Source organism: Robertkochia sediminum (assembly GCF_016786255.1).
Classification (GTDB): domain Bacteria; phylum Bacteroidota; class Bacteroidia; order Flavobacteriales; family Flavobacteriaceae; genus Robertkochia; species Robertkochia sediminum.
The window spans coordinates 316794-372190 of sequence record NZ_JADMKT010000074.1 but is presented as its reverse complement, the minus strand read 5'-3'; the positions used below and the strand labels follow the sequence as shown (position 1 = coordinate 372190).

The 55397-nt window shown below is 45.3% G+C and carries 64 protein-coding genes (2 of these 64 cut by a window edge); 52 read left to right on the top strand and 12 right to left on the bottom strand.

What is annotated here, in order from left to right:
- Positions 1-45 carry the 5' portion of a sigma-70 family RNA polymerase sigma factor gene (locus IS446_RS08570; protein ID WP_203059809.1) on the bottom strand. Its footprint begins 507 nt before the window's first position, so 45 of the gene's 552 nt are visible here — the first part of the coding sequence; its start codon is at positions 43-45; the stop codon falls past the left edge of the window.
- A gap of 81 nt (positions 46-126) precedes the next feature.
- On the opposite strand from IS446_RS08570, the gene IS446_RS08565 reads away from it, so the two are divergent.
- Positions 127-561, top strand: a complete 435-nt coding sequence (locus IS446_RS08565; RefSeq protein ID WP_203059807.1) for a rhodanese-like domain-containing protein — start codon at positions 127-129, stop codon at positions 559-561.
- Here IS446_RS08565 and IS446_RS08560 read toward each other — a convergent pair.
- The 3 genes from IS446_RS08560 to IS446_RS08550 all read right to left on the bottom strand — a co-directional run bounded on the left by IS446_RS08560 (position 550) and on the right by IS446_RS08550 (position 4319).
- The gene (locus IS446_RS08560; protein ID WP_203059805.1) at positions 550-2580 is read right to left on the bottom strand and encodes a M3 family metallopeptidase; all 2031 of its coding nucleotides are present in this window, start codon (positions 2578-2580) and stop codon (positions 550-552) included. The two genes, IS446_RS08565 and IS446_RS08560, sit on opposite strands and share 12 nt — an antisense overlap.
- An 81-nt stretch (positions 2581-2661) precedes the next feature.
- Complete coding sequence (purE, locus tag IS446_RS08555) at positions 2662-3147, bottom strand: 5-(carboxyamino)imidazole ribonucleotide mutase (RefSeq protein ID WP_203059803.1); 486 nt, start codon at positions 3145-3147, stop codon at positions 2662-2664.
- Positions 3148-3164: 17 nt separating this feature from the next.
- Positions 3165-4319: a 5-(carboxyamino)imidazole ribonucleotide synthase gene (locus IS446_RS08550; RefSeq protein ID WP_203059802.1), complete on the bottom strand. Its 1155-nt coding sequence runs from the start codon at positions 4317-4319 to the stop codon at positions 3165-3167.
- A 147-nt stretch (positions 4320-4466) separates the two neighbouring features.
- Here IS446_RS08550 and IS446_RS08545 point away from each other — a divergent pair, with 147 nt between their 5' ends.
- The 6 genes from IS446_RS08545 to IS446_RS08520 all read left to right on the top strand — a co-directional run bounded on the left by IS446_RS08545 (position 4467) and on the right by IS446_RS08520 (position 12017).
- The gene (locus IS446_RS08545) at positions 4467-5591 is read left to right on the top strand and encodes an adenylate kinase (RefSeq protein ID WP_203059800.1); all 1125 of its coding nucleotides are present in this window, start codon (positions 4467-4469) and stop codon (positions 5589-5591) included.
- A gap of 48 nt (positions 5592-5639) precedes the next feature.
- Entirely contained in the window at positions 5640-6659 is a 1020-nt protein-coding gene (gene obgE, locus IS446_RS08540) for a GTPase ObgE (protein ID WP_203059797.1), read from the top strand.
- Positions 6660-6715: 56 nt separating this feature from the next.
- Complete coding sequence (locus IS446_RS08535; protein ID WP_203059795.1) at positions 6716-7249, top strand: DUF4136 domain-containing protein; 534 nt, start codon at positions 6716-6718, stop codon at positions 7247-7249.
- Between the two features lie 71 nt (positions 7250-7320).
- Positions 7321-9630, top strand: coding sequence for a S9 family peptidase (locus IS446_RS08530; RefSeq protein ID WP_203059794.1), 2310 nt, complete (start codon positions 7321-7323; stop codon positions 9628-9630).
- A 74-nt stretch (positions 9631-9704) separates the two neighbouring features.
- Positions 9705-10613 (top strand): tetratricopeptide repeat protein, encoded by a 909-nt coding sequence (locus IS446_RS08525; protein WP_203059792.1) that lies wholly within the window; start codon positions 9705-9707, stop codon positions 10611-10613.
- 42 nt (positions 10614-10655) lie between these two features.
- Positions 10656-12017 carry a UDP-N-acetylmuramate--L-alanine ligase gene (locus IS446_RS08520; RefSeq protein WP_203059790.1) on the top strand — a complete coding sequence of 454 codons (1362 nt, stop codon included), beginning with the start codon at positions 10656-10658 and terminating at the stop codon, positions 12015-12017.
- On the opposite strand, the gene IS446_RS08515 is transcribed toward IS446_RS08520, so the two are convergent.
- Positions 12014-12463: a DUF1569 domain-containing protein gene (locus tag IS446_RS08515; protein WP_203059788.1), complete on the bottom strand. Its 450-nt coding sequence runs from the start codon at positions 12461-12463 to the stop codon at positions 12014-12016. The genes IS446_RS08520 and IS446_RS08515 overlap by 4 nt on opposite strands.
- A gap of 66 nt (positions 12464-12529) precedes the next feature.
- Here IS446_RS08515 and radC point away from each other — a divergent pair, with 66 nt between their 5' ends.
- Genes radC through IS446_RS08485 form a run of 6 tightly spaced genes read left to right on the top strand, consistent with a single transcriptional unit; the run spans position 12530 to position 18026 of the window.
- Positions 12530-13228 (top strand): RadC family protein, encoded by a 699-nt coding sequence (gene radC, locus IS446_RS08510; RefSeq protein ID WP_203059786.1) that lies wholly within the window; start codon positions 12530-12532, stop codon positions 13226-13228.
- A gap of 1 nt (position 13229) precedes the next feature.
- Complete coding sequence (locus tag IS446_RS08505; protein ID WP_203059784.1) at positions 13230-14519, top strand: polysaccharide deacetylase family protein; 1290 nt, start codon at positions 13230-13232, stop codon at positions 14517-14519.
- Positions 14520-15206, top strand: a complete 687-nt coding sequence (locus tag IS446_RS08500) for a YjjG family noncanonical pyrimidine nucleotidase (RefSeq protein ID WP_203059782.1) — start codon at positions 14520-14522, stop codon at positions 15204-15206.
- Between the two features lie 37 nt (positions 15207-15243).
- A complete protein-coding gene (locus IS446_RS08495; protein ID WP_203059780.1) occupies positions 15244-15804 on the top strand; it encodes a hypothetical protein in 561 nt (186 codons plus the stop codon).
- Entirely contained in the window at positions 15801-17222 is a 1422-nt protein-coding gene (locus tag IS446_RS08490) for a DUF5723 family protein (protein ID WP_203059777.1), read from the top strand. The genes IS446_RS08495 and IS446_RS08490 overlap by 4 nt, the downstream gene beginning before the upstream one ends.
- A 9-nt stretch (positions 17223-17231) precedes the next feature.
- Positions 17232-18026, top strand: a complete 795-nt coding sequence (locus IS446_RS08485; RefSeq protein WP_203059775.1) for a hypothetical protein — start codon at positions 17232-17234, stop codon at positions 18024-18026.
- On the opposite strand, the gene IS446_RS08480 is transcribed toward IS446_RS08485, so the two are convergent.
- Positions 18023-19300, bottom strand: a complete 1278-nt coding sequence (locus IS446_RS08480) for a replication-associated recombination protein A (RefSeq protein WP_203059773.1) — start codon at positions 19298-19300, stop codon at positions 18023-18025. The genes IS446_RS08485 and IS446_RS08480 overlap by 4 nt on opposite strands.
- A 99-nt stretch (positions 19301-19399) precedes the next feature.
- On the opposite strand from IS446_RS08480, the gene IS446_RS08475 reads away from it, so the two are divergent.
- A complete protein-coding gene (locus IS446_RS08475; RefSeq protein WP_203059771.1) occupies positions 19400-20185 on the top strand; it encodes a rhomboid family intramembrane serine protease in 786 nt (261 codons plus the stop codon).
- Here the strand turns inward: IS446_RS08475 and rlmB are convergent.
- From rlmB to IS446_RS08445, 6 genes are all read right to left on the bottom strand, one after another.
- Positions 20182-20916: a 23S rRNA (guanosine(2251)-2'-O)-methyltransferase RlmB gene (gene rlmB / locus IS446_RS08470; RefSeq protein ID WP_203059768.1), complete on the bottom strand. Its 735-nt coding sequence runs from the start codon at positions 20914-20916 to the stop codon at positions 20182-20184. The genes IS446_RS08475 and rlmB overlap by 4 nt on opposite strands.
- Positions 20917-21007: 91 nt before the next feature.
- Positions 21008-21880: a hypothetical protein gene (locus IS446_RS08465; RefSeq protein ID WP_203059765.1), complete on the bottom strand. Its 873-nt coding sequence runs from the start codon at positions 21878-21880 to the stop codon at positions 21008-21010.
- Positions 21881-21894: 14 nt separating this feature from the next.
- Positions 21895-23547, bottom strand: coding sequence for a SusD/RagB family nutrient-binding outer membrane lipoprotein (locus IS446_RS08460; protein ID WP_203059763.1), 1653 nt, complete (start codon positions 23545-23547; stop codon positions 21895-21897).
- Positions 23548-23563: 16 nt separating this feature from the next.
- Positions 23564-26725: a SusC/RagA family TonB-linked outer membrane protein gene (locus IS446_RS08455; RefSeq protein ID WP_317192185.1), complete on the bottom strand. Its 3162-nt coding sequence runs from the start codon at positions 26723-26725 to the stop codon at positions 23564-23566.
- Between the two features lie 407 nt (positions 26726-27132).
- Entirely contained in the window at positions 27133-28521 is a 1389-nt protein-coding gene (locus tag IS446_RS08450) for a RagB/SusD family nutrient uptake outer membrane protein (protein WP_203059757.1), read from the bottom strand.
- A 13-nt stretch (positions 28522-28534) separates the two neighbouring features.
- Entirely contained in the window at positions 28535-31552 is a 3018-nt protein-coding gene (locus IS446_RS08445) for a SusC/RagA family TonB-linked outer membrane protein (protein WP_203059755.1), read from the bottom strand.
- A 74-nt stretch (positions 31553-31626) separates the two neighbouring features.
- Between IS446_RS08445 and IS446_RS08440 the strand changes: the two genes are divergently transcribed.
- The 38 genes from IS446_RS08440 to IS446_RS08255 form a co-directional block, all read left to right on the top strand.
- Positions 31627-31956 (top strand): hypothetical protein, encoded by a 330-nt coding sequence (locus tag IS446_RS08440; RefSeq protein ID WP_203059753.1) that lies wholly within the window; start codon positions 31627-31629, stop codon positions 31954-31956.
- 20 nt (positions 31957-31976) lie between these two features.
- The gene (gene rpsL / locus IS446_RS08435; protein WP_143954394.1) at positions 31977-32351 is read left to right on the top strand and encodes a 30S ribosomal protein S12; all 375 of its coding nucleotides are present in this window, start codon (positions 31977-31979) and stop codon (positions 32349-32351) included.
- 22 nt (positions 32352-32373) lie between these two features.
- Complete coding sequence (gene rpsG, locus IS446_RS08430) at positions 32374-32850, top strand: 30S ribosomal protein S7 (protein ID WP_203059749.1); 477 nt, start codon at positions 32374-32376, stop codon at positions 32848-32850.
- A gap of 20 nt (positions 32851-32870) precedes the next feature.
- Positions 32871-35000 (top strand): elongation factor G, encoded by a 2130-nt coding sequence (gene fusA, locus IS446_RS08425; protein WP_203059746.1) that lies wholly within the window; start codon positions 32871-32873, stop codon positions 34998-35000.
- 11 nt (positions 35001-35011) lie between these two features.
- Entirely contained in the window at positions 35012-35317 is a 306-nt protein-coding gene (gene rpsJ / locus IS446_RS08420) for a 30S ribosomal protein S10 (protein ID WP_007094989.1), read from the top strand.
- Positions 35318-35506: 189 nt separating this feature from the next.
- On the top strand, positions 35507-36124 hold the full coding sequence (gene rplC, locus IS446_RS08415) for a 50S ribosomal protein L3 (protein ID WP_203059743.1): 618 nt from the start codon (positions 35507-35509) through the stop codon (positions 36122-36124).
- A complete protein-coding gene (rplD, locus tag IS446_RS08410; RefSeq protein WP_203059740.1) occupies positions 36124-36753 on the top strand; it encodes a 50S ribosomal protein L4 in 630 nt (209 codons plus the stop codon). The genes rplC and rplD overlap by 1 nt, the downstream gene beginning before the upstream one ends.
- 8 nt (positions 36754-36761) lie before the next feature.
- Positions 36762-37052 carry a 50S ribosomal protein L23 gene (gene rplW, locus IS446_RS08405; protein ID WP_203059737.1) on the top strand — a complete coding sequence of 97 codons (291 nt, stop codon included), beginning with the start codon at positions 36762-36764 and terminating at the stop codon, positions 37050-37052.
- 11 nt (positions 37053-37063) lie between these two features.
- Positions 37064-37888, top strand: coding sequence for a 50S ribosomal protein L2 (gene rplB, locus IS446_RS08400; RefSeq protein ID WP_203059734.1), 825 nt, complete (start codon positions 37064-37066; stop codon positions 37886-37888).
- An 11-nt stretch (positions 37889-37899) separates the two neighbouring features.
- On the top strand, positions 37900-38178 hold the full coding sequence (gene rpsS / locus IS446_RS08395; RefSeq protein ID WP_136335419.1) for a 30S ribosomal protein S19: 279 nt from the start codon (positions 37900-37902) through the stop codon (positions 38176-38178).
- A gap of 9 nt (positions 38179-38187) precedes the next feature.
- The gene (gene rplV, locus IS446_RS08390; RefSeq protein WP_203059731.1) at positions 38188-38595 is read left to right on the top strand and encodes a 50S ribosomal protein L22; all 408 of its coding nucleotides are present in this window, start codon (positions 38188-38190) and stop codon (positions 38593-38595) included.
- Between the two features lie 13 nt (positions 38596-38608).
- On the top strand, positions 38609-39328 hold the full coding sequence (gene rpsC / locus IS446_RS08385) for a 30S ribosomal protein S3 (RefSeq protein ID WP_203059728.1): 720 nt from the start codon (positions 38609-38611) through the stop codon (positions 39326-39328).
- Between the two features lie 19 nt (positions 39329-39347).
- Complete coding sequence (rplP, locus tag IS446_RS08380; RefSeq protein WP_203059725.1) at positions 39348-39767, top strand: 50S ribosomal protein L16; 420 nt, start codon at positions 39348-39350, stop codon at positions 39765-39767.
- Between the two features lie 21 nt (positions 39768-39788).
- The gene (gene rpmC / locus IS446_RS08375; RefSeq protein WP_203059722.1) at positions 39789-39980 is read left to right on the top strand and encodes a 50S ribosomal protein L29; all 192 of its coding nucleotides are present in this window, start codon (positions 39789-39791) and stop codon (positions 39978-39980) included.
- Between the two features lie 17 nt (positions 39981-39997).
- Positions 39998-40255, top strand: a complete 258-nt coding sequence (gene rpsQ / locus IS446_RS08370; RefSeq protein WP_203059719.1) for a 30S ribosomal protein S17 — start codon at positions 39998-40000, stop codon at positions 40253-40255.
- Between the two features lie 2 nt (positions 40256-40257).
- Positions 40258-40626 carry a 50S ribosomal protein L14 gene (gene rplN / locus IS446_RS08365; RefSeq protein WP_203059717.1) on the top strand — a complete coding sequence of 123 codons (369 nt, stop codon included), beginning with the start codon at positions 40258-40260 and terminating at the stop codon, positions 40624-40626.
- A 15-nt stretch (positions 40627-40641) separates the two neighbouring features.
- The gene (rplX, locus tag IS446_RS08360) at positions 40642-40956 is read left to right on the top strand and encodes a 50S ribosomal protein L24 (RefSeq protein WP_203059715.1); all 315 of its coding nucleotides are present in this window, start codon (positions 40642-40644) and stop codon (positions 40954-40956) included.
- Positions 40957-40958: 2 nt separating this feature from the next.
- Positions 40959-41510 (top strand): 50S ribosomal protein L5, encoded by a 552-nt coding sequence (rplE, locus tag IS446_RS08355; RefSeq protein WP_203059713.1) that lies wholly within the window; start codon positions 40959-40961, stop codon positions 41508-41510.
- 2 nt (positions 41511-41512) lie between these two features.
- Positions 41513-41782 carry a 30S ribosomal protein S14 gene (gene rpsN / locus IS446_RS08350; RefSeq protein ID WP_203059710.1) on the top strand — a complete coding sequence of 90 codons (270 nt, stop codon included), beginning with the start codon at positions 41513-41515 and terminating at the stop codon, positions 41780-41782.
- Positions 41783-41802: 20 nt separating this feature from the next.
- On the top strand, positions 41803-42201 hold the full coding sequence (rpsH, locus tag IS446_RS08345) for a 30S ribosomal protein S8 (RefSeq protein ID WP_203059707.1): 399 nt from the start codon (positions 41803-41805) through the stop codon (positions 42199-42201).
- Between the two features lie 19 nt (positions 42202-42220).
- Positions 42221-42763 carry a 50S ribosomal protein L6 gene (rplF, locus tag IS446_RS08340; RefSeq protein ID WP_203059705.1) on the top strand — a complete coding sequence of 181 codons (543 nt, stop codon included), beginning with the start codon at positions 42221-42223 and terminating at the stop codon, positions 42761-42763.
- A gap of 11 nt (positions 42764-42774) precedes the next feature.
- Positions 42775-43131: a 50S ribosomal protein L18 gene (gene rplR, locus IS446_RS08335; RefSeq protein ID WP_203059703.1), complete on the top strand. Its 357-nt coding sequence runs from the start codon at positions 42775-42777 to the stop codon at positions 43129-43131.
- Positions 43132-43137: 6 nt separating this feature from the next.
- The gene (gene rpsE, locus IS446_RS08330) at positions 43138-43662 is read left to right on the top strand and encodes a 30S ribosomal protein S5 (RefSeq protein ID WP_203059701.1); all 525 of its coding nucleotides are present in this window, start codon (positions 43138-43140) and stop codon (positions 43660-43662) included.
- Between the two features lie 12 nt (positions 43663-43674).
- Positions 43675-43854, top strand: coding sequence for a 50S ribosomal protein L30 (gene rpmD, locus IS446_RS08325; protein WP_203059698.1), 180 nt, complete (start codon positions 43675-43677; stop codon positions 43852-43854).
- 13 nt (positions 43855-43867) lie between these two features.
- Positions 43868-44320 carry a 50S ribosomal protein L15 gene (gene rplO, locus IS446_RS08320; RefSeq protein WP_203059696.1) on the top strand — a complete coding sequence of 151 codons (453 nt, stop codon included), beginning with the start codon at positions 43868-43870 and terminating at the stop codon, positions 44318-44320.
- Positions 44321-44346: 26 nt separating this feature from the next.
- Complete coding sequence (gene secY, locus IS446_RS08315) at positions 44347-45708, top strand: preprotein translocase subunit SecY (RefSeq protein ID WP_203059694.1); 1362 nt, start codon at positions 44347-44349, stop codon at positions 45706-45708.
- 6 nt (positions 45709-45714) lie between these two features.
- Complete coding sequence (infA, locus tag IS446_RS08310) at positions 45715-45930, top strand: translation initiation factor IF-1 (protein WP_136335436.1); 216 nt, start codon at positions 45715-45717, stop codon at positions 45928-45930.
- Positions 45931-45934: 4 nt separating this feature from the next.
- On the top strand, positions 45935-46051 hold the full coding sequence (ykgO, locus tag IS446_RS08305) for a type B 50S ribosomal protein L36 (protein WP_074978891.1): 117 nt from the start codon (positions 45935-45937) through the stop codon (positions 46049-46051).
- A gap of 3 nt (positions 46052-46054) precedes the next feature.
- A complete protein-coding gene (rpsM, locus tag IS446_RS08300) occupies positions 46055-46429 on the top strand; it encodes a 30S ribosomal protein S13 (RefSeq protein WP_203059691.1) in 375 nt (124 codons plus the stop codon).
- A gap of 14 nt (positions 46430-46443) precedes the next feature.
- The gene (gene rpsK, locus IS446_RS08295) at positions 46444-46839 is read left to right on the top strand and encodes a 30S ribosomal protein S11 (protein ID WP_203059688.1); all 396 of its coding nucleotides are present in this window, start codon (positions 46444-46446) and stop codon (positions 46837-46839) included.
- A gap of 83 nt (positions 46840-46922) precedes the next feature.
- A complete protein-coding gene (rpsD, locus tag IS446_RS08290; RefSeq protein WP_203059686.1) occupies positions 46923-47528 on the top strand; it encodes a 30S ribosomal protein S4 in 606 nt (201 codons plus the stop codon).
- 21 nt (positions 47529-47549) lie between these two features.
- Positions 47550-48542 carry a DNA-directed RNA polymerase subunit alpha gene (locus IS446_RS08285; protein ID WP_203059683.1) on the top strand — a complete coding sequence of 331 codons (993 nt, stop codon included), beginning with the start codon at positions 47550-47552 and terminating at the stop codon, positions 48540-48542.
- 64 nt (positions 48543-48606) lie between these two features.
- Positions 48607-49101 (top strand): 50S ribosomal protein L17, encoded by a 495-nt coding sequence (gene rplQ / locus IS446_RS08280; RefSeq protein WP_203059681.1) that lies wholly within the window; start codon positions 48607-48609, stop codon positions 49099-49101.
- A 96-nt stretch (positions 49102-49197) separates the two neighbouring features.
- Entirely contained in the window at positions 49198-50319 is a 1122-nt protein-coding gene (gene carA / locus IS446_RS08275) for a glutamine-hydrolyzing carbamoyl-phosphate synthase small subunit (RefSeq protein WP_203059679.1), read from the top strand.
- The gene (eno, locus tag IS446_RS08270) at positions 50316-51605 is read left to right on the top strand and encodes a phosphopyruvate hydratase (protein ID WP_203059677.1); all 1290 of its coding nucleotides are present in this window, start codon (positions 50316-50318) and stop codon (positions 51603-51605) included. Before carA ends, eno begins: the two co-directional genes overlap by 4 nt.
- Positions 51606-51770: 165 nt before the next feature.
- Positions 51771-53327: a glycogen synthase gene (locus IS446_RS08265; RefSeq protein WP_203059675.1), complete on the top strand. Its 1557-nt coding sequence runs from the start codon at positions 51771-51773 to the stop codon at positions 53325-53327.
- 178 nt (positions 53328-53505) lie between these two features.
- Positions 53506-54789, top strand: coding sequence for a citrate synthase (locus tag IS446_RS08260; protein ID WP_203059672.1), 1284 nt, complete (start codon positions 53506-53508; stop codon positions 54787-54789).
- Positions 54790-54887: 98 nt separating this feature from the next.
- On the top strand, positions 54888-55397 hold the 5' portion of the coding sequence (locus IS446_RS08255) for a dimethylarginine dimethylaminohydrolase family protein (RefSeq protein ID WP_203059671.1). It continues 405 nt past the right edge of the window; the window shows 510 of its 915 coding nt (coding positions 1-510); the start codon lies at positions 54888-54890; the stop codon falls past the right edge of the window.

Below are 55397 nucleotides of genomic sequence, written 5' to 3'. Positions count from 1 at the left end.
ATAACGATCTACCCATTGAGATGGATCCAGTTTTGTTTTCCCCATAGGAGCAATTTGAAGGATTCTGTTGGCCTTGTATTAAATTATGAAATATTAAATTTACGCCAAATTCAAAAAAACAAACCATTGAAAAAGATCTTTTTATTCGCAGCGCTGTTGTTTTCTGCAGGGCTATTCGCACAAGTAAATAACATAAGTATTACAGAGGTTCCTGAAACCCTTTGGGAAGAAGGCGTTCTGATCGATGTTCGTACTCCCGGAGAATGGGAGGAAGGGGTGGTGCCCGGTGCTACCCTGATCAATTTCTACGATGAAGATTTTGTGGAAAAGGTATCGCGATTCTCAAAAGATAAAAAGCTGCTGTTGTATTGCAGGTCCGGCAGAAGAAGTGCCGATGCCTCTGCGCTTTTAGATTCTTTGGGGTATAAAGAGGTGTATAACCTTGAGGGAGGGTACGTTCGTTGGGAAGCTGCCCGGCAAAAGGAAGCTCCAAAAGAAAAGGACCCCCAAAAAGCCGATGAAGGTTTTTGGGGGAGCTTTATGGCTTGGTTATTTGACTAATCCGGCTCTTCGTAAAAGGGCTTCCGGCTGAGGTTCTTGTCCGCGAAAACGCTTGTAGAGTGTCATTGGGTCTTCAGTGCCTCCTTTGGTGAGTACGTGTTCCATAAAACTTTGGGCCACCTCACTGTTGAAAATACCTTTCTCCCGGAAAAGCTCGAAGGCGTCGGCATCGAGGACCTCGGCCCATTTATAGCTGTAGTAGCCCGCAGAATACCCGCCCTGAAATATATGTGAAAAGGCCGTGCTCATACAGGTCTGGCCATGGTCGGGGTAAAGGTCGGTGCGTTTGAAGACCTTCGATTCATGGGCTTTAACATCTGTAATGTGTGATGGGTCTTTCTCGTGCCAGCTCATATCCAGCAATCCGAAGCTCAGTTGCCTGAGGGTTTGCATACCTTCCATGAACGTAGACGATTCCTTGATCTTTTTGATGTATTCCATCGGGATCAATTCGCCTGTCTTGTAGTGCCGTGCAAATAGTTCCAGGGCTTCTTTCTCGTAACACCAGTTTTCCATCACCTGGCTTGGGAGTTCTACAAAATCCCAGTAAACACTTGTTCCGCTCAGACTGGGATAAACCGTGTTGGCAAGCATGCCGTGTAAGGCGTGACCGAATTCATGGAACAAGGTGGTTACCTCGTTAAAGGTGAGCAGGGATGGGGTGGTTGCCGTAGGTTTGGTGAAATTACATACAATAGATATATGTGGCCTCGAGTTCTCTCCATCCTTAACGTATTGTGGTTTGTATGAGGTCATCCATGCACCGTTGCGCTTCCCTTTACGAGGGTGGAAGTCGGCATAGAATATCGCGACCAGGTCGTTGCTGCTGTCCATTACGGTATAGGCCCGAACATCTTCGTGGTATACGTCGATGGTCTCTGAGGCGATGAATTTGAGTCCGTAGAGTTTTTCTGCGATCTCGAAAACCCCGTCGATCACATGTTCCAGCTGGAAATATGGTTTTAGCTTTTCGTCGTCCAGGTCAAAGAGTTTCTGCTTCAACTTTTCTGTGTAATAGGCTCCGTCCCATTTTTCGAGTTGGTCGATATGGTCGGTGTCTTTTGCGAAAGAGGCCAGTTGTTCATACTCTGCTTTGGCGGCCGGAGATGCTTTTTTGAGCAGGTCTTCCAGGAAGTTGTTTACCTCTTCCGGGGTCTTGGCCATGCGTTCTTCAAGGATAAAATGCGCGTGACTTTGGTAGCCGAGCAATAGAGCGCGTTCATGGCGCAGGTTTACGATCTTAAGGATGATCCCGGTGTTGTTTCTTTCGTTGTCCTGAAATCCTTTGCTACCAAAGGCAAGGTGTAGTTTTTGACGCAGCGCTCTGTTGGAGGCATAGGTCATAAAGGGAATGTAGCTGGGGTAATTCAGAGTAAAGACCCATCCTTCTTTATCCCGGCTTTTGGCTTCTTCGGCAGCAGCCTCCATCGCGAACTCCGGAAGGCCTTCCAGTTCATTTTCATTGGTGATATGCAGCTCGTAACTATTGGTCTCTGCCAGGACGTTCTCTCCGAAGGTGAGCGACAGGCGTGAGAGTTCCTTATCTATAGCCCGCAGCTTTTCTTTCTTTTCTTCGGGAAGATCGGCCCCGTTTCGGGCGAAGCTCTTGTATTTTTTATCGAGTAGCATGAGCTGTTCGGGGGTTAGGTCGAGTGCTTCTCTCCCTTTATAAACGGCCTTTACCCGTTGAAAGAGTTTGTTATTGAGTCTGATGTCGTTGGCAAACTCTGATAAAGCAGGCGAGATCTCCTGCGCAAGTTCCTGCATTTCGGCATTGGTTTCTGCATTGTTCAGATTGAAGAATATGGAGGTGATCACCTCCAGCTGTTCGCCACTGAACTCGAGTGCTTCGATGGTATTGCTAAAGGTTGGGGTGGCTGTATTGTTTGCGATGGCTTCGATCTCCTTTCGCGCCTTTTCGATCTCCTCAGGAATTGCTGTTTTGAACATGGCAGTTTCTATTTTGGAGAATGGCGGAGTGCTATACGTTGTATTGAATGGTGTGTTCAGGATATTCATAATGGCAATTTTTTGATTTTTGATGCTGCTGCGTTGCGTGTTTACACTGGTCGTAAAACAAAAACAGGTTCTATAAAGAACCTATTTTTTTACTTGTTGAGCGCCTTTGATCACCTTTTCTTTAAGTCCTTCTTTATAGGCAATGATCCTTTTGAGTACTTCGGGATCTGATGCGCCAATGATCTGGGCTGCGAGGATCCCTGCATTTTTAGCACCATCGAGGGCAACTGTGGCAACGGGTACGCCTCCCGGCATTTGAAGAATGGAGAGTACAGAATCCCATCCGTCTATCGAATTGCTGCTTTTTACGGGTACCCCGATAACAGGAAGGGGAGAAAGAGAAGCTACCATCCCCGGCAGGTGGGCTGCTCCTCCGGCACCGGCAATAATGACCTGGATGCCTCTTTCGTGAGCCTGTTTGCCGAATTCGAACATTTTTTCAGGGGTTCGGTGCGCCGAAACGATGTCTACTTCTGTGGGTACCCCGAGTTCTTTGAGAACGTCGATCGCCTGCTGCATAACAGGAAGGTCGCTGGTGCTACCCATAATGATTGCTACTCTGGCCATAGGATTACTGTGCTTTATTATTCGCTGATTACTTTAATGGTTTTCTTTACTTTTTCGGCAACGGTGCGGGCTGTTTCCATATCTCCGTCTACAATGGTTACATGTCCCATTTTACGAAATGGGCGGGTTACTTTTTTACCGTAGATATGTGGGTTCACCCCGTCCATAGCCATGATGCTTTCAATGTTCTCGTATTTCACCGGGCCTTCATGTCCTTCGGCACCTACGAGGTTAACCATAACACCGGCCACCGTGCTTTCGGTCTTCCCAAGTGGGAGTCCAAGAATAGCTCTCAGGTGCTGTTCGAACTGGTTGGTGTAGCTGGCCTCTATGCTGTAATGACCGCTGTTATGTGGTCGTGGCGCTACCTCATTAACCAGGATCTCATCGTCTTTGGTCTGGAACATCTCTACCGCCAGAAGTCCTACGTGCTCATAGGCCTGGGAAACCTTAAGCGCAACGAGCTGTGCCTTTTTGGCGACTTCGGTATCTATTCGGGCAGGACAGATCACGTATTCTACCTGGTTGGCTTCCGGGTGAAATTCCATTTCCACCACCGGGTAGGTCTCTACTTTTCCATGTACGTCGCGGGCAACGATCACAGCAAGTTCGTTCTTAAAGTCGATCATCTCTTCGGCGATACATTCCTGTTTTGGAAGTCCTTCGAGATCCGACCAGGTTTTGATCACCTTTACACCCTGACCGTCGTAACCGAAGCGGGCGCTTTTCCATACGAACGGAAAGCTCAGGGAGTTGTTGGAAATGGCTGTTTCCATCTCTCCCGGATAAGCAAAGCGGCTGTAGGGAGCTGTGGGAATATTGTTGTCGGTGTAAAAAAGTTTTTGCACCGCTTTATTCTGAATACGTTTAAGGGTCTTGGGAGATGGGTAGACCTTAAGTCCTTCCTGCTCGAGTTTTTCGAGAGCATCCACATTCACGTTCTCGATCTCAATGGTGAGCAGGTCGACCTTTTTTCCAAATTCATAAACCGCATCAAAATCCATAAGGTCCCCCTGGATAAATTCGTTACATGCGATCTTACAGGGAGCTTCAGGGCTGGGGTCCATAACTACAGTGTGGATATCGAACCTTCGGGTATCGTAGAGCAACATCTTCCCTAACTGTCCGCCGCCCAGGATTCCGAGCTTGAAATCAGAAGAAAAATAATTCATTAAATTTAGTGTTAGCTAGCGCGTTAATGTGTGATAATAATGAGGCAAAAATACGGTTAATTATCAAAAAGGAAATGAATTTCAACCAATTTCCGGTCGATAGAACAATCAAACTATTATCTTTGCATCTTTACAATTTTCAGGTAAGTGATCAAACTCCACGACAAATATTTTAAGCCGTTTATTTCGGCCGAAGAGATCCAGGAAGCCATTGCCAGAATGGCTCAGGAAGTGAAAGCCGATTTTAAAGATGAGGTGCCGGTTTTTATCGGGGTGCTCAACGGGGCGTTTATGTTCACTTCTGATTTTCTTAAAGCATACGACGGACCTTGCGAGGTGAGTTTTGTTAAGCTTAGTTCGTACCGCGGGCTGTCGTCTACAGGGATCGTAGAGACCTTGCTCGATGTGCCGGAAGGTGTTTCGGGGCGAAGTGTGGTTATTCTTGAGGATGTGATCGATAGCGGCGCTACGGTAAAAGAGCTCGTATCGATGTTCTCAGAGATCAATGTAAAGAAATTCAAAATAGCAGGGTTGTTCTATAAACCCGATACCTATAAAGGAGAATATAATATTGACTATGTGGGAATGAAGATCTCCGACAAGTTCATTGTGGGCTATGGATTGGATTACGATGAGCTTGGACGTAACTTACCCGATGTATATCAATTAAACGATAAACCTATGATCAATTTAGTACTATTCGGTAAACCGGGAGCCGGAAAAGGAACCCAGGCAAACTTCTTAAAAGAAAAATACGACCTGAAACACATCTCTACAGGAGATGTTTTCCGATTCAATATCAAGAACGGAACCGAATTAGGGGTGCTGGCCAAATCATACATAGATAAAGGTGAATTGGTACCCGATGAAGTGACCATTAACATGCTTAAAGCTGAGGTGGAGAACAATCCGGAAGCTAACGGATTTATTTTTGACGGTTTCCCGAGAACTCAGGCCCAGGCAAAGGCTCTTGATGAGCTTATGAAGTCAAAGCAAATGGAGATCAGTGGAACCATTGCACTGGAAGCCAAAGACGAGGTGCTCATCGAGCGGTTGCTCGAGCGCGGTAAAGTTAGTGGCCGAAGCGACGACCAGGATGAGGAAAAGATCAAGAATCGCTTCCAGGAATACAATGAGAAGACGGCTCCTGTAATGGACTTTTACGCCGAACAGAACAAATTGCATAAGGTAGACGGGATCGGGAAGATCGATGAGATCACCGGGCGCTTGAGCCGGGTTATCGATGCCCTGTGTAAGCAAGAAAAGGTCTGATCAAAGACCTTTTGATTTTTCAGAACAGATTAGTATAGAAAGGATAATATGACCGAAGGTAATTTTGTTGACTACGTAAAACTATATGTTTCTTCCGGAAAAGGAGGGCAGGGTTCCAGCCATCTCCATCGCGAGAAGTATGTGGCTAAAGGAGGTCCCGACGGGGGCGATGGTGGCCGTGGAGGGCATGTGATCGTAAAAGGCAACAAGAACCTTTGGACCCTTTTTCATTTTAAATTCAAGAAGCACTTCAAAGCCGGACACGGCGAAGCGGGTGGTAAGCAACGCAGTTCCGGGGCTTACGGACAAGACGTTTATCTGGAAGTGCCTCTGGGAACGGTTATTAAAGATACCGAAACCGGCGAGAAGCTCTTTGAGATCACAGAAGAGGGACAGGAAAAGATCCTCGTAAAAGGAGGTAAGGGAGGTCTTGGTAACTGGAACTTTAAATCGTCTGTTAACCAAACCCCTCGTTATGCACAGCCCGGACTTCCGGGAGAAGAGCGCAATATCACCCTTGAGCTAAAAGTACTGGCCGATGTGGGTCTTGTAGGTTTTCCTAATGCCGGAAAGTCTACCCTGTTGTCGGCAATCACTTCAGCAAAACCAAAGATCGCCGATTATGAATTTACAACCCTGAAACCGAATCTGGGGATCGTGCAATACCGCGATTTTAAATCGTTCGTAATGGCCGACATTCCCGGGATCATTGAAGGGGCTTCAGAAGGGAAAGGTCTTGGGCATTACTTTTTGCGTCATATTGAACGTAATTCGACCCTTTTATTCCTCATTCCTGCAGATAGTAAGGATATCGCTGCAGAATATAATGTGCTGCTCAACGAACTGAAGAAATACAATCCGGAACTCCTCGATAAACAAAGGCTCATTGCTATTTCTAAAGCAGACATGCTCGATGAGGAATTAAAGGAAGAGCTAACAGCAGAGCTTAAGAAAGAGCTTAAAGGGCTTGATTTTATTTTTATCTCTTCAGTAGCCCAACAAGGTATTCAGGAGCTGAAAGACCGACTGTGGCAAATGCTCAACGAATCGGGGGAAGAATTACGCTAATCTTACCTGTAGTATTTTCTTAATTAATTTGCTTATTTTTACTTAAAAGCAAGTAAATGAGCAGGTTACTACCTTTGTTGTTTCTGGTCCTGTTATCGTGCAGCAGTATTAAGGTGGTGCACGATTTTGACCAAAAGATCGATTACACCCAATATCGGGAATACGACTTCTTTGCACCCTTAGATACCCGACTGGGGCCGCTGGATACCAAGCGCGCTGTGCGTGCCATTGACGACATTCTTCAGTCTCGTGGCTATAAAAAGGTTGCCGGTGAAAACCTGCCTCAATTCTATGTAAATATCAAAAGTGAGATCATTCAGGAGGCGCCCTCCGGAAGTGTGTCCCTTGGTGTTGGGGGTACCGGCAACCAGGTTGGTGGAGGCGTTGGTGTAGGAGTTCCCATGGGGGAGCCCAAAATAAGACAGATCATATACCTGGACCTGGTAGATGTTAAAGGCGATATCCTCTTCTGGCAGGCGCGCATAAAAACGCCGTTAAGGGAGGATCTGACTCCCCAAAAGCGGGAGTCTAAAATGTATGAGATGATGGAAAAGGCACTAAAGGCTTTTCCTCCGGAAATAAAGAAGTGATTTTGTTGTAACAAATTCAATTTCAGTAGACTAACCTGACGATACCACAATTAAATCAACAACATTAGATTATGAAAACACGAATGAAGCGGTCATTGTTTGTAATGGCCATCGTACTGCTCGGCGGTATGACGGCCCATGCGCAGGAGGTTATCGGGAAATGGAACGGTAAGCTCAATGTGCAGGGTACCGAATTACCCCTGGTTTTTGAGATCACCGAAAAAGACGGTAAACTTGCAGCAACAATGGACAGCCCTGCCCAGGGGGCAACGGGGATACCCTTTGATAAGGTGACCCTTGAGGGCGATAAGATCGGTTTAGAGCTCGCTCAGGCCGGTATCGTCTATGAGGCTGTCGTTAAAGGAACAGAAATGAAAGGAACATTTAAGCAAGGGGGTATGGAAATGCCCCTGGATATGACGAAAGGTGAAGCACCGCTTCCGGGAAAACCCGAGCTGGTGACTCCTGATACCAAGCTGGTTGAATTGGCAGCTTTTGATAATGAAAATTATAAGTATGCCGTTGCCGATTATTTTGCGCGGCCAAAAGCAAGTGAATTTCAGTTCTCTCCAGACGGAAAATACCTTTCTTACAGGGAAAAGGACGAGCATAATAAGCGCCATGTTTATGTGAAGAACCTGGAGACCGAAGAGGTGACCAAAGCTATTGTTGAGGGAGAAGAGCTGGTGCGCGGTTATGGATGGGTGAATAATGAACGCCTCATTTTTCTTAAGGATAAAGGGGGTGATGAAAATTACCACCTTTTTGCCGTAGATCTTGATGGGTCAGAACTTATGGAGCTTACGCCTTTTGATGGGGTGCGTGCCCAGATCGTCAATAGTCTTAAAGACGATAAGGATCATATGATCATCTCTATGAATAAGACCAATCCGCAGGTATTCGATCCGTATAAGATCAATGTGAATACCGGGGAAATGGAGCAGCTCTATGAGAACGATGATCCCGCCAATCCGGTAATGGGGTATAATTTTGATAAGGAAGGTAACCTCAGGGCTTTTACCAAATTAAGAGATGGGGTGTTTACCGATATGTACTACGAGACCGAGCCCGGGAATTACGAGCTTATAAAACCACTCGACTGGAAAGATACCTTTGCGGTGTTAGGTTTTGATTATAGCAGTGAGAATGCTCATGATGCCTATATGATCTCTAACCTGGAAAGCGATAAGGCAGAGATCATTCGTTATGACCTGAAGGCCGGTAAAGTACTGGAAAAGGTGTTTTCGAACGAAAATTACGATGCGGGTGGAATGTCCCGCTCAAGAAAGCGCGATTATGAGATCGATTATTTTACCTATGAAGGCGAAAAGCGTGTGATGGTTCCGGTAAGTGATACCTATAAAAAATGGCACAAAAGGATCACTGATGAGTTTCCGGGTTACCAGTACAGTATTGCCGATATGACCGATGAAGAAGATAAATTACTGATCCTTATTCAAAGCGATAAGCGTTACGGAACCTATTATTCTTACGATGTTGCCGGCGATGAGTTCTCGTTGATGTACGACCTTATGCCGCAGCTCAAAGAAGACGATATGGCCGAGATGAGACCCATAACCTTTACCAGTAGAGACGGGAAGACCATTCATGGATATATCACGCTTCCTAAGGAGGCTGTCGACGGGAAAGCGGTTCCCGTGATCGTCAATCCGCATGGGGGACCTCAAGGTATTCGGGATAGCTGGGGCTTTAATCCCGAAGCTCAGTTGTTTGCCAGCAGAGGGTACGCAACACTGCAGGTGAACTTTCGTATCTCGGGAGGTTACGGGCGCGAATTTCTTGAATCCGGATTTAATGAGATCGGTAGAAAAGCCATGGACGATGTGGAAGACGGATTGCATTATGTTGCCGATCAGGGCTGGGTAGATAAAGAAAAGGCCGCCATCTACGGGGGGAGTCATGGGGGGTATGCCGTGCTTAGAGGACTTACCAAAACTCCGGATCTGTACGCCTGTGGAGTCGATTATGTTGGAGTTTCAAACCTGTTTACTTTTATGGAGACCATACCTCCGTATTGGAAGCCTTACCTGAAGATCATTAAAGAGATCTGGTATGATGAAGACGATCCGAAAGAAAAGGAGATCATGGAAGAGGTGTCTCCGGTATTCCATATCGATAAGATCAAAAAACCACTGTTCGTAGTTCAGGGTGCCAATGACCCCAGGGTAAACATCGATGAGTCTGATCAGATCGTTGAAGGACTTAGAGCTAAGGGGGTAGATGTGCCATATATGGTGCGTTATGACGAAGGTCACGGTTTTGGGAAGGAAGAGAATCGTATTGCCTTGTATGAGGCGATGATGGGCTTCTTTGCAAAGCATCTAAAGGAGAAGGAATTTGAGCGTCCTATCCAAGACTAAAAATCCATCTATACTATAAAAGAGGAGCTGTTTTTGGCTCCTTTTTTGTATTATAGTGCTTTGGTAAAAAGATAATGAAAAGACCTATGAGGGTATTCAATAAGTTGGTATTGGTGTTTGTTTTGGTTTGGTTCGGGCTTGCAACGGCACTGGCCCAGGATGCCGAACTGCATCGCGCCGACGAGCTTATAGCCCAATATGAATTTGACAAGGCCGAGCGTTTGTTGCTCGAACTTAAGCAAAGCATGCCCGGGGAAGCCGATATCTATGAGAAACTGGGTGACCTCTATGGCGTTAAAAAGGAGTGGAAGCCGGCCCTTGAACATTACTTAAAACTTCTGGAATTCGATCCCAATAATGCGAACTACCATTTTAAGGTGGGAGGTATTTACGGGATGATCGCTCTTAGTAACAAGCTCAAAGCATTGGGGATCATTGATGATATTAAATACCACTTTGCAAAAGCGGCCCAATTAGATCCTGCTCATCTGGAAGCCCGATGGGCACTGATCGAATTCTACCTCGAATTGCCCGGAATTTTCGGTGGGAGTTATAAGAAGGCGTATGCCTACGCCGAAGAGTTGCATAAGATATCGGCTGTAGAAGGGTACCTTTCAAAAGGGTATATTGAAGATTACCGGGATAATACCAAAGAGGCCAGAAAATACTTTGATAAGGCATCTCGATATATGAATGCCATTCCCGAGGATTATCCAAGGGAGAACATTCACTACCAATTTGGGAAGATCGCTTCGAAGTACGGAATTAACCGCCCATTGGGCAGATGGCACCTCAGTCAATATGAGAAACGTTACAATCCGTATAGTCGTATCGGACTCGAGTGGATCTACTATCACCAGGCCATGATCTTTAAGGGAGAGGCTTTAAAACAGCAGGCCCTGGCGTTTCTTGAGAAATCTCTGAGGGTCATGCCCGATTTTGAGCCTGCTATTGAGCAGAAAGAGGCCCTGGAGTCCCTATAATTTTTATCTTTACACTCCCAATCCATTAATCCGTTTTTTTACGTGAAAGTACATTTTATAGCTATTGGAGGTAGTGCCATGCATAATCTTGCCCTGGCATTACATGAGAAAGGATTTGAAGTTACCGGAAGTGACGATGTTATTTTCGAGCCTTCCCGTTCGCGGTTGCAGGCAAAGGGATTGTTGCCGGAAGCAATAGGCTGGTATCCGGAGAAGATCACTACAGCTATCGATGTGGTGGTTCTGGGTATGCATGCACGGGAAGATAATCCGGAGTTGCAGGCCGCAAAGGACCTTGGATTAAAAGTGTATTCCTATCCTGAATTTCTATACGAGCAGTCAAAAGATAAGACCAGGGTGGTGATCGGTGGTAGTCACGGTAAGACCACCATTACTTCAATGATCTTGCATGTGCTCGATTATCACGGTATAGATGTAGATTATATGGTTGGTGCGCAGCTGGAAGGTTTTGATACTATGGTGAAGCTTACCGATACTAATGAATTCATCGTGCTTGAAGGCGACGAGTATTTATCGTCTCCCATAGATCGCCGGCCTAAATTTCATCTTTACCAGCCCAATATAGCCCTCTTAAGCGGTATTGCCTGGGATCATATCAATGTCTTTCCTACTCGTGAGAATTATGTAGATCAGTTTCGCACTTTTGTCGACACCATTACCCAGGGAGGTAGTCTGACCTATAATATGGAAGACGAGACCCTGAATGAAGTGGTGGAGGCTTCTGAAAACCAGATCAGAAAGATCGGGTATACTACCCCTGAGTATTTTGTTGAAGATGGCGAAACATTCCTTGAGACCAATGAAGGACCGGTACCTATAGAGGTTTTCGGTAAACACAACCTGAACAACCTGGCAGGAGCAAAATGGATCTGTCAGCACATGGGGGTCGATGAAGATGATTTCTACGAGGCCATTGCGAGTTTTAAAGGTGCTTCTAAACGCCTGGAAAAATTAGCAGAGCATGATGGGAGTGTGATGTTCAAAGACTTTGCCCATGCACCGAGTAAGGTAGCGGCCACCACGAAGGCCGTAAAAGAGCAATATCCCGATAAGACTGTGCTGGCTTGTCTCGAATTGCATACGTACAGCAGCCTCAATGCCGATTTTCTCGGGGAATACAGCGGAGCTCTTGATGCCGCCGATAAGGCGGTGGTGTTTTACTCGCCGGAAGCAGTAGCTATAAAGAAACTGGAGTCGCTTGAGCACGACGACATAGCCAGGGCGTTTAACAGGCCGGATGTTGAGGTCTATACCGATCCGAAGGCATTTAAAGACTACCTTGATGCCACTTCGCTAAAAGATACCGTGTTGTTGCTTATGAGTAGTGGTGATTATGGCGGACTTGATCTCGAATCGCTTCAGGCGCGTTTGGGAAAGGCTTAGGCTCCGAATTGCCTTAGGTGATGGTCGAGGTGCTTGTATTGCATCTTTCCCCATTGCTCTTTGGTGAAAATGCCAAATATCGGATGCTCCATTTTACCCCCTGAAAAGGGTAGTGCCATAAATTTTCCGATGCTATCGAGTAATGCTTTTTTCTCTTTCTCGAAGTCTTCCGTGCCGGCGATCTTTAGTTCCGGTGCCGTAGGAAGGTTCTGCTTCCACGGACGGTCATTATAAAGCATTGATCTAAAAAGACTGAACATTGCTTTTTTATACCATGGCGGACTTACCAGGGCTACCTCCCCGGTGGCGATCTTCATGGTGGTATTAACGTGCTTCAGCATTTGGGCGACATCCATAGTACCCCATTTCCCTGTAGATTCTGGTGTAAGGGTGTGGAGTCGGTCGAGGATGTCCTGATGTGCTTCCGCTTCGAATAGTGATCTCATGTCGTGATTTTTGCCTCAATATAGGAAATTTACATCATTAAGAGTAAAGTTTACTATATTTATAAGATGCCTGAGAAAACAGAATCTTTTACAATAAAAAGCTGGAATCGCGATGATCGTCCGCGCGAAAAGTTACGCCTGAAGGGGAGGTCAGCGCTAAGTGATGCCGAGCTTCTGGCGATCATATTGGGGAGTGGCAGTTCCGGAGAGAGTGCTGTAAGTCTGGCGAAAAGGATCCTGGCATCTGCAGGGAATAATTTGTCTTCACTGGGGAATTTATCGCTCACCAAACTCATGACCTTTCACGGGGTAGGAGAGGCCAAAGCGATAAGTATCGCTGCTGCTCTTGAGCTGGGACGCCGTCGGGGATTAACAGAATCTCCCTACCGGTATCGCATAACAAATAGTGCTTCTGCAAATAGGTTTTTAAAGCCGGTACTGGCAGAGTTGCCCCATGAAGAGTTTTGGGTGTTGTATCTAAATAATTCTAACCGTGTGCTAAAACACGAGCAGTTGAGCAAAGGGGGTATTACCGGTACCCTTGTCGATATCAGGCTGGCCTTAAAGCTGGCCCTTGAGCTTAATGCAACAGCTATGATCCTCGCCCATAACCATCCATCGGGAACGCTTATTCCCAGTGAGGCTGATAAGCAGCTTACGAGAAAGTTTCATAAGGCCGCAGGCAGTCTGGATATAAAATTACTCGACCATCTTATTGTAACCGACAAAGAATATTATAGCTTTGCCGATGAAGGACTCCTCTGACATGGTTTTAATTTATACCTATAAGATCACCCCACGCTTGCAGTATGTTATGAAGCATATCTTTAAGCGTATGCTTTTAACTGAGGTTGATTTTACCACCAGGGTAGAGGATTTTATCGCCCATAATGGGCCGAAGCTCTCTTATGCCAAGCAGCCTCTGCAAAATGAGTTCTTTGTAAGAAGTACCGAGTTGTTATTCGATCAGGGGGTTTCTGATATTGAGATCAAGGTGAGCGACTGGGATGGTGTTTCCTGCTTTTTTCCCTGTTCGGAGAAGAGTGTTTTGCCTTATGATATTTTTGCAGCATCATTTTACCTTATGAGCAGGTACGAAGAGTACCTGCCTCATGTAAAAGATGAACACGGTCGCTACCCCGCTGCCGAAAGTCTTGCGGCTAAGAATAATTTTCTCGAGCTTCCTGTGATCGATATTTGGGTTGAGCGTTTGCGTGTTGCTCTGGCAGAGCGATTCCCGGAAATGACCAACGTGCAGCGTTCCTATGCCTTTACTCCGGTGATCGATGTTCCGGTGATCTTCAGGTATCGTAAACGAGGGATCATAAGAACTATCGGGGGTACCCTTGTAGACCTGAGTCGCTTTCGATTTCGGGAGCTCTTTAAGCGCTTTGGGGTACTCCTGGGTTTAAAACAGGACCCCAATAATGTTTTTGATACGCTTACTGCCCTACATAAGGAGCATGGGATCGACGCCTTGTACTTTTTTCTGCTTGCCGATTATTCACATTACGATAAGAACGTTTCTGTATATAAGCCTGTGATGCGTACCTTGATCAAATCGGTGGCCGATTACAGTATTGTTTCGCTCATGGCTTCGTACAGGTCGTTTAAAGATCCTGAGTTGCTTAAGAAAGAGCGTCGACGGCTTATTAACTTTATTAACCGCCCTGTTAAACGCATCCGTCACCGGTTTAACCGGTTACAGGTGCCTGAAACCTACCGGGAAGTGGTTGAGGCAGAGTTTAATGAAGACTATACCATGGGATACCCCGAGAAGGTTGGTTTTCGTGCCGGTACCTGCACGCCTTTTTACTTTTACGACATTAGCTATGAAGAGCAATTGCCTTTACTGGTGAATCCGGTAGCGGTGATCTACTCGGCATTGTACCAATACCAGAATATTAAACGTACCCGTGAAAAGATTCGCCAGCTGAGGCAGGTGGTAAAAGATGTGAACGGACATTTTAATGTGGTATTTTCAAACGATGTGCTCGATTTTACAGCGTATAATAGTATAACGGCCCTGTATAAGGAAATGATAGAAAACCATTAGATGAGGGAAAGTGTAAAACATATCTTCTTTGATCTCGACCATACTTTGTGGGATTTTGAACGAAATTCGGCCCTTGCTTTCGGGAAGATCTTTGCAGAGCGGAATATGTCTGTAGCCTTAGACGATTTCTTAAGGGAGTACGTGCCTCTGAACCTGAAATTCTGGAAAATGTTTCGGGAGAATCGTCTTACAAAAAAAGAGTTGCGATACATCCGGTTGAGAGCGACCTTTGATGTTCTGGGCGCTCCCGTAAATGACTTGACAATCAGGGAAATAGCGAATGACTATTTAACGTATTTACCTACCTTTAATCATCTTTTTAAGGATACGGCTGAAATTTTATCTTACCTTAATTTGACGTATAAATTGCATATCATAACTAATGGTTTTGCCAACGTCCAGGAGGGTAAGCTCGTAAATTCAGGGATCGATCGCTATTTCGATGTAGTGGTTAATTCGGAGATGGCCGGAGTGAAAAAACCCAATCCCTATATTTTTCAGCTGGCCATGAAAAGGGCCGGAGCAATTCCGGAACATTCACTCATGGTGGGTGATAATCTGGAGGCCGATGTGTTCGGAGCGTTGAATGCGGGTATGCACGCCCTGCATTTCAATCCGCATAAAGAAGAGGTTCCGGATCATGTTGCTTTTATTTCTAATCTTCTGGAAATGAAAAATTTGTTGTGATATGGCAATAGCGTTTCGGTAAAAACGTTTATTGAATATGACAACATTGCGAACCATACTTATCTTTATAGGCTGCTTTTTTACAGGATTGCTTGTGAATTCGTGTGTTGACGATGTCGACTTTGATCAGGTCGATGAGTTCATTCTCGAACCTGAAATAGAATTAAGTCTTGCCTTTTTTGATTTCCGGGCTTCTGATTTCGATGAGTTCGATCCGGGAAATTCCAATAGCTATATAGATTCTACCCGGGCCGATCTGTTCTCTCAGGATTTTTTTGATATGAACCTGAAGGCGGCAGAGTTCACCATTATCCATGCCAATACCGTAGAGCGGGCCTTTGAGGCAAAGATCCTTTTTAAGGATGAAGGAGGGAGTGTTCTATATAGTGTAGAAGTAGACATTCCGGCTTATGATGGAGAAGAAAAGGAGGTGACCACCCTTATCTACTTTGACGAAAGTCAGATCGGTATTTTACGGAATACCTATACCATTACTGCCGAGATCACTTTGCTGCCCGGCGATCCTCCTTTGGATGCTACCTCTCAGGGCGCTATCAAATTTGCTTCAAGTGCAATTTTTTATATGGGATTTGAATGATCAGGATCGTTATATACATACTACTTCTCCTGGGGTCTTCTATGTCCCTGCGATCTCAAAATAAGCAGCTTCTCTATAATTTTCGAGAGATCCCGCAGCACGTTATGGTCAATCCGGGTGGGCTCATCCACCAGCGGGCTTATGTGGGTGTTCCTTTCCTGTCCGGAGTTTCTGCCCAGGTCGGGAGTTCCGGTTTTACCACCTATGATCTGTTCGCCGATGACGGTGTAAACTTCAATATCAAGGTGAGGGATGTTTTATACCGGCTTAACCGGAACGATATTGTGGAAGCTAACCAACAGCTTGAGATCTTGTTTGCGGGTTTTAAGGGAAAAGGCGAATCCAATAAGAACTTCTATACCTTTGGGATCTACCAGGAACTCGATGTGTTTAACTTTTGGCCCGAAGACCTGGCCTTTCTTGCCTATGAAGGAAATGCGGGAAATTTAGGGAGGTCTTATGATCTCAGGGATCTCAACGGACAAGGAGAATTGATGACCGTTTTTCATTTTGGTATCAATCGAAGGGTGAATGAGAAGTTAACCTATGGAGGGCGTTTAAAGCTCTATTCCAGTCTGGCTAATGTGAGCTCTGTTAATAATTCGGGAACCTTTATCACGCTACCGGGAACCGATAATGTCTATTCGCATAATGTGGTTGCCGATATGGAATGGCGTACCTCGGGGTATATCGCCCTTACCGATAAGGAAGATCCTGATCCGGTCGCAAAACGTATTGCAGAGCGCGCGTTCTTTGGTGGGAACTACGGACTGGGTGTCGATCTGGGTGTGACCTATGCTCCGAATCCTTCGTGGACCTTTACGGCCAGTATTCTCGATCTGGGAATGCTCGTGCATACCACCGATGTAGAGATCTACACCCTAAAGGGCGCCTATGAGCTTGAGGGGATCGAATTCCTGTTCGGAGAGGAAACCGATGATGACTTTCTCGACGATTACTGGGAGCGCCTGAAGGCCGATCTGGATGAGCAGTTGCCTCGTGATACGATCGCTGATGTGTATACCTCTTTTCGTCCCGTAAAGTTCAATGGCTCGGTCATGCATAATTTCGGTAAGCTCAAATACCGAAAGACCTTTGATTGCAGTTGCGATATCGATGATACGGGGTATGAGAATTCTGTGGGGTTGCAACTTTATGCGATTAAAAGGCCACAGCATATTAATGCGGCACTTACTGCTTTTTACTACAGGCGTATCTTCAACTTTCTCAGAGGTAAGTTCACCTATACGGTGAGCGAACATTCCTTTACAAATATCGGGCTTGGTATTTCCACCCATTTTGCTAATTTTAACTTCTATCTGCTGGCCGATAACCTGCTCGAGTACTCCAACCTTGCACAAGCCAATCAGGCCTCAGTTCAATTTGGTTTTAATTATATTTTTAAAGGAGCCCGCTAGGCTGATCTTATGAGAAACTTTCTTCTTGCTGCAGTATCCCTGTTTTTCTTTAGTGGATACGCGCAGACTGCAACCATTAACGATTTTCAATATGTTATCGTACCGCGGAAATTTGATTTTCAGAATTCCGATAATCAATATCGGCTGAACACCCTGGTGAAGTTTTTGCTCGAGAAGGAAGGTTTTGTGGCCTTTCTGGATGATAACCTGCCCGAAGAACTTGTTAAGGAACCGTGTAATGCACTCCGTGCCGATGTTGAAAATAACTCAAGTTTGTTCACGACCAAATTGGTGTTTGCGCTTTATGATTGCTATGGGAATGCTGTTTTTAAGTCTGAAGAAGGCCGGAGTAAGATCAAGGAATATGAGCCATCCTTTCATGAAGCCTTCAGGAAGTCTTTTGCAGAATTGCAGGCGTTGCAGTACGCTTATGTGCCTAAGAGTGCCGACGGTGATACATTGACTACCCCTCAAGTCGTAGCGGCACAAGAGCAAGAGGAACAGGTAGAGATGCAAGAGTCAGCGGCTATGGGCGTTGCAGCGAGTGATGTTGATCCCGATGCCGACCGTTCAAAAGTAGCTGAGGTGATCCCGGTTCTTTATGCCCAGGCCATTGAGAACGGCTATCAGCTTGTAGATACTACTCCTGCTTTACGCTTTAAACTAAAGAAGACCAGTCGTGAGAACACCTTCGCGCTTGTGGGACTTGACGGATTGCTGTTTCTCAATGATGATGGGAACTGGGTGGCTGAATACTACAAGAACGGGGAGTTGGTAACCGAGGTCTTTCAGATCAAATTCTAATACCCGTACTTTCCTTTCCAGCGGTTGGCCAGAAATTCCTTTTGTGAGCGTTCGCGGGCATTGTTGCCGGGTTCGTAAAAGGTGGTATTGCTCAAGGCGTCCGGCAGGTATTCCTGGTAGGCGAAACTCCCCGGATGATCGTGCGCATACTGGTAGGTTTCGCCGTATCCTAATTCTTTCATAAGCTTTGTAGGTGCATTACGCAGGTGCAGGGGTACCGAGAGGTCTCCGGTTTCTTTCACGGTTTGCAGCGCTTTGTTAATAGCCATGTATGCGGCGTTGCTCTTAGGTGATGTGGCCAGGTAGGTGGCGCATTGGCTCAGCAGGATTCGCGCCTCCGGGTAACCTATGGTGGTAACGGCCTGGAAAGTGTTGTTGGCGATGACCAGGGCGGTAGGGTTGGCGTTCCCGATATCTTCAGAAGCCAGGATGAGCAGTCTTCTTGCGATGAATTTTACATCTTCTCCGCCTTCGATCATGCGTGCAAGCCAATACACGGCTCCGTTTGGGTCGCTACCCCGGATCGATTTGATAAAGGCAGAGATAATATCGTAATGCTGCTCACCGGTCTTGTCGTAGCGAACGGTGTTTTTTTGTACCAGTTGAAGCACCTTGTCGTTGGTAATACGCACCGGATCTTCATTTATGGCATTCACCACCAGTTCGAAGATGTTTAAAAGCTTACGGGCATCCCCTCCGGAAAGCTGAAGCAGGGCATCGGTTTCCTCGGTGATGATATTTCGTTTTTGCAGTTCGGTATCCGTGGTCATAGCCCTTTTTAAAAGGGTCTCCAGATCTTCCTTGCCAAAGGCTTCCAGAGTATATACCTGGCATCGGGATAACAAGGCCGGGATCACCTCGAAGCTAGGGTTTTCAGTAGTAGCACCTACAAGGGTAACCCATCCTTTTTCTACTGCCCCGAGCAGGGAGTCCTGTTGCGACTTGCTGAACCGATGGATCTCATCGATAAAAAGGATAGGGTTCTGGGTGGTGAACAATCCGCCGCTCTGCTTGGCCTTTTCAATCACCTCCCGGACATCTTTCACACCGCTATTGATAGCGCTTAAGGTGTAGAATGGTCTTTTGCTTTCGTGTGCAATGATCTCCGCCAGGGTGGTTTTGCCAATACCCGGTGGGCCCCATAAGATCAGGGAGGGGATAATACCCCTTTTGATCTGTTGGGTGAGTGATCCGGACGGGCCAACAAGGTGTTGCTGACTTATATAATCATCGAGGGTACGGGGTCGAATGCGTTCTGCTAAAGGCTCGTTCATAATGATCAAAATTACAATAATTGGCCCGATTTGGTGAGGTGATGGAGATGAGTTTTTAACCGGGGGTGGTGGGTTCGTTAAAATTGTTACTTTTAGGCTATGCGACGTCACTACTACTCAAATACAGAAGATGTCTCAGAGCTGGGGTTTAGCCTCTGGTACCTGATATGGCCGGTATTCTTTGGAGTGTTCATCTGGGGGGTGTATTGGTTGGAACTTGAATCCGGCTGGTATCTCAATCGGTTGGGGGTTTATCCGAGGTCTCTAAAGGGACTTCCGGGGATCGTTCTGAGTCCGTTCGTCCATAGCTCTGTTTCGCATTTGTATCACAATACCCTGCCGCTTCTGGTGCTTAGTGCCGCCTTGTTTTATTTCTACAGGCGTATTGCCTGGAAGGTGTTAGGGTGGGGGGTGCTTCTAAGTGGTACGCTAACCTGGTTGATGGCCAGGCCTGCATGGCATATCGGGGCTAGTGGAGTGATCTATATGCTGGTGAGCTTTATCTTCTTTAAAGGACTTTTGGCGCGCAATTACAGGCTTATGGCGCTTTCACTGTTGGTGGTTTTTCTTTACGGAAGTATGGTGTGGTATGTACTCCCTGTAGACGATAAGATCTCATGGGAAGGTCACCTTTCGGGAGCCATAGCAGGTTTGGTGTTGTCTTTGTTCTTCAAGAGAGAAGTGCTTCAACCGGTACGGTATTCCTGGGAAAAAGCGGAATACAAGGAAGAAGATGATCCCTTTATGAGGCACTTTGATGAGCACGGGAACTTTATAGAGGTGCTTCCTGAAGACGAGCCAGCGATAAATGAATCTAATGAAAATCAACCCTCTGTAAAAATCACCTATCACTACAAAGCATCAGGAGATAAGGATAACGATTAAAGGCGTTGTCGAACTACCTCGTATAAAAAAGCTCCACATGCAACAGATACGTTCAAACTTCCGATCTCTCCTTTTAGCGGTAAGGAGGCTTTTTCATCTAATAATTTCATAACAGATGATGAGATACCCTTGTCTTCTGCACCCATGACGATTGCCAGTGGGGTGTTGAGGTTAACATCGTAGATATGGGTTATGGTTTTCTCTGTAGCGCCGAGCACTTTAATGCCTGAAGCCTGGAGGTAATAGATGGCGTCCTTAATATGCTCGGTGCGGCAAATGGGTACCCTGAAGGCAGCTCCGGCCGAGGTTTTTACGGTGTCTGCGGTTACCGGGGCAGCGCCCTTTTTCTGGATGATGATCCCGTGCACGCCTGTGCATTCTGCGGTGCGGATAATGGCTCCGAAATTACGGACATCAGAAAGTTGATCGAGAACGATAAAGAGGGGTGTTTCGCCACTTTCCACAACTTGCATCACCAGGTTTTCAAGGTCGTGGAAGGTCACGGGAGAGATATTTGCAACCACTCCCTGGTGGTTCTTTCGGGTGAGTCGGTTGAGTTTTTCTACCGGCACATAGCTGGCAGTGATCCCCTGTTGTTGCAGGAGACCGTTGAGTTCGGCAAAAAGCTCTCCTTTAAGGCCTTTTTGTATAAATACCTTGTCGATGTCTTTTCCGGCCTGAATGGCTTCCATAACCGCCCGGATCCCAAATATCTGATAGTCGTCTTTCATGGTGCAAAGGTAGGCGAAAATTTGTTGGATTTTATGCATATAAAAAGGGCTGCCAAATATGGCAGCCCTTTTACGCTACGATAAAAGTAAACTAGATGTTGCAATAATCAATAGCTAGTGGCGTATCTGGTGTAGGACTTGGTCCAATACTCATTACCTGGAATCCGGAAGCTGAAGTTACCTGGAAGGTGATCTCAGAATCCCAATCTCCCGAACGGAAGATGAAATTGATCTCCTGAGCGCCGTCAGGCACGTCGAAGGTGAAGCTTGCGGCAGCACCATCATCCATGGTGTAACTGGTCGTAGTTCCGTCAATAACAACTTCTAAAGAAGCGCCATTCCATCCGTCACCATAAGAATCCTGGAATTCCATATTCCATGTTCCGGGAGTCGGAGCAGCCGGAGGACATACGATCGGTGCACGATAAAGGAAAGGACTTCTAAAGAACGATCCGCTAAAGATGTTACCGTTACCGTCGGTGCTGGTAAAGGTGCGACCATCGGTAAGGTTTAATGCGAAACGGATATTGAAGATATCGGCTCCTGCAAAGTCATTGTCACCAATGTTTAGTGCAGTAAGAACATCTCCAAAAGTAGTTTCGAAGGTATAGCGTGGCAGACCGATTGGTCCGTCTTCCCATACATCTGCAGGAATGGTGGTTAAAAGCACCTCTTCTTTAGAGTAGTCAGTGTCGTCCGGTCTTCCCGGAGTTTCGTCAGAGAAAGAGACGTAAACATCTACCGATTGCAGCAGATCGCCTTCCTTGGCATCTTGTTCCTCCAGAGTTACGGAGAAAACAGAAGAAGGATCTGAGATCGAGAAATCAGGATTGTTTACACTGATCGTTCTCAGTACAGCACCTCTTTCGGTGTTTTCGAACAATTCGTCTATGGCGTTATCGCTTTCCGCACAGGATCCCAATAATGCCAGGAGACTTAGAGATAATAATTTTATTCTTTTCATGATCTAAATCAAATTTAATTAGCTACTGGGAATGCTGGTGAAGCAGGGTTCGTATCCCAGAATACCTGGAAGGTTACGTTTTGACGCTGTGTGATGCTCGAGTTGTTATTCGCTGAGTTAGCAGGATAACGGAACGAACGGATCACAGCACCTGGATCTGGCTCCCTGTTAGGTTGGAGCGTGGTAGGGAATCCTGTTCTTCTGTAGAAGTTAAAAGGAAGGAGTCCGTTACCATAAGTGGTCACGATAAGTTGCTCACCAATGATGTCCCATTTACCGTCGTTATCGGCGGCATCAAAAGCGATTTCGATACCGTTAAGGAAGTTGGTGACATCATCTCCATCAGGAGCGGTAGTTGCATCTGCTGAAGCATCAAGAGCACCGAAAGACTGCACCTTTTCGATGTGCTTGTTAAGTGCGTCAATAAGGAACGGTTTAGCAGCAGCAGGATCGCTGATCGCAGCTACTTCAGCTTTCATCATGTCAACATATGATGCAAGCATGATCGGCGTGATACCGGCTCCTTGTCCGCCATCTCCCTGAGCAACAGGATCAAAACGCCCGTCGTCAAAGTTACCTGCAGCAGGATAAACTCCGGCAGCTGTTCTCAGGAATCCATCCGGAGGAGTACCCGAATCGTCACCGTGGTCTCTGCCCCAGTATCCGTTAGGAAGGGCGCAGAAAGTGAATCCGCCGTCGATATAGTGCTGAGGAGCAGTTTCCAATGAACAGTCAATGGTCTCTTCGTTAGGATCGATCTCTTGACCCGGAACTGCAGATACCTGACGGTAGAAGTAGTATTGAAGTCTTGGATCTCCATTTTCGATCATGTTGTTCATCAACCAGTTCGACTGGTAGTTGATAGCTCCGGAAGGAGTGTAGTCGTCTGCATATCGAGGATGACGGTTGTCAGGCTGATTTTCATTGGTTCCATAAAAGAACTGAAAATCTTCTGAATTCTCATCGATATACTCTCCGCTGGCAACGATAGCGTTAAATTCGCTAATGGCGTTAGGATTAACCAGACGTGTCTGAAGATAGATCTTCATCTTCAGGGTGTTGGCTAACTTGATCCAGTTGTCAACGTCGTTGTCATAGAAGAAATCATTCTGCAGTCCACCGGCAGCACTACCGTTGAATTTGTTGATGGCACCATCAAGCAGTGCAAGCGCCGCAGCGTATACCTCTTCTCCGGAATCCGGAGCCGGGTTAAAGTTGCCTTCGTCTCCGGAGATGGCTTCTGAAAATGGAACAGGTCCAAAGAAGTCAACCAGGGTGATCATGGCATCGGCAGCCAGTACCTCTCCCATAGCAACGTGGTAAAATAATTCACTCTCCTCAGCCAATGGTCTCATGGCTTCCAGGTTGGTGAGAATACCTCTGTACACGTCGTTCCATTCTCCATTAAAGGAAATAGGGGCGAAGGCATTGAGGTAGTTACGGTCAAAGAGAACCTCCTGACGAACTACTTGTCCGGCAGTAATTCCCATGCTTTCTACAAAGTCGACATAATTTAACTGGATGGCGTTGGCGAAGAAGTCAACGTCAGCCTGTCCGGGTGTCAACGCATTTGGGTTTTCGGTGATATCCAGATCCAAGGTTTCACATGCCATGAAACTCAAAGCAGATACCAGTCCTAAACCTATTTTCTTGAAACTATTTTTCATTGTTTATTTTTTATGATTAGAATGAAGCTTTAACACTAAATCCATATCTTCTTGAGCTAGGACCTGTTAACCAGTCAAATCCTTGTCCGTTACCTACACCGAGACCGGCCTGGTTAGGATCAAAGTTAATACTATCTGGAGTATTATAAGCGTCATACCACAGGTTGAATCCTGACACGGTAAAGCTTAATGCACCAAATGGGGTCTTTTCGAGGAATTTTGCCGGAAGGCTGTATCCAAGAGATACTTCCTGCAGACGGATCACAGAACCATCGTAGATGTTGAGTTCTGACGGTCCGAACAATACATTGTCGAAATAGTAGTCAGAGTTGTTGATCTGAATGGTGTTTGCTTCTCCGGTGTTTTGGTAGATACCAGGAAGCACGTAAGTAGCCTCCCTGTTATCTGTATCCTGAACTAATCCACGACCAAGAAGTGTAGCGATAGTCTGGCTATACATATCTCCTCCGGCAACGTGCTGGATCAGGAAGCTAAAGTTAAAGTTCTTGAAACGGAACGAGTTCGAAATGTTCAAAGTGTAATCCGGGTTAGGATCACCAATAGCGAACTGTCCTGCTTCGATAATATAATCCCCTTCAGAGTTGATCAATGGGATACCATCTTCGTTTCTCAAAATTCTTGAACCTACGATCGTACCAAGGGCTTCACCTTCGATAGCCGCGTTACCAAGATCTCCGAAACCGGCGTAAGTGATCTGCTCGGTATCTGCACCAAGATCGGTAACTACAGGCTCGATCGCGTTGAAGTTAGCGTTGATGTTCCAGTTCAATCCGGTTGGATCGGTACTTCTGAACACGTCAACTCCTAAATCGATCTCTACCCCGTCTACCTGGATCTCACCAATGTTGGTTTCCGTAGAAAGGTAACCTGTTGCCGGGTCAAGGGCTCTTGGGATACTCAGGTTCTCGGTTGTTCTGTTAAAGTAAGAAGCGTTAAGCGTTACTCTGTTGCTGAACAATCTTGACTCCAAACCAAATTCCAACTCTTTAAGCGTCTCAGGCTTCAGTCCCGGGTTACCAAGATCATCATCGATCTCATTGGTAGCTACAAAGGCACCACCTGCATTAAGCCATCTCTGGGTGTTAAGGTTAAGGGTGGTTGCCACCGGATATCCTGTTGGGAAGGTAGCAGAAGTACCATAACCTGCACGTAACTTAAGGAAGTTGATCGCGCTGCTTCCTTTCAGACCGTCAAAGGCACTGGTAGGAATGAACGATGCACTTGCACTAGGATAGAAGATCGAACGGTTGTCTACTGAAAGGTTAGAAACCCAGTCGTTACGTCCGGCAAGCGTTACATAAAGATAATCTTTGTAATCGAAGTCGGCCTGAGCGTATGCTCCGTTAATGTTTCTCTCCTGGAAGAACTGGATCTCATCCTGCAACTGGAAGTTGAAGTGACGCAGCACGTTAAATACCTGCTGTCCTGAAGAAGAAACTCCGTTTTGATCGAATACGTCACGACGTGAAGTAGCACCTACGTTGAAAGATACTCCGATCTCCTCGTTGATGTCGTACATCCCTGTTAAGAACAAGTTGTGATCCCAGATGGTGTTCGTGTTGTTCCATGTGTCGTAGAATCCGCTACGTGTTCTGGCGATATCACTAACCCCACCTTTATTTTGGTAACGAGTGTTGTTCTCACTATAGACATCAAGTCCAAGACGGTAGGTCAGGTTCAGGTTGTCTGTTAGGTTGTAAGAAATGGTAGTGTTACCAAAAGTACGGTTAGTTACCTGTTGGGTCTGTGCGTTAGCAACAGTCCACAATGGGTGCTGAATACTGTTGTTCTGACGGTAGTAAACACTTCCTCCGGTAATTGGATTTTGGTAAGGAAGGTTAAGCATGTCTACAGAACGCGGAGTAAAGAATACGTTAGAGAATACAGAAGATCCTTCTGAAGCTCCAAATACGGTGTTACCATCACCCGCTGCAATAGGAGGCGATCTGAAGTCGGTCTTACTGAAGTTCAGGGTACCGTTAACAGTGATCTTGTTGCTAAGCTCTGCTTTACCACCAAGACCAAGGGTGTTACGGAATACTTTGTTACCAGGGGTAAATCCTTCGTCCTCTAAGTGACCAAGGTTCGCATTGAAGCTCATTTTACCATCGCTTGACGAAGTAGCAAAGTTCACAGAAGTGTTCTGAACCGTACCGGTTCTGAAGAAGTTCTCAGCACTTCGGTAAGGCTTGTACTCATAACGTACGCCCTGGAACTCAGGAAATGCCTGAGGAATTCCGGTACCGGAACTTGCAGTAGAGTATGGGTGAGGCAGTGTACCGTTCTCGTCGATAGCAGCCTGAGATCCCCATCCTCCAATGGCATTTTCTTCAAAGTTTGGTCCCCAGTTAGAGAAGAACCATCCGAAAGCCTGGTCAAATCCGTTACCCCACTTGTTGGTGTAATCCGGCATTGATGCGATCTCGTTGAAGAATAAAGAGGTGTTTACAGTAACCTCGGTCTTTTTAGCACCACCTCCGGCAGCACCGTTCTTGGTAGTGATCAGGATCACCCCGTTACGTCCTTGTGTACCGTAAAGCGTAGCAGCAGCAAGACCTTTAAGAACGTTGATGCTCTCGATGTTGTTAGGGTCAAGGTCAAAGAACCTCGAACCACCGGCGTTACCATCTACGAAGTCCCCCTGAGCATTGGTGTCTGAACTAAAAGGAACACCATCTACAATGAATAATGGTTGGTTAGAACCACTAAAGGAACTAAGACCACGAATAATGATGTTGGTTCCCGATCCCGATAAACCACTCTGAGCGGTGATGTTTACCCCGGAAGCCTTACCACTAAGAACACGTCCGATATCACCTTCGGCGCGTTGCTCCAGTTGTTCGCTGGCAACCTCAGATACGGCATAACCAAGAGCTTTTTTCTCTCGCTTAATACCCTGAGCAGTTACCACAACCTCTTCCAGAGCCTGGGCATCCTGAGCCAGTTCTACATTAATGGTGCTTGCAGCACCAACTACTCGCTCTTCCGTTTTCTGCCCTACGAAGGAGAATACCAATGTCTGCCCAACGGCAGCTTCAACGGCATAATTTCCGTCAAAGTCAGTTTGTGTACCGGTGTTGGTACCTTTAACCTGAACAGTGGCTCCTGGCAGTGGAAGGCCGTCCTGGTCCGTTACCGTACCAGTGATCGTTTTCACTTGCGCAAACGTAATTTGCGCCGCTAGCACTAGTAATAATGCTAGAAAGCCATTAAGTTTTGTTTTCATACTTGTTAAGTAATATTGAATTAGCACTGGCAATTATGCGAAAAATCTGTTAAAAAGCAAGATAATCCCTAACGTTTTCTTAACGGTTTTTAAGATAATGTAAACAGTGTATTTCGGGCAAAACTTGTAAGTAATTGAAAATAAGGGTGTTAAGCCGGATTTGATGTGTTGATGACTTATTTTGAAGTTTCGAATTTTTATGAAGTCTAAATAGAGGTTTTTCTTACTTAAAGGTTTTCGTAACCCTTGTGGAGTGGGCATTTGGGGTGGCTTTAAGGCATGAAAAACCCTCTTCGGATCTTGAAGAGGGTTTGGAAGATGAGGGCGATGTAGAATATTTAGTTCACATAGCCCGGATTTTGTACTAAATTCGGGTTCGCATCGATCTCTCTTTGGGGGATCGGCATAACCAATTCATCGGCATTATAGGGTATTCCTGCCACATCTTGTTTTGTGCGCTTGAGGTCGTGCAGTGCGAAACCTTCGAATCCCAATTCTCTCTTGCGTTCTCTGAGGATCTCTTCCAGATCCAAAGCGCCCAGCGCCGAGGCGTTGGATCTTGCTCGCAGGGCGTTGATCTCTTCCAGCGGACTCAGCCCGATGTTGCTACCTTCTCTAAAGTTACATTCTGCTCTTATGAGGTGCATTTCGGCCAGCCTTAAAAAGGGGACGTTCGCGAATTGTGACTGCCATTTGCCGGAGGCTAAAGTTCCGTTTCCTTCATAAAAGAAAGTAGAGCGTTCGTCGTTAGGGTCATCGAATAGCTCGAAATACGGAGCTTCGATGGTGATATCTCCTGTGAGTGAACGGCCTCCGAAGTCCCTGGTGGCCCAAAATGTATTGTAGTCGTTGATCCCGTCCTGGGTGGTGATCTGCCACGCAAAAATATCTTCTGTAGAATCTTCGTCATTATTGAATGCGTCTTCGTAGCTCGCGGTAAGGGAGTGACCGCTGTTGTTGAGTACGTCGTCGGCCGCATCTCTTGCAGCGACATAGTTGCCTTGTTGCAGGTAGATGCGTGCTAAAATGGCCTGGGCTGCGTAACGATCGGCAAAAAAGCTATTCTCGTCAGGTAGCAGGTTGTAAGCGTCCTGAAGGTCTGTGATGAGTTGCGTATATACTTCTTCTACAGAATTCCTGCTGGGGAATTCGATCTGTGAGGCGTCGGTAACGGCATTGGTTACGATGGGTACACCTAATTGAGCGTTCGTTTGCCCCGTTTCATAGGGAAGGCCAAAATGCCGAACGAGCTCAAAGTAGACGAGGGCCCTTAAAAATTTAGCTTCCCCTTCCAGTATCGCAGCTGTTTCCGGATCTGTGATAATGTCCAGATTGTCTAATACCAGGTTGGTCTGGTTGATAGTAGCGTAGCCTTGGGTCCAGTAGGGAACAACGAATGCATTTTGTGCGGTCATTTGCTTCCTGTTGAATTCGGCAGGGCCTTGAAACGTTCCTCTCCATGCCAGTTCTCCCAAGAGGTTTTCGTTTTCTATGCGGTTGTCGTTTGCCAATAATTCAGAGGCCAGCTGGGTGTCTCCTGAAAATAGTACGTTACTTCCCGCCAGGTCATAGGCTCCTATCAGGAGGTTTTGAATGTTAGCAGGGCTGGAGGTGGCGGTTTCCGGGTCAAGACTTTGCTCCGGCACAAGGTCCAGGTTGTCGTCACAGGAGGTGAGTCCGGTGAGGGCAACGATCGTTAGGTAATAATATTTGAATAAAGGTTTCATAGTCTTCACGTGTTTAAAAATCAATATTAACCCCTATAGAATAGGTTTTAGCCGGAGGGGCAGAATAAAATTCGCGTCCCACATTAAGTGCGTTGTCAGCGTTAAAGTCGGCCGTTGCCTCCGGATCCCAACCGTTGTAATCAGTGAAGGTGAGCAGGTTGAAGCCTGTGAAATAAAGGCGTAGTCGTGAGATACTGAACTTCTCTGTAAATGTTGTTGGAATGGTATATCCGAAGGACAGGTTTCGCAATCGTATAAAGTCGGCATTTTGCAAATATCGCGTAGAGTTTTGCGTTCCGTTCGCTCCAAAGAGTCTGGCCTGAGGTACGTTGGTGATGTCTCCGGGTTGTTGCCATCGATCCAGCTGGTCTCTCGATTGGTTGTCGAAGAAATCGGCACTTGCGCTTTGGAATCGGCCTCCCGAATTAAAGATGGAGGCGCCCCATTGTCCCTGAAAGGTGAATGAAAAATCAAAATCGTAAAAGTTGATGGTGTTCGTAAGACCTGCGATCAGGTCTGGGAACGCTGAGCCTGCGATCACCCTTGAGGCTTCATTGAAGTTGTTGGTGGTAGAACGGTCGAGGCTTCCGTCTTCCAAGGGAGTGTTTCTGTAGAAAAGGGCGTCTCCATTATCGGGGTCTACCCCAGCAAACTCTACCAGGTAGAAGTCGGCAATGGACTCTCCTTCGCGAACAATGTTAACTCCGGAGATGATGTCGCCTCCGGGAAGGTCTATTACCTCGTTGATGTTTCTGGCGATATTGAAGCTCGTGGTCCATCGGAAATTCTCTTTGATAAAGTTCTTAGTGTTCAGCACGAATTCTACTCCCGTGTTTCTGATCTCCCCTACATTACGGGTAATGTTCAAAAAGCCAGAGGTCGATGGTACCGGTTGGGCCAGTAGCAGGTCGCTGGTGGTTTTGTTGTAGTAATCTATCTCCCCGGTGATTCGGTTGCGTGCAAATCCGAAATCGAGCCCCAGGTCCCATTGTGTGGTAGTCTCCCATTTAAGTGAAGGGTCTCCGATCTGTGTGGGGACCAGAGCAGCACGATTGTTGTAGGACGCCCCTTGGAATAAACTTCTGGAGGCGAAATTGCCGATCCCTGCGTTTCCTGTGACTCCCCAGCTGGCTCTGAGCTTGAGCAGGGTCAGGGTGTTGTTGTCTCTTAAGAATTCTTCTTCGCTGAGGATGTAACCTGCTGAGAATGCCGGGAACCAACCGTAGCGCTCATCTGCACCAAATCGGGATGATCCGTCGTAACGTAAACTGGCTTTTAATAACAGCTTGTTCCACAATGAAAAGTTGGTTCTTGCGAAATACGACAGGAAGTTAAAAGCGGTTCTTGTAGATCCGCCCCCTACGATCTCCGAAGCACTGCTTACAGTTTGAAGGTCGTCTGACGGGAATTCTTGCCCCTCTACGAACTGCAATCTCCTTCGGTCGTCTTCAAAGGACATCCCGAGGATGGCTTCCATATTGATGTCTTCGGCGAGGTCCTTATTAAAGGTGAAATAGTTGTTAAGAACGTATTTTTCATTTTGTACTGCATTGGCATCTGCAAATCCGTTGGTCGATGCCGATTCGGTGAGACTACCGAAAAAACGTTCCTCTACCTGGCTATTGAAATCGTATCCGACCTCTGTTCTGAAATTCAGGTTTTCGGTCATATTCCATTGGAGGTATACGTTTGCAAGGACCCTCCAAATGTTCGATTGATGGTCTGCGTTGTACTCCTGGAAAAGGAAGTTGTAATATAAGGTATTGGGATTTGGAATGACCCCATCGTCCTGGTAGGGTTTTGAAAATGGTACCTGGGCGATACCTTGAAGTGGTGTTGCAAAGGCGTTGTCGTTAGAGAGTCTGTTGACCTTTGTTTTGGAGATCCCGACCCCAAATCCGGTGGAGAATTTTTCGGAGATCGTATGATTGAGGTTGGTTCTCAGAGAATATCTCTCCAGGTCATTCCCCCGAATAATGGCGTCGGTTTTATTGTATCCTGTAGAGATAAAGAAGGTCGTTTTTTCGTTCCCTCCGGATACATTAACAGAAAAATCTTCAACCGACCCGTCAACTAGGGCAAGATCCTGCCAATCGGTATCAACGAGTCCGTCTCTCCAGTCTTCTTCGTTTTCGGCAAATAGGTTAAAGAAAAAAGCGGCGTCGTCTTCGGTAAAGCCGGAGTTCAGTGCAGCTTCGGTAAAGAGTTCGACGTATTCGGCTGTATTTAGCCATTCTCTTTTATTGGTTGGTTGACTAAAGCCATACGAGGTGTTTAGGCTAACCCTCGTTTTTCCTTCCTTACCTTTTTTGGTGGTGATTAGTACGACCCCGTTGGTACCCCGGGCTCCATAGATCGCTGCTGAGGAGGCATCTTTCAGGATCTGGATAGATTCAATGTCCTGCGGGTTGATCCCTACCAGCGGGTTGATAGGAGAGCCGTTCACACTTTCATCGTTGTTGATCATGGGGACCCCGTCGATCACATACAGGGGTTCCTGGGAAGATGATATGGTCGCCACCCCGCGAACCCGGATCTTGATCCCTGATTCGGCCTTACCGTTGACCTGGTTGATCTGTACTCCGGCGGCCTTACCTGCCAGGGTGTTTTGCACACTGGGAGTGGGTATCTCTGCGATCTGTTCGGAAGAGATCGATGCGATATTGTCGGTAACCTTTCGCTTGGTCGATGTACCGTATCCTACCACAACCACTTCGTCAAGCGATTGGGCGTCGATGTCGAGGACCATGTTCAGGGTGGTGGGGGTGTCGTTTGTGACGGTTGTTTCTACTGTTCTCATACCGACATAAGAGAATACAATGACATCGCCAATAGAGGCGTCGATGCTGTAGTTTCCGTCAAAATCGGTCTGTGTTCCTGTGGTCGTGCCTTTGATAAGGACATTGGCACCTGGAAGGGGGAATCCGTCGGGATCAGAAACCACTCCGCTATAGGTGTTGGTTTGCGACACGGCCAGTTGTGTTATCAACGCCATGGTAAGCGTTAATAACAAGTTGTAGCTTGATTTCATCCGTACTGTTATTTGATTAATAAATAATAAAAGTCTGAAAATCAGTACTTAAACGATGTTAAATGGGGTGAAATATGCTTTTATTTCGTGGAAATATAGTGTTGAGCGTTGATGCTGGAGGATTTCGCCCGGATTTGAAAATTGGTGAAGCAGGTGGGTTGTATTTCTCGGCGCGGGGTATTGACTGGTGTGGTTGGGTTGCTAAAAGCTTTGCAGGATTATTGCCATTTTTTGGACTTTGTTCTTCTTGTTTCAGTAAAAACGTAAGGTTGTTGAAAATTAATCAATTAAGGTTTGATTTATTGGGAAATATTTCTACCTTTGCGACCCTCAAATCGGCATGTACTTCTGTTTCAGGGGGTTCTATGCCCTTGCAGGACGTGCGGTTTGAGATTTTAAAATAATGTTTATTGTAAAGTAAATTATGCCAACAATTTCACAATTAGTACGAAAAGGAAGAGCTACGATTACTAAGAAGAGTAAATCGGCTGCTTTGGATTCGTGTCCTCAGAGAAGAGGGGTTTGTACGCGTGTTTACACTACCACACCTAAGAAGCCTAACTCGGCTATGCGTAAAGTAGCAAGGGTTCGTCTTACTAACGGTAAGGAAGTGAATGCTTACATCCCGGGAGAGGGTCACAATTTGCAAGAGCACTCGATAGTATTAGTAAGAGGCGGAAGGGTAAAAGACTTACCGGGAGTTAGGTATCACATCGTTCGTGGTGCACTGGATACAGCAGGTGTTCAGGGTAGAACGCAACGTAGATCTAAGTACGGTGCGAAACGCCCTAAAAAGTAATTAAAACTTTTAAAAAGAAGACATGAGAAAAAGACAGGCTAAAAAGAGACCTCTTTTACCGGATCCAAGGTTCAACGATCAGTTAGTGACTCGATTCGTGAACATGATGATGTGGGACGGTAAAAAGTCTATTGCTTTTAAAGTATTCTACGATGCTATTGATATAGTTGAGGAGAAGAAACAAGACGAAGAAAAGACCGCGCTTGAGATCTGGAAAGATGCGTTATCTAACGTAATGCCTCACGTAGAGGTACGAAGCAGACGAGTTGGAGGGGCTACTTTCCAAATTCCTATGCAGATCAGACCAGACAGAAAGGTTTCTATGGCGATGAAGTGGTTGATCGGATATGCGCGTAAGCGTAATGAGAAGTCAATGGCGCTTCGTTTAGCGAATGAAATTCTTGCGGCTGCCAAAGAAGAAGGTGCTGCTGTTAAGAAAAGAGTGGATACACACAAGATGGCTGAGGCTAACAAGGCGTTCTCTCACTTTAGATTTTAACTAAAAAGCACGTTTAGAAAATGGCAACAAGAGATTTAAAATATACAAGAAATATCGGTATTGCGGCGCACATCGACGCAGGGAAGACTACGACTACTGAGCGTATCCTTTTCTATACCGGTATTAGTCATAAGATCGGAGAGGTGCACGACGGTGCAGCTACTATGGACTGGATGGAGCAAGAGCAGGAGCGTGGTATTACCATTACCTCTGCAGCGACTACCTGTACCTGGAAGTTCCCAATGGAAAAAGGGCAGCCTCTTCCTAATGCTAAAGATTACCACTTTAACATTATCGATACTCCCGGGCACGTTGACTTTACCGTTGAGGTTAACCGTTCCCTTCGTGTGCTTGATGGTCTGGTATTCCTTTTTAGTGCGGTAGACGGGGTGGAGCCTCAGTCTGAGACGAACTGGAGACTTGCAGACAACTACAACGTACCACGTATCGGTTTCGTAAATAAAATGGACCGTCAGGGGTCTAACTTCCTTGCGGTTTGTAAGCAGGTTAAAGAGATGCTTGGTTCTAAAGCCGTGCCACTTGTACTCCCTATCGGAGAAGAGGCAGACTTTAAAGGTATCGTTGACCTGGTAAAGAACAGAGCTATCGTATGGCACGAAGATAACTTCGGGTCTACTTTTGATGAGGTGGATATTCCTGCCGATATGCAAGAGGAGGTAGATATGTACAGAGCGCAGCTTATCGAGGCTGTTGCTGAGTACGATGAGGAGTTGATGGAGAAGTTCTTCGAAGATGAGAACTCTATCACAGAAGATGAGATCCACGCTGCGGTTCGCGCTGCGGTTATGGACCTTAGCTTTGTGCCTATGGTTTGTGGTTCTTCATTCAAGAACAAAGGAGTTCAGTTCCTTCTTGACTGTGTTTGTCGTTACCTTCCTTCTCCAGTAGATAAGGAGGCTATCGTTGGAACTAATCCTGATACTGAAGAAGAGATCAGTCGTAAGCCTAGTGTAGATGCTCCTTTTGCTGCACTTGCATTTAAGATCGCTACCGACCCGTTCGTAGGTCGTCTGGCTTTTTTCCGTGCTTATTCAGGTAGACTTGATGCTGGTTCTTACGTATTGAACAACCGTTCAGGTAAGAAAGAGCGTATCTCGAGAATCTATCAGATGCACTCAAACAAGCAGAATGCTATCGACTTCATCGAAGCTGGTGATATCGGAGCTGCTGTTGGATTTAAAGATATTAAGACCGGGGATACGCTTTCTGATGAGAAGCATCCGATCGTTCTTGAGAGTATGAACTTCCCTGATCCTGTGATCGGTATCGCTGTTGAGCCTAAAACTAAGGCCGACGTAGATAAGTTGGGTATGGCACTTGCTAAACTTGCTGAAGAGGATCCTACTTTCCAGGTGAAAACTGACGAAGCTTCAGGACAGACTATTATCTCAGGTATGGGTGAGCTTCACCTTGATATTATCGTTGACCGTCTTAAGCGTGAGTTTAAGGTAGAGGTTAACCAGGGAGCTCCTCAGGTAGAGTACAAGGAGGCGATTACCGGAAATGCAGATCATAGAGAGACCTATAAGAAGCAAACCGGTGGACGTGGTAAGTTCGCAGATATCGTATTTACTATGGAGCCTGCTGAGGAAGGTAAGGTTGGACTTGAGTTCGTGAACGAAGTGAAAGGTGGTAACATTCCTAAGGAATTTATCCCTTCAGTAGAGAAAGGATTCAAGGAGGCTATGAAGAATGGTCCGCTTGCCGGATTTGAGATGGATGCCATGAAGGTGACTCTTAAGGATGGATCTTTCCACCCTGTGGATTCTGATCAGTTGTCGTTCGAATTGGCTGCTAAACTTGGTTACAAGGAAGCTGCTAAGAAGGCGAGAGCGATCATCATGGAGCCTATTATGAAGCTGGAGGTGCTTACTCCGGAAGAGAATATGGGTGATATCGTAGGTGATCTTAACCGTCGTCGTGGTCAGGTAAACAACATGAGCGACAGAGCCGGTTCTAAGGTGATCAAGGCTGAAGTGCCACTTTCAGAGATGTTTGGTTATGTAACTTCTTTGAGAACCCTTTCTTCTGGGCGAGCTACTTCTACAATGGAATTCTCCCACTACGCAGAAACTCCTTCTAACATTGCTGAGGAAGTGATCAAGGCTGCTAAAGGAGCTAATGCTTAAATCTAAAGAAAATGAGTCAGAAAATCAGAATAAAGTTAAAGTCGTACGATCACAACCTCGTGGACAAGTCTGCTGAGAAGATCGTAAAAACGGTAAAAACTACCGGGGCTGTGGTAACCGGGCCTATCCCATTGCCAACCCACAAGAAGATCTTTACTGTGCTTCGTTCTCCTCACGTGAACAAGAAGTCGAGAGAGCAGTTCCAGTTGAGTTCTTATAAGAGACTTTTAGATATCTACAGCTCGTCTTCAAAGACCATTGATGCGCTAATGAAGCTTGAGCTTCCTAGCGGGGTTGAGGTAGAGATCAAGGTATAAGTTCTCTCCGTGTGTCACCGGAAGGAGTGCACAACATGTCCTGAGCGTTTCGCGAGGGAAAAACGGAAAAATACTTTCAGGGTTGAAAATGTATTTTTTTGGCCCTGAAGTTTTTTGAATAATGAGTAATTACTAACAACGGCTTGCAACCGAAAATATGAGGGTTGCGGGTTATTAAATTAAATTAGAATGTCTGGGTTAATTGGAAAGAAAATTGGTATGACCAGTCTGTTCGATGAGAACGGGAAGAACATTCCTTGTACTGTTATCGAGGCTGGACCATGTGTAGTTACCCAAGTCAGAACCAAAGAGGTTGACGGGTATGAGGCTCTTCAGCTTGGTTTCGATGACAAGGCAGAAAGACATGCTAACAAGGCTGAATCAGGTCACGCTAAGAAAGCAGGTACTGCTCCTAAAAGGAAAGTTGTCGAGTTCCAGGATTTTGAAGGTGAGTACAAATTAGGCGATACTATTACAGTAGAGCAATTTACAGCTGGAGAATTTGTAGATGTAAGTGGTACATCTAAAGGAAAAGGATTTCAGGGTGTTGTTAAGAGACATGGCTTCGGCGGTGTTGGACAGGCCACTCACGGTCAGCACAACCGTCTGAGAGCTCCTGGTTCTATCGGTGCAGCATCTTACCCGGCGCGTGTATTCAAAGGAATGCGCATGGCTGGTCAAATGGGTGCAGAAAGAGTAACAGTACAAAACCTGAAAGTGTTGAAAGTGGTTCCTGAGAAAAACCTTCTTGTTGTTAAGGGGTGTGTTCCAGGTCACAAAAATGCTTACGTAATCGTTCAGAAGTAATGGAAGTAGCAGTATTAGATAAAAACGGAAAAGAAACCGGAAGAAAGGTTAGCCTTTCAGAATCAGTTTTCGGTATAGAGCCAAGCACTCACGCTGTTTACTTAGACGTAAAACAGTACCTGGCCAATCAGCGTCAGGGAACGCACAAGTCTAAGGAGCGTGCCGAGATCGCGGGAAGTACCCGTAAGATCAAGAAGCAAAAGGGTACCGGTACCGCCCGTGCGGGTAGCATCAAGTCGCCTATCTTTAAAGGTGGTGGTAGAATTTTTGGTCCAAGACCAAAAGACTATACTCAGAAGCTTACTAAAGGATTGAAGAAGCTGGCAAGAAGATCGGCTCTTTCTGCAAAAGCAAAAGAGAACCAGATCATCGTAGTAGAGGACTTCAATTTTGAGACTCCAAAGACCAAGGAATTTTCTTCTGTCCTGAAAGCCTTAGGGTTAGATGGTAAAAAGTCGCTGTTCGTGTTGGGTGATGCAAATAAAAATGTATATTTGTCGTCGCGCAATTTGAAGGCCTCAGAAGTGGTAACTCCTTCAGAATTAAACACTTACAAGATTGTTAATGCAAACAACATCGTGTTTTTTGAAGGGTCTCTGGAAGGTATTGTGTCGAATTTAAGTAAATAATGAAACCCATGAGTGTGTTAATTAAGCCTATTATTACGGAAAAAGCAACCGCAGACAGCGAGTTGAACAATCGTTATGGTTTCCTGGTTGATACCAGAGCAAACAAGATCGAGATCAAGAATGCGGTAGAGGCTACCTATGGTGTTTCTGTTGAAAAAGTTCGTACCATGAACTACGGGCCAAAGCGTAGTACTCGTTACACCAAGAGCGGTATCCAGAATGGAAAGACCAACGCTTATAAAAAAGCGATCGTTCAGGTGGCTGAAGGAGATATTATTGATTTTTATAGTAATATTTAAGTAGAGACGGAATGTCAGTTAGAAAATTAAAACCAGTTACTCCTGGTCAGCGATTTAGAGTAGTGAACGGATTTGACGCGATCACTACTGACAAGCCGGAGAAGAGCTTGCTCGCTCCGTTAAAAAAATCAGGAGGTAGAAACAGTCAAGGAAAAATGACCATGCGCTATATGGGTGGTGGTCATAAGAGAAAGTATCGTATCATCGATTTCAAAAGAGCTAAGGCAGGAGTTGAGGCTACTGTTGAGTCGATCCAGTACGATCCAAACAGAACTGCGTTTATTGCATTGATCGTTTACAAGGACGGTGAGAAGAGCTACATCATTGCTCAGAACGGACTTCAGGTTGGACAAACCGTAGTGTCTGGTTCAGGTGCTGCTCCTGAGATCGGAAATGCAATGCCTTTGAGTGAAGTGCCTCTGGGTACTATTATTTCTTGCATCGAGCTGCGTCCTGGACAGGGTGCGGTTATGGCGCGTTCGGCTGGGGCCTTTGCACAGCTTATGGCGCGTGATGGGAAGTATGCAACTGTTAAGCTTCCTTCGGGAGAAACCCGTATGGTGCTTGCAGATTGTATGGCTACTATCGGTGCGGTGTCTAACTCTGATCACCAGTTGATCGTATCAGGTAAGGCAGGTAGAAAACGCTGGTTAGGTAGAAGACCTAGAACAAGACCAGTAGTGATGAACCCTGTAGATCACCCAATGGGTGGTGGTGAAGGAAGAGCTTCCGGAGGTCACCCAAGATCTAGAAAAGGTTTACCTGCTAAAGGATTTAGAACACGTTCTAAGACCAAAGCGAGTAATAAGTACATTGTAGAACGTAGAAAGAAATAAAGTATTAAAAGATGGCACGTTCATTAAAAAAAGGACCTTACGTTCACTATAAATTAGAGAAAAAAGTTCAACAAAACGTTGAATCAGGTAAGAAGACCGTTATCAAAACCTGGAGCAGGGCGTCAATGATCACTCCCGACTTCGTAGGTCAGACCATAGCGGTACACAACGGCCGCCAGTTCGTTCCTGTTTATGTAACAGAGAACATGGTGGGTCACAAGTTAGGAGAATTTTCACCGACCCGTTCGTTCAGAGGACACGCCGGTGCAAAAAATAAAGGAAAAAAATAATAAGTAGCCATGGGAGTTCGTAAAAGAGAAAAAGCAGAGCAAATAAAAGAGGCTAAGAAGAGCTTAGCATTTGCAAAGTTGAATAACTGCCCGACTTCTCCAAGAAAGATGAGATTAGTTGCTGATCTTGTTAGAGGTGAGAAAGTTGAAAAGGCGCTTGCTATTTTGAGATTCAGCCAAAAGGAGGCTTCACGCCGTTTGGAGAAACTCGTTCTTTCTGCCATCGCAAACTGGCAGGCTAAGAATGAGGATGCCAGCCTGGAGGATGCAGATTTATTCATTAAGGAGATCCGTGTTGACGGAGGAACGATGCTTAAGCGTCTTCGTCCAGCGCCACAGGGTCGTGCTCACAGAATCAGAAAACGTTCCAATCACGTTACTGTAGTGCTTGGTTCTAATAATAATACACAAAGTTAATTAGTTAGATAGTATGGGACAAAAGACAAATCCAATCGGAAATCGCCTTGGTATCATCAGAGGATGGGAATCCAACTGGTACGGAGGTAACGACTACGGGGATAAGCTTGCTGAAGACGATAAGATCAGAAAGTACATCCATGCACGTCTTTCTAAAGCTAGTGTATCCAGAGTGATCATCGAGCGTACTTTAAAGCTTGTAACCGTTACTATCACCACTGCCCGTCCTGGTATCATTATCGGGAAAGGCGGACAGGAGGTAGACAAGCTGAAAGAGGAACTTAAAAAGATCACCGACAAGGAAGTTCAGATCAACATCTTTGAGATCAAAAGACCGGAACTAGATGCTAACCTCGTTGCTTCAAGCATCGCACGTCAGATCGAGAATCGTATTTCTTATCGTCGTGCAATCAAAATGGCTATTGCTGCTGCAATGAGAATGAACGCCGAAGGTATCAAGATCCAGATCTCAGGTCGTTTGAACGGTGCTGAAATGGCACGTTCAGAGGCTTACAAAGATGGTCGTATTCCATTGTCAACATTCAGAGCTGACATTGATTATGCGCTTGAAGAGGCTCACACTACCTACGGTAGATTGGGTATCAAGGTATGGATCATGAAAGGCGAGGTTTACGGAAAGAGAGATCTTTCACCTCTAACCGGAATGTCTAAGAAACAAGGAGGTAAAACTGGTGGAAACGCCGGAAGAGGAAAAGCTCGCCGCAGAAAGTAATTTTTTAAAGTAAAAGAAAATGTTACAGCCTAAAAGAACAAAATACCGTAAGCAGCAAAAAGGCCGTATGAAAGGGGTTTCTCAAAGAGGTAACCAACTTTCTAACGGGATGTTCGGGATCAAGTCTCTAGATTCGAAGTTTATCACTGCGCGTCAGATCGAGGCGGCTCGTGTGGCTGCCACCCGTTACATGAAAAGGGAAGGTCAGCTTTGGATCAAAATTTTCCCGGACAAGCCTATCACTAAAAAGCCTTTAGAGGTGCGTATGGGTAAAGGTAAGGGTGCCCCTGAATATTGGGCAGCTGTTGTGAAACCAGGTCGAATTATGTTTGAAGTAGGTGGAGTGCCTATGGACGTGGCTAAAGAAGCCCTTCGTCTTGCAGCTCAAAAACTACCTGTGAGAACTAAGTTCGTTGTAGCCAGGGATTATTCAGCTTAATTTATTAAGACTAAGAAGATCATGAAACAATCAGAGATTAGAGAATTGTCTACTGCTGAGCTACAGGAAAAGCTTGGTGTTTTTAAGAAACAATATGCAGATTTAAAACTGGCTCATGCCATTCAGCCGCTGGATAATCCGGCGCAACTTCGTTCTACCAGAAGAGCGGTAGCACGTATGGCAACAGAGCTTACTAAAAGAGAATTACAATAATTCGATTCTGCTAAGAGATGGAAAATAGAAATTTAAGAAAAGAAAGAATAGGGGTTGTTACCAGTAACAAAATGCAGAAATCGATCGTGGTTTCTGAGGTGAAACGTGTAAAGCACCCTATGTACGGTAAGTTCGTGTTAAAGACTAAGAAATATGTCGCACACGACGAAAAAGAAGATTGCAATATTGGCGATACTGTTAGGATCATGGAAACTCGTCCTATGAGTAAGACCAAGTGTTGGAGATTAGTTGAAATTATTGAAAGAGCTAAGTAATTATGGTACAACAGGAATCTAGATTAAAAGTAGCAGACAACACGGGAGCCAAAGAAGTACTGACTATCCGTGTACTTGGAGGTACTAAGAAAAGGTACGCCTCTGTTGGTGACAAGATCGTTGTTACCGTAAAGGATGCCACTCCTAACGGAAACGTTAAAAAAGGACAGGTATCTACTGCGGTAGTTGTTCGCACCAAGAAAGAGGTTAGACGTCCTGACGGCTCTTACATTCGTTTTGACGATAATGCTTGTGTACTTCTTAACCCAACAGGTGAAATGCGCGGTACCCGTGTATTCGGACCTGTGGCAAGAGAGCTACGCGACAAGCAGTTTATGAAAATTGTATCATTAGCGCCTGAGGTGCTTTAATACATTGTAGAAGAAATGACAAAGCTAAAAATAAAATCAGGAGATACTGTAAGAGTGATCGCCGGAGAGCACAAAGGTGCCGAGGGGAGCGTTCTGAAAGTAGATCGTGAAAAGAACAAAGCGATCGTTGAGGGGGTGAACATGGTTTCTAAGCATGAGAAGCCTAGCGCCAAGAATCCTCAGGGCGGAATCGTGAAGAAAGAAGCGCCTATCCATATTTCTAACCTTTCACTTATCGACGCTAAGTCTGGTGAAACTACTCGTGTAGGATTTGAGGTTAGAGACGGACAGAAGGTGAGAGTTTCTAAAAAATCCAATGAAGTAATTTAGTTATGGCTTACATTCCAAGATTAAAACAAGAGTATAAAGAGAGAATCATTGCTGCTCTTACAGAAGAGTTTGGTTACACCAACGTAATGCAGGTGCCTAAACTTGAGAAGATTGTTATTAGCCGTGGAGTTGGTGCCGCTGTAGCCGACAAGAAATTGATCGACTATGCTGTTGATGAACTGACTAAGATCTCAGGACAAAAAGCAGTATCTACAGTTTCTAAGAAGGACGTTGCATCGTTCAAACTTCGTAAGGGGATGCCTATCGGGGCAAAAGTTACCCTTCGCGGAGAGCGTATGTACGAATTCCTGGACCGACTGATTACTTCAGCACTTCCACGTGTGAGAGATTTTAATGGGATCAAGGCTAATGGTTTTGACGGACGCGGGAACTACAACCTCGGGGTTACCGAGCAGATCATTTTCCCAGAGATCGATATCGACAAAGTGAACAAAATAGCCGGAATGGATGTTACTTTTGTGACCAGCGCCGAGACCGATAAGGAAGCGAAATCATTATTAAGCGAATTAGGATTACCTTTTAAAAAGAATTAAGTATGGCTAAAGAATCAATGAAAGCCCGCGAGGTTAAAAGAAAAAAATTGGTAGAGAAGTATGCCGAGAAACGTCAGGCTCTTAAAGAGGCTGGAGATTACGAAGCGCTTCAAAAACTGCCAAAGAATGCTTCACCGGTACGTATGCACAATCGTTGCAAACTAACCGGAAGACCAAAAGGGTATATGCGTACTTTCGGTATTTCTCGTGTAATGTTCAGAGAAATGGCCAACAAAGGGTTGATTCCGGGAGTTAAAAAAGCAAGTTGGTAATAGAATTAAAAGGATAAAAGATGTATACAGATCCTATTTCAGATTATTTAACGAGAATTAGAAACGCAAACAGTGCCGGGCACCGTGTTGTTGAGATCCCTGCTTCAAACCTGAAGAAGGAGATCACTAAGATCTTGTTCGACCAGGGGTATATCCTGAGTTATAAGTTCGAAGAGGAAGGTCCTCAGGGAACTATCAAGATCGCGTTGAAATACGACAAGATGACCAAAGAGCCCGTGATCAAGAAGATCCAGAGGGTAAGTAAGCCAGGTCTTCGTAAGTATTCCGGGAAAGATGAACTTCCCCGCGTGCTTAACGGACTGGGAATTGCCATCGTTTCTACTTCTCACGGAGTAATGACCTCTAAGCAGGCTAAGGCCGAGAATGTAGGTGGTGAGGTATTGTGTTACGTTTACTAAAAATTAAAGACAAGAAGAAATGTCAAGAATAGGTAATAGTCCAATCGTAGTTCCGGAAGGAGTTACTGTAGATATTAAAGACGGCGAAGTTACCGTTAAGGGAAAGCTGGGCGAGCTTAAGCAAGACTTCCAAGACGTTACCATCAAGGTAGAAGAAGGGCAAGTTGTTGTAGAGCGTAACTCAGAGAAGAAAGACGTAAAGGCCAAGCACGGTCTTTACAGATCTTTGCTTAACAACATGATCGAAGGTGTTTCTAAAGGATTCACTAAAGAGCTCGAGTTGGTAGGGGTAGGTTACCGTGCCAGCAACCAGGGACAAAAACTCGATATCGCTATCGGGTTCTCTCACAACATCGTAATGGAGCTTGCTCCTGAGATCAAAGTAGAGACGATCTCTGAGAAGGGTAAGAATCCGATCGTGAAACTTACTTCGCACGATAAGCAATTAGTTGGTCAAGTGGCTGCTAAGATCCGTTCCTACCGTAAGCCTGAGCCTTACAAAGGAAAAGGTATCAAGTTCGTAGGTGAACAATTAAGAAGAAAAGCAGGTAAATCAGCTTAATAAGTAGCATTATGGCATTATCAAAGACTGAAAGAAGACAGAGAATTAAGAACAGGATCCGAAAGGTGGTTTCCGGAACGGAGGCAAGACCTAGGCTGGCTGTTTACAGAAGTAATAAAGAGATCTACGCACAGCTGATCGACGACCGTAACGGGAAAACCCTTATGGCTGCCTCTTCAAGAGACAAAGAGATCAGTGACGCTACCGGAACCAAGATCGAGATCGCTGCCCTGGTTGGGAAAGCTATCGGTGAGAAAGCCCTGAAAGCTGGTATCGATACCATCGCTTTTGACCGAGGTGGTTACCTGTATCACGGAAGAGTTAAATCATTGGCAGAAGGAGCCAGAGAAGCAGGACTTAAATTCTAAGAAATTATGTATCAAGATTATAAGAACGTAGAATTAGTTAAGCCAGGAGGACTGGAGCTTAAAGATCGTCTGGTAGGCGTACAACGTGTTACTAAGGTAACTAAAGGTGGTAGAGCTTTTGGTTTTTCTGCTATCGTAGTTGTAGGTAACGAAGACGGTGTTGTTGGTCATGGTCTGGGGAAATCTAAAGAGGTAGCCGATGCTATTTCTAAAGCAGTAGAAGATGCTAAGAAGAACCTGGTTCGTGTTCCATTGAACAAAGGAACCCTTCCTCACGAGCAAAAAGGTAAATACGGTGGAGCCCGTGTATATCTTCAGCCTGCTTCACACGGTACCGGGGTTATCGCCGGTGGTGCGGTACGTGCGGTATTGGAAGCTGTTGGAGTACACGACGTACTTTCAAAATCTCAGGGGTCATCTAACCCTCACAACGTAGTAAAAGCGACTTTTGATGCTTTACTTCAACTGAGAGATGCGAAGACGGTAGCTGCGCAACGCGGTATTTCTTTAGAAAAAGTTTTTAAAGGATAAATCAAGGATAAAATGGGAAAGATTAAAGTTACACAGGTAAAGAGCAACATCAAGCGTCCTCAGGATCAAAAGAGAACGCTCGAGGCCCTAGGTCTTAAGAAGATCGGCCAGGTGGTGGAACATGATGCGACACCAAGTATCCTTGGTATGGTAAAAAAAGTTGAACATTTGGTTTCTGTAGAAGAAGCTTAAATACAATACAGTTATGAATTTAAGTAACTTACAACCTGCTGAAGGTTCAGTTCACAAAGACGGTAAGAGAGTAGGTAGAGGTGAAGGTTCCGGTAAAGGAGGAACTGCAACTCGCGGACACAAAGGGGCGAAGTCCCGTTCCGGTTACTCGAAAAAGATCGGATTTGAAGGAGGGCAAATGCCACTTCAGAGACGTGTGCCTAAGTTTGGTTTCAAAAATATCAACAGAAAAGAGTATGTTGGTATCAATCTTAACAAGTTACAGGAATTGGTTGATAAAGGTGTAGTGAAAGACACCGTAAATTTAGATATATTAGTGGCCAACAAACTCGCCGGTTCAAATGATCTGGTAAAGATCCTTGGTGGAGGCGAACTAAAATCTAAATTGAAAGTTTCTGTTCATAAGTTTACTGCAAGCGCTAAGGCTGCTATTGAGGCTGCCGGAGGTGAGGCTGTGAATTTATAACCCAAATCCAACAACCAAAAGTAACCATGAAGAAGTTTATTGAGACACTAAGCAATATCTGGAAAATCGAAGAACTAAAAGGAAGAATCCTTGTAACCCTCGGTTTACTGCTGGTGTACCGTTTCGGTGCTCAGGTAGTGCTTCCAGGTATTGATACACAACAATTGGCTGAATTAACCAGTAGAACCGACGGTGGTGGTTTGTTAGGTATTCTCAATGCATTTACAGGAGGGGCATTTGCTAATGCCTCTGTTTTTGCGCTTGGGATCATGCCTTACATCTCTGCCTCTATTGTGGTTCAGTTAATGGGACTGGCTATTCCCTACCTTCAGAAATTACAGAAAGAAGGTGAAAGTGGCCGTAAGACCCTCAATCAGATCACTCGTTGGTTAACCATCGGTATCTGTTTGGTGCAAGCGCCTGCTTATCTATATGGTCTGGGAGCCCTTGGGGTGCCGGACAGTGCTTTTATCCTTGGGAAAGGGCTGGAGTTTATGATTCCTGCTGTATTGATCCTGGTAACAGGAACGATCTTTGCCATGTGGCTGGGTGAGAAGATCACCGATAAAGGTATTGGTAACGGTATTTCGCTGTTGATCATGGTAGGTATCATTGCTACGCTTCCAATTGCTTTTGCTCAGGAATTTGATTCTGTCGTTAACCGAAACAACGGTGGTCTTATTCTTATCCTGATCGAAGTGATCCTTTGGTTCGTAGTGATCCTGGCCAGTATCATGCTGGTTATGGCTACTCGTCAGATCCCTGTACAGTATGCTCGAAGAACTGCTTCTGGTGGTTACGAGAAAAACGTATTTGGATCACGACAGTACATTCCGCTTAAGCTTAACGCTTCCGGAGTGATGCCTATTATTTTCGCTCAGGCTATTATGTTTGCTCCCGGGTATATTGGTACAATAGGTGCCTTGAAGGATACTGCAGTCGGACAATGGTTGCAGGTGAATTTCGGAAACGGATCCATGTTTGGATTCTGGTATAATGTTGTGTTTGCGTTATTAATCATTGTATTTACGTATTTTTACACCGCAATTACCGTTCCGACAAATAAAATGGCAGACGATCTTAAGAGAAGCGGAGGTTTTATTCCCGGTATCAGACCCGGAAAAGAGACTTCTGATTACCTCGACAAGATCATGTCGCTGATAACATTCCCGGGATCATTATTCCTGGCAGTTATCGCCATTTTCCCGGCCATCGTGGTAAATGTTATGGGTATTCAGCAGGGTTGGGCCCTCTTTTACGGAGGTACCTCACTGCTCATCATGGTTGGTGTGGCTATTGATACCATGCAACAGGTGAATTCATACCTGCTTAACAGGCATTACGACGGGTTGATGAAAACAGGTAAAAACAGAAAAGTTGTAGCTTAAGTATATATGGCAAAACAACAAGCGATAGAACAGGACGGAACCATTATCGAGGCATTATCAAATGCCATGTTCCGGGTAGAATTGGAAAACGGGCATGTAGTAACAGCTCACATTTCCGGAAAGATGCGAATGCATTACATTAAATTACTGCCCGGTGACAAGGTGAAGCTCGAGATGAGTCCGTATGATCTGACAAAAGCAAGAATTACTTATAGATATTAAAGAGATGAAAGTAAGAGCATCACTAAAGAAAAGAAGTCCCGAGTGCAAGATCGTGCGTAGAAAAGGGAGGTTGTATGTAATTAATAAAAAGAATCCTAGATTTAAACAAAGACAAGGATAAGTTATGGCTAGAATCGCAGGAGTAGATTTACCAAAGTATAAAAGAGGAGTTATTGGGTTAACTTACATCTTTGGTATCGGTAAAAGTAGAGCTAAAGAGATATTAGAGACAGCTCAGGTTAGCGAGGATACTAAAGTGTCTGACTGGAATGATGATGAGATCGCGCGTATTCGTGAAGCTGTATCTCAGTTCACCATTGAAGGAGAGCTTCGTTCAGAAACTCAGCTTAACATTAAGCGTTTGATGGACATCGGTTGTCAGCGAGGGATTCGTCACAGAGCTGGACTTCCACTTAGAGGTCAGCGTACCAAGAATAACTCGAGAACAAGAAAAGGTAAAAGAAAAACTGTTGCTAACAAGAAGAAAGCAACTAAATAATACGTAGCTTAGTTATGGCAAAGTCAAATGCAAAAACTGCTAGTAAAAAGCGTAAAGTTGTAGTAGAGTCTGTTGGAGAAGCTCACGTTTCTGCATCATTCAACAACCTGATCATTTCCCTGACCAATAAGAAAGGTGACGTGATCTCATGGTCATCTGCAGGTAAAATGGGATTCAGAGGTTCTAAGAAGAACACTCCTTACGCTGCCCAGGTAGCAGCTGAAGACGCAGCGAAGGTAGCACACGAGGCTGGCCTTAGAAAAGTGAAGGTGTACGTAAAAGGACCTGGTTCTGGTAGAGAATCTGCCATCAGGTCTATCCACAATGCTGGTATCGAAGTAACCGAGATCATCGACGTTACTCCACTTCCGCACAACGGATGTCGTCCTCCTAAACGAAGAAGAGTTTAATTAATTAATGTTTTCAGAAGGTTTTATATGATTATCGAAGGATAAGCCTTAATTCATAATCACCTTCTAAATGAAATTGAAACATGGCAAGATATACAGGTCCAAAAACTAAGATTGCCCGTAAGTTCGGAGAAGCAATTTTCGGTGATGATAAATCATTTGAAAAAAGAAATTACCCTCCGGGGCAACACGGTAATAACCGTAGAAGAGGTAAAAAATCAGAATACGCTATCCAGTTAATGGAGAAGCAAAAAGCCAAGTATACCTATGGTATTCTTGAGCGTCAGTTCCGTAACCTATTTGAAAGGGCGAACCGCAAGAAAGGTGTTACCGGTGAGGTACTTCTTCAACTGTGTGAGTCTCGTCTTGACAACGTAGTTTTCAGAATGGGTGTGGCTCCTTCAAGAAGAGCTGCCCGTCAATTTGTGTCTCACCGTCACATTACTGTGAATGGAGAGGTAGTAAACATTCCGTCTTATCAATTGAAGCCTGGTGATGTTGTTGGAGTAAGAGAGAAGTCGAAATCTCTTGAAGCGATCGAAAGATCTCTTGCAAATAACAGTAGTGTTTACGAGTGGATCAGCTGGAATGGCGAGAAGATGGAAGGTACTTTCGTATCTGTTCCTGAGCGTATCCAGATCCCGGAAAACATTAAAGAGCAATTAATCGTCGAGTTATACTCTAAATAATAATTAGACAGCAGTCGTACTATGGCAATATTAAATTTTCAGAAGCCCGATAAAGTTATAATGATCGATTCAACCGATTTCGAAGGAAAATTTGAATTTCGTCCTTTGGAACCCGGGTATGGATTGACCGTTGGTAACGCATTGCGCAGAGTTTTACTTTCTTCCCTCGAAGGGTATGCAATTACCTCAACAAGGATCGATAAAGTAGAACACGAGTTCTCTACCATCGAGGGTGTGGTGGAAGACGTTACGGAGATCATCCTGAACCTTAAACAAGTGCGTTTTAAGCGTCAGATCGATGACATCGATAACGAAACCGTATCGATCTCCCTTACCGGTAAAGAGCAGATCACTGCCGGGGATTTCCAGAAGTTTATTTCAGGCTTCCAGGTGTTGAATCCGGATCTAGTGATCTGTAACCTGGACCCTAAAGTGACTATCAATATGGAGATCACGATCGAAAAGGGTAGAGGGTATGTGCCTGCTGAAGAGAACAAAAAGGCCAATGCACCACTGGGAACCATCTTTACAGATGCGATCTACACGCCTATCAAAAATGTTAAGTTTAGTATTGAGAACTATCGTGTAGAGCAGAAAACCGACTACGAAAAGCTGGTTTTCGAGATCATCACAGATGGGTCTATTCATCCTAAGGACGCCTTAACTGAGGCTGCGAAGATCCTGATCCACCACTTTATGCTCTTCTCTGATGAGCGTATTACCCTGGAGGCAGATGAGATCGCGCAAACAGAAACTTATGATGAAGAATCGCTTCATATGCGACAGTTGCTTAAAACCAAGCTGGTAGATATGGACCTTTCGGTTCGTGCCCTTAACTGCTTGAAGGCTGCTGAAGTAGACACTCTGGGTGACCTGGTGTCTTTTAACAAGAACGACTTAATGAAATTCAGAAACTTTGGTAAGAAGTCGCTTACCGAGCTTGAGGAGTTGGTAAACAACAAAGGCCTTAGCTTCGGAATGGACCTTTCAAAGTACAAATTAGATAAGGATTAGTTCTCCTTTTCCCAGGAAGATCGATGAAATGAAGGGACTGGAAAGGGATTAATTAAAGAATACAATGAGACACGGAAAAAAATTCAATCATTTAGGTAGAAAGACCGCTCACAGAAAGGCTATGCTTGCCAATATGGCTTGCTCGCTGATCGAGCATAAGCGTATCAATACCACCCTTGCTAAAGCCAAAGCGCTTAAGCAATTCGTGGAGCCTCTGGTAACAAAATCTAAAGAGGATACTACGCACAACAGAAGAATCGTTTTCAGCAGACTTAGAGATAAGGATGCCGTAACAGAACTGTTCAGAGAAGTAGCAGTTAAAGTTGGTGATCGTCCGGGAGGATATACCCGTATTATCAAGCTTGGTAACCGTCTTGGTGACAACGCAGATATGGCGATGATCGAACTGGTTGACTACAACGAGATCTACAACGCAGGTAAGCCTGCCGCGAAGAAATCAACTCGTCGTGGACGCTCTAAGAAATCTGCAGCAACTGCCGATGCTCCTGCGGCTGCAGAGACTGCAACTGAGAAGAAATCTGAAGATTCTCAGGAATAGTGAAAATTTATTGATTACATACCAAAAAGGATAAACGTCATCGTTTATCCTTTTTTTTTGTGCTATTTTTGTAAAACTTTTTTAGCGAAAATTTCAATGAAATACCAAGCAAAGAAAAAAGCCCTTATCCTCCTTGCCGACGGCACTATCTTTTGGGGAAAGGCAGTTGGAGATCTCGAAGGAAGTTCCTTCGGAGAAGTTTGTTTTAACACCGGAATGACCGGGTACCAGGAAATCTTTACCGATCCTTCTTATTTTGGGCAGCTTATGGTAACCACCAATGCCCATATCGGAAACTACGGGGTTAAAGATGGCGATGAGGAATCTGATTCTGTAAAGATCGCCGGTCTGGTTTGTAAGAACTTCAGCTATACTCCTTCCCGCTATGGGGCTTCAGACTCTTTGGAGAATTACCTTAAAAATAATAATATCCTCGCGATCTCAGATGTGGATACCCGGGCACTGGTAAGCTATATCAGAGACCATGGGGCAATGAACGCGGTGATCTCTACAGAAGTAGATAAGATCGATGAGCTCAAGACTAAACTGGCAGAAACTCCCGATATGAAAGGACTTGAACTTGCTTCAAGAGTTTCTACCGATACCCCTTACTTCTTTGGCGATGAAGATGCGCCTTATAAGATCGCAGCTGTAGATCTTGGGATCAAAAAGAATATTTTAAGAAACCTCGCTAAAAGAGGATGTTACATTAAGGTATTCCCTTATAACGCAACTGTTGAAGACCTTAAGAGCTTTAATCCAGACGGATACTTTTTCTCGAATGGTCCCGGTGACCCGGAACCACTAAAAGATACTATCAAGGTAGCTCAGGCCCTTATCGAAGAAAATGTTCCTATGTTCGGGATATGTCTGGGGCACCAGATCATTGCACTTTCTCAAGGGGTGTCTACCTTTAAAATGTACAACGGTCACCGCGGTATCAACCACCCCGTGATCAATCATATAACCGGGAAAGGGGAGATCACTTCCCAGAACCACGGATTTGCGATTAGCAGAGAAGATGCAGAAAAGAATGCATCTCTCGAGATCACCCATTCTCACCTTAATGATAATACGGTAATGGGAATTAAGCATAAAACGAAAAACTGTTTCTCTGTACAATACCACCCTGAAGCCGGTCCCGGTCCAAATGACGCAACCTACCTATTTGACCAGTTCATAGAAAATATTAAACATTCAAAACTTGAAATAGCATGAGTATAATTATTAATGTACATGCGAGACAAATCCTCGATTCAAGAGGTAACCCAACGGTAGAAGTAGATGTCATCACCGAGAACGGGATGATGGGAAGAGCAGCTGTGCCATCAGGTGCCTCTACCGGAGAGCATGAAGCCGTAGAGCTTAGAGATGGAGGGAAATCTTATATGGGTAAAGGAGTTTCTGAAGCCGTAAAGAATGTAAATACTATTATTGCTGAAGAGATCGTTGGAGCTTCTGTTTTTGAGCAGAACCTTATTGATAAGACCATGATCGACCTTGATGGTACTCCGAATAAATCAAAACTTGGGGCCAACGCCATTCTTGGGGTTTCTCTGGCTGTAGCTAAAGCTGCTGCTGCAGAGCTTGGAATGCCATTGTATCGTTATGTAGGTGGAGTTAGTGCTAACACTCTTCCTGTACCTATGATGAATATCATCAACGGTGGTTCACACTCAGATGCGCCCATCGCATTCCAGGAGTTCATGATCATGCCGGTAAAAGCAAAAAGCTTTACCCATGCCATGCAAATGGGAACTGAGATCTTCCACCACCTGAAAAAAGTACTTCACGATCGCGGACTTAGCACTGCTGTAGGTGATGAGGGAGGTTTTGCTCCTGAGCTGGACGGTACTGAGGATGCTATCGAAACTATCGGAAAAGCTGTTGCCAATGCAGGATACAAGATGGGAGACGATATCCTTATCGCTCTTGACTGTGCTTCTGCTGAGTTCTATGAGAACGGAAAATACGATTACACCAAATTCGAAGGTGATAAAGGTGCTGTTAGAACATCTGAAGAGCAAGCTCAGTATCTTGCAGAGCTTTGCGAGAAGTTCCCTATCGTTTCTATCGAAGACGGTATGGATGAGAATGACTGGGATGGATGGAAAATGCTTACCGAGAAAGTTGGAGATAAAGTTCAGCTTGTTGGAGATGACCTGTTCGTAACCAATGTAGAACGTTTGTCTACAGGTATCGAGAAAGGTATCGCAAACTCTATCCTTATCAAAGTAAACCAGATCGGAACCCTTACAGAGACCATCGCTGCAGTAAATATGGCTAAGAATGCCGGATATACTTCTGTAATGTCTCACCGTTCCGGAGAAACTGAAGATAATACCATCGCCGACCTTGCCGTAGCATTGAATACCGGACAGATCAAGACCGGTTCTGCTTCACGTAGTGATCGTATGGCGAAATACAACCAGTTGCTGAGAATCGAAGAGGAGCTCGGTTCTGTAGCGTATTATCCGCAAGAAAACGCTTTTAAAGTGAAATAATTAAGCAGGAAGTAATACCTGTTTTACCGATAAAAAGTCCTTGTCGTTCAGACAGGGACTTTTTTTTATCCTTAACACGCATTTAATGCTTCTGTATTTTTACTTGTGTGATCTTATGTGTATTATTGATTGTCAAATAAATAGGGAAATCTCAAACGGTATCAATTGAAAAAGCATATTCTATTCGTAGCAGCAGAAAACGACGGGATCGTAGATTGTAAGGCCGGTGGCATGGCAGATGTGGTACGTGATGTACCCAGACAGATCGCTGCCTTTGGTGATGATGTAAGCGTGATCACTCCTTCCTATGGACGTTTACACCACAACAGTACGCCTGTTAAAGAGTTCATGTTCACCTACAGGGGTGAGCTTCAAAAAGCATTTCTTCTCGAAAACCCGGGAAAGAAAAGGATCCCCGGAATACGACATTACATACTGCATCATCCGGACTTTCGTCCCGGTGATATTGCGAAGATCTACTTTAATGATCCCGATCGTCCGTTTTATACCGATACCCTCACGTTCTCCCTTTTCGGTGCTGCAGTCGCCGAACTAATGGTTTCTGGGATACTCGATCCTGTTGATATCGTGCATTTGCACGATTGGCATACCAGCTTTTTACTGATGTTACGCGAGTATCATTCCCGGTTTACAGCACTAAAGAATATCCGTATGGTTTATTCTATACACAATCTGGCCATACAGGGTATTCGTCCGCTGGATAATGATTACGGTTCCCTCAAGGCGTTCTTTCCTGAAATGGAGCCGGATGTAGACACTATTCGCGATCCGAGGTACCACGACTGCTTTAACCTGATGGCCGTAGGAATTCGCCTGGCCGATGCGGTACATACCGTCTCTCCTTCGTATATGGAAGATATACAAAAACCCAGTATGCCACCCGGTTTTATCGGGGGCGAAGGGTTGGAGGCCGACCTTAAAGATGCTGCGCGTCAGGGCCGTTTATTCGGTATTCTCAATGGCTGTAATTATAAGGGATATTCTGTGCCGGAAGCCGGGCGTCTTTTTCCTGATGCTTTGAAGGTGACCCTGAAATGGCTTCAGATGACCGAAAAGAAATATAAGGCACGCTTTTTAGCCCATACCGGTGAGAAACTGTTGGGGTTGATCGAGAATCCACCCAAGTTCATCTGTGGTAGTGTTGCCCGGTTAACACCGCAAAAGTTCTATTTTTTCAAAGAGGATCCCTCCCTTATGGCGTCTTTGTTAGAAGCGTTGGAGAAACGGGGTGGAGTATTTGTAGTGGTAGGTACAGGTGCCCCTGAATACGAAAGACTGTTCCGTGCCATGAGTAGAAGGCATGAGAACTTTATCTTTATCAACGGTCAATCAGAAGAGGTGATCGACGGCCTTTATGCCGGGTCAGATCTCTACGTGATGCCCAGCCTTTTTGAACCCTGTGGTATAAGTCAGATGTTGGCCATGCGAAATGCACAGCCTTGTCTGGTACATTATACCGGCGGACTCAAAGATACGGTAAAGCACCTGGAGACCGGATTTGTCTTCAAGGGGGAGACGCTGGAAGCCCAAAAGGCCGATTTCATAAAGGTGTTCAAAGAGGCTCTGGAAATGTATTTTAACCGGAAGAAGCAATGGAAGGAAATACAAAAAGCCGCTTCTATGGAGCGCTTTACCTGGGAGAAGTCTGTGGCGAGTTATTACACCCAATTATACAAGCTTTCAAGACCGAAAACCACCTAAGGTAACCTGTGTTACAGGCTGGTGTTTTTTCTTACTTTATCTTTGAAGAAGGCGAAAATCGGAATATGTTAAAATCCCTGCGTAAAAGGGGGAATAATCTGAAATGATTAACCATATTTTAACAGTTAATTTCGTATTTTCGCAACACTTGAAAAACACCAAAAATCCAAATCAAATTATGTCAGATAAAGCCACGTTAGAATATAGCGGGAAGAAATATGAATTTCCGGTGGTCAAAGGTACGGAAGATGAGTTAGCCATAGACATCAAGCGCCTGAGAAGCGAGACCGGAATGATCACTATCGACCCCGGATATAAAAATACCGGCTCATGTGAGAGTGCCATTACCTACCTTGACGGAGAGCAGGGGATTCTGCGTTATCGCGGATATTCTATTGAAGAATTAGCAGAAAAGGCCAGCTTTCTTGAAGTTGCCTACCTGTTGATCTTTGGAGAGCTTCCGAACAAACAGCAACTCGATAAGTTTTATTCTGATATTGCCGAAGAAGAGGAAGTAGACGAAGACGTTAAAAAGATCGTGGATAGCTTCCCGAGAACCGCACACCCTATGGGAGTGATCGCGTCGCTAACCAGTGCTCTTACAGCGTTCAATCCTTCTGCTGTGAATATCGAGTCTGAAGAAGATATGTACAATGCTATCGTAAAGATACTGGGTAAGTTCCCGGTACTCGTGGCATGGACGCTTAGAAAGCGTATTGGTAGACCTTATGACTATGGTGATAATACACTGGGGTATATTGAAAATATGATGATGATGATGTTCAAGCGGCCTAATAAGCCTTATAAGATGAACCCCGTTGTTGTAGATGCCATGGATAAGCTCCTTATCCTTCACGCTGATCACGAGCAAAACTGTTCTACGTCGACCGTGCGTATCGTAGGTTCTTCTCATGCGGGCTTATTCGCATCATTATCTGCCGGGGTTTCAGCGTTATGGGGGCCACTTCACGGAGGTGCCAACCAGGCGGTGATCGAAATGCTGGAAGCGATCAAAGCAGATGGTGGAGATACTGCCAAGTATATGGAAAAGGCTAAGGATAAGAACGATCCTTTCCGTTTAATGGGATTCGGACACCGTGTGTATAAGAATTTCGATCCTCGTGCACGTATCATTAAGAAGGCTGCAGATGAAGTGCTCGCCGACCTTGGGATCGACGATCCGATACTCGATATTGCAAAAGCACTTGAAAAGCAGGCCCTTGAAGATCCTTATTTCGTAGAGCGTAAACTCTATCCGAATGTAGACTTTTACTCCGGGATCATCTATCGTGCCTTAGGAGTTCCAACTTCTATGTTTACGGTCATGTTCGCCATGGGACGTCTGCCGGGATGGATCGCTCAATGGAGAGAAATGCGCCTTAGAAAAGAGCCTATCGGAAGGCCAAGACAGGTGTATATCGGCGAAACCTATAGAAAGTTTAAGCCCCTGGAAGAGCGTTAGAAAAGGGCGTTTAAAATTGAATATATAATTTTAAAAAAGCGGTGATTTTGAGTGTATCAATCTCCACCGCTTTTTTATATTAGCAAAAAAACCAATCTATGTTAAACCTGAACGTAAAGGATGAAACCTCTCGATTGAGAGCGGTGGTATTGGGGACAGCAGTAAGCAATGGTCCCACACCAACTGTTGAAGAAGCTTACGATCCAAAGTCGCTCGAGCATATTAAAGCGGGAACATACCCCGTAGAGGCCGATATGGTGAACGAAATGGAAGCTTTTAATAAGGTGTTTCAGAAATACGATGTTAAAGTGTACCGCCCGGAAGTATTCGAAGATTGCAACCAGATCTTTACCCGCGATATCGCCATGGTCATTGACGATGTTTTGGTGAAATCGAATATTCTTCCCGATCGTGAAAAAGAACTTGAAGCAATTGATCATGTGATCCGGCAGATAAAACCGGAGAAGGTATTAACCCCGCCCGAGGAGGTACATATCGAAGGGGGAGATGTGATGCTTTGGGGAGATCACGTGTTCATTGGAACCTACAAGGGGGCAGACTACCCCGACCACATCACTGCCAGGACCAATATGCACGGAGTTGAATTT

What these genes read in the sequence shown, in the direction of transcription:
- rpsN (WP_203059710.1), top strand. Translation starts at nt 41,513, where the DNA reads ATGGCTAAAGAATCAATGAAAGCCCGCGAGGTTAAAAGAAAAAAATTG.
- IS446_RS08440 (WP_203059753.1), top strand. Translation starts at nt 31,627, where the DNA reads ATGCTTTTATTTCGTGGAAATATAGTGTTGAGCGTTGATGCTGGAGGA.
- secY (WP_203059694.1), top strand. Translation starts at nt 44,347, where the DNA reads ATGAAGAAGTTTATTGAGACACTAAGCAATATCTGGAAAATCGAAGAA.
- rpsH (WP_203059707.1), top strand. Translation starts at nt 41,803, where the DNA reads ATGTATACAGATCCTATTTCAGATTATTTAACGAGAATTAGAAACGCA.
- IS446_RS08445 (WP_203059755.1), bottom strand. Translation starts at nt 31,552, where the DNA reads ATGAAATCAAGCTACAACTTGTTATTAACGCTTACCATGGCGTTGATA.
- rpsJ (WP_007094989.1), top strand. Translation starts at nt 35,012, where the DNA reads ATGAGTCAGAAAATCAGAATAAAGTTAAAGTCGTACGATCACAACCTC.
- IS446_RS08260 (WP_203059672.1), top strand. Translation starts at nt 53,506, where the DNA reads ATGTCAGATAAAGCCACGTTAGAATATAGCGGGAAGAAATATGAATTT.
- IS446_RS08450 (WP_203059757.1), bottom strand. Translation starts at nt 28,521, where the DNA reads ATGAAACCTTTATTCAAATATTATTACCTAACGATCGTTGCCCTCACC.
- rpsD (WP_203059686.1), top strand. Translation starts at nt 46,923, where the DNA reads ATGGCAAGATATACAGGTCCAAAAACTAAGATTGCCCGTAAGTTCGGA.
- rplW (WP_203059737.1), top strand. Translation starts at nt 36,762, where the DNA reads ATGAGTGTGTTAATTAAGCCTATTATTACGGAAAAAGCAACCGCAGAC.
- rpsK (WP_203059688.1), top strand. Translation starts at nt 46,444, where the DNA reads ATGGCAAAGTCAAATGCAAAAACTGCTAGTAAAAAGCGTAAAGTTGTA.
- IS446_RS08480 (WP_203059773.1), bottom strand. Translation starts at nt 19,300, where the DNA reads ATGAACGAGCCTTTAGCAGAACGCATTCGACCCCGTACCCTCGATGAT.
- rpsG (WP_203059749.1), top strand. Translation starts at nt 32,374, where the DNA reads ATGAGAAAAAGACAGGCTAAAAAGAGACCTCTTTTACCGGATCCAAGG.
- IS446_RS08550 (WP_203059802.1), bottom strand. Translation starts at nt 4,319, where the DNA reads ATGAATTATTTTTCTTCTGATTTCAAGCTCGGAATCCTGGGCGGCGGA.
- rplO (WP_203059696.1), top strand. Translation starts at nt 43,868, where the DNA reads ATGAATTTAAGTAACTTACAACCTGCTGAAGGTTCAGTTCACAAAGAC.
- rlmB (WP_203059768.1), bottom strand. Translation starts at nt 20,916, where the DNA reads ATGAAAGACGACTATCAGATATTTGGGATCCGGGCGGTTATGGAAGCC.
- IS446_RS08460 (WP_203059763.1), bottom strand. Translation starts at nt 23,547, where the DNA reads ATGAAAAATAGTTTCAAGAAAATAGGTTTAGGACTGGTATCTGCTTTG.
- IS446_RS08560 (WP_203059805.1), bottom strand. Translation starts at nt 2,580, where the DNA reads ATGAATATCCTGAACACACCATTCAATACAACGTATAGCACTCCGCCA.
- rpmC (WP_203059722.1), top strand. Translation starts at nt 39,789, where the DNA reads ATGAAACAATCAGAGATTAGAGAATTGTCTACTGCTGAGCTACAGGAA.
- IS446_RS08525 (WP_203059792.1), top strand. Translation starts at nt 9,705, where the DNA reads ATGAAAAGACCTATGAGGGTATTCAATAAGTTGGTATTGGTGTTTGTT.
- rpmD (WP_203059698.1), top strand. Translation starts at nt 43,675, where the DNA reads ATGGGAAAGATTAAAGTTACACAGGTAAAGAGCAACATCAAGCGTCCT.
- ykgO (WP_074978891.1), top strand. Translation starts at nt 45,935, where the DNA reads ATGAAAGTAAGAGCATCACTAAAGAAAAGAAGTCCCGAGTGCAAGATC.
- rplD (WP_203059740.1), top strand. Translation starts at nt 36,124, where the DNA reads ATGGAAGTAGCAGTATTAGATAAAAACGGAAAAGAAACCGGAAGAAAG.
- IS446_RS08500 (WP_203059782.1), top strand. Translation starts at nt 14,520, where the DNA reads ATGAGGGAAAGTGTAAAACATATCTTCTTTGATCTCGACCATACTTTG.
- rplB (WP_203059734.1), top strand. Translation starts at nt 37,064, where the DNA reads ATGTCAGTTAGAAAATTAAAACCAGTTACTCCTGGTCAGCGATTTAGA.
- rplN (WP_203059717.1), top strand. Translation starts at nt 40,258, where the DNA reads ATGGTACAACAGGAATCTAGATTAAAAGTAGCAGACAACACGGGAGCC.
- IS446_RS08465 (WP_203059765.1), bottom strand. Translation starts at nt 21,880, where the DNA reads ATGAAAAGAATAAAATTATTATCTCTAAGTCTCCTGGCATTATTGGGA.
- IS446_RS08475 (WP_203059771.1), top strand. Translation starts at nt 19,400, where the DNA reads ATGCGACGTCACTACTACTCAAATACAGAAGATGTCTCAGAGCTGGGG.
- IS446_RS08530 (WP_203059794.1), top strand. Translation starts at nt 7,321, where the DNA reads ATGAAAACACGAATGAAGCGGTCATTGTTTGTAATGGCCATCGTACTG.
- rpsL (WP_143954394.1), top strand. Translation starts at nt 31,977, where the DNA reads ATGCCAACAATTTCACAATTAGTACGAAAAGGAAGAGCTACGATTACT.
- rplQ (WP_203059681.1), top strand. Translation starts at nt 48,607, where the DNA reads ATGAGACACGGAAAAAAATTCAATCATTTAGGTAGAAAGACCGCTCAC.
- obgE (WP_203059797.1), top strand. Translation starts at nt 5,640, where the DNA reads ATGACCGAAGGTAATTTTGTTGACTACGTAAAACTATATGTTTCTTCC.
- rplV (WP_203059731.1), top strand. Translation starts at nt 38,188, where the DNA reads ATGGGAGTTCGTAAAAGAGAAAAAGCAGAGCAAATAAAAGAGGCTAAG.
- IS446_RS08535 (WP_203059795.1), top strand. Translation starts at nt 6,716, where the DNA reads ATGAGCAGGTTACTACCTTTGTTGTTTCTGGTCCTGTTATCGTGCAGC.
- rpsS (WP_136335419.1), top strand. Translation starts at nt 37,900, where the DNA reads ATGGCACGTTCATTAAAAAAAGGACCTTACGTTCACTATAAATTAGAG.
- carA (WP_203059679.1), top strand. Translation starts at nt 49,198, where the DNA reads ATGAAATACCAAGCAAAGAAAAAAGCCCTTATCCTCCTTGCCGACGGC.
- rpsM (WP_203059691.1), top strand. Translation starts at nt 46,055, where the DNA reads ATGGCTAGAATCGCAGGAGTAGATTTACCAAAGTATAAAAGAGGAGTT.
- rplE (WP_203059713.1), top strand. Translation starts at nt 40,959, where the DNA reads ATGGCTTACATTCCAAGATTAAAACAAGAGTATAAAGAGAGAATCATT.
- IS446_RS08285 (WP_203059683.1), top strand. Translation starts at nt 47,550, where the DNA reads ATGGCAATATTAAATTTTCAGAAGCCCGATAAAGTTATAATGATCGAT.
- eno (WP_203059677.1), top strand. Translation starts at nt 50,316, where the DNA reads ATGAGTATAATTATTAATGTACATGCGAGACAAATCCTCGATTCAAGA.
- rplX (WP_203059715.1), top strand. Translation starts at nt 40,642, where the DNA reads ATGACAAAGCTAAAAATAAAATCAGGAGATACTGTAAGAGTGATCGCC.
- rplR (WP_203059703.1), top strand. Translation starts at nt 42,775, where the DNA reads ATGGCATTATCAAAGACTGAAAGAAGACAGAGAATTAAGAACAGGATC.
- fusA (WP_203059746.1), top strand. Translation starts at nt 32,871, where the DNA reads ATGGCAACAAGAGATTTAAAATATACAAGAAATATCGGTATTGCGGCG.
- IS446_RS08490 (WP_203059777.1), top strand. Translation starts at nt 15,801, where the DNA reads ATGATCAGGATCGTTATATACATACTACTTCTCCTGGGGTCTTCTATG.
- radC (WP_203059786.1), top strand. Translation starts at nt 12,530, where the DNA reads ATGCCTGAGAAAACAGAATCTTTTACAATAAAAAGCTGGAATCGCGAT.
- rpsQ (WP_203059719.1), top strand. Translation starts at nt 39,998, where the DNA reads ATGGAAAATAGAAATTTAAGAAAAGAAAGAATAGGGGTTGTTACCAGT.
- purE (WP_203059803.1), bottom strand. Translation starts at nt 3,147, where the DNA reads ATGGCCAGAGTAGCAATCATTATGGGTAGCACCAGCGACCTTCCTGTT.
- infA (WP_136335436.1), top strand. Translation starts at nt 45,715, where the DNA reads ATGGCAAAACAACAAGCGATAGAACAGGACGGAACCATTATCGAGGCA.
- IS446_RS08495 (WP_203059780.1), top strand. Translation starts at nt 15,244, where the DNA reads ATGACAACATTGCGAACCATACTTATCTTTATAGGCTGCTTTTTTACA.
- IS446_RS08515 (WP_203059788.1), bottom strand. Translation starts at nt 12,463, where the DNA reads ATGAGATCACTATTCGAAGCGGAAGCACATCAGGACATCCTCGACCGA.
- rplC (WP_203059743.1), top strand. Translation starts at nt 35,507, where the DNA reads ATGTCTGGGTTAATTGGAAAGAAAATTGGTATGACCAGTCTGTTCGAT.
- rplF (WP_203059705.1), top strand. Translation starts at nt 42,221, where the DNA reads ATGTCAAGAATAGGTAATAGTCCAATCGTAGTTCCGGAAGGAGTTACT.
- rpsE (WP_203059701.1), top strand. Translation starts at nt 43,138, where the DNA reads ATGTATCAAGATTATAAGAACGTAGAATTAGTTAAGCCAGGAGGACTG.
- rplP (WP_203059725.1), top strand. Translation starts at nt 39,348, where the DNA reads ATGTTACAGCCTAAAAGAACAAAATACCGTAAGCAGCAAAAAGGCCGT.
- IS446_RS08505 (WP_203059784.1), top strand. Translation starts at nt 13,230, where the DNA reads ATGGTTTTAATTTATACCTATAAGATCACCCCACGCTTGCAGTATGTT.
- IS446_RS08485 (WP_203059775.1), top strand. Translation starts at nt 17,232, where the DNA reads ATGAGAAACTTTCTTCTTGCTGCAGTATCCCTGTTTTTCTTTAGTGGA.
- rpsC (WP_203059728.1), top strand. Translation starts at nt 38,609, where the DNA reads ATGGGACAAAAGACAAATCCAATCGGAAATCGCCTTGGTATCATCAGA.